At 69.8% G+C, this 56,292-nt stretch carries 53 protein-coding genes and 3 pseudogenes; 27 read left to right on the forward strand and 29 right to left on the reverse strand.

Annotated features, from left to right (window positions below; translation table 11 throughout):
- From ABT297_RS20685 to ABT297_RS20695, 3 genes are all read right to left on the reverse strand, one after another.
- On the reverse strand, positions 1-1,154 hold a 1,154-nt coding region (locus ABT297_RS20685), incomplete at its 3' end, for an FtsX-like permease family protein (RefSeq protein ID WP_350551856.1).
- A gap of 486 nt (positions 1,155-1,640) precedes the next feature.
- Positions 1,641-2,048, reverse strand: coding sequence for an LppU/SCO3897 family protein (locus tag ABT297_RS20690; protein ID WP_350551859.1), 408 nt, complete (start codon positions 2,046-2,048; stop codon positions 1,641-1,643).
- Between the two features lie 196 nt (positions 2,049-2,244).
- On the reverse strand, positions 2,245-3,060 hold the full coding sequence (locus tag ABT297_RS20695) for a DUF3050 domain-containing protein (RefSeq protein WP_350551862.1): 816 nt from the start codon (positions 3,058-3,060) through the stop codon (positions 2,245-2,247).
- A gap of 230 nt (positions 3,061-3,290) precedes the next feature.
- Between ABT297_RS20695 and ABT297_RS20700 the strand changes: the two genes are divergently transcribed.
- The 7 genes and pseudogenes from ABT297_RS20700 to ABT297_RS20730 all read left to right on the forward strand — a co-directional run bounded on the left by ABT297_RS20700 (position 3,291) and on the right by ABT297_RS20730 (position 8,732).
- Positions 3,291-3,953 carry a TetR/AcrR family transcriptional regulator gene (locus tag ABT297_RS20700; RefSeq protein ID WP_350551865.1) on the forward strand — a complete coding sequence of 221 codons (663 nt, stop codon included), beginning with the start codon at positions 3,291-3,293 and terminating at the stop codon, positions 3,951-3,953.
- A gap of 15 nt (positions 3,954-3,968) precedes the next feature.
- A pseudogene (locus ABT297_RS20705) lies at positions 3,969-4,157 on the forward strand (DUF4265 domain-containing protein); the annotation flags it as partial.
- Between the two features lie 676 nt (positions 4,158-4,833).
- On the forward strand, positions 4,834-5,814 hold the full coding sequence (locus ABT297_RS20710; protein ID WP_502885605.1) for an RNA polymerase subunit sigma-70: 981 nt from the start codon (positions 4,834-4,836) through the stop codon (positions 5,812-5,814).
- Positions 5,815-5,930: 116 nt separating this feature from the next.
- Positions 5,931-6,170, forward strand: a pseudogene (locus ABT297_RS20715) (DUF6069 family protein); the annotation flags it as partial.
- A gap of 14 nt (positions 6,171-6,184) precedes the next feature.
- Positions 6,185-6,493 (forward strand): serine hydrolase domain-containing protein, encoded by a 309-nt coding sequence (locus tag ABT297_RS20720; RefSeq protein WP_350552053.1) that lies wholly within the window; start codon positions 6,185-6,187, stop codon positions 6,491-6,493.
- Between the two features lie 77 nt (positions 6,494-6,570).
- Positions 6,571-7,173 (forward strand): HD domain-containing protein, encoded by a 603-nt coding sequence (locus tag ABT297_RS20725; RefSeq protein ID WP_350551871.1) that lies wholly within the window; start codon positions 6,571-6,573, stop codon positions 7,171-7,173.
- Between the two features lie 68 nt (positions 7,174-7,241).
- Entirely contained in the window at positions 7,242-8,732 is a 1,491-nt protein-coding gene (locus ABT297_RS20730) for an ArnT family glycosyltransferase (RefSeq protein WP_350551874.1), read from the forward strand.
- Between the two features lie 86 nt (positions 8,733-8,818).
- Here the strand turns inward: ABT297_RS20730 and ABT297_RS20735 are convergent, their stop codons facing one another.
- A complete protein-coding gene (locus ABT297_RS20735) occupies positions 8,819-10,216 on the reverse strand; it encodes a hypothetical protein (protein ID WP_350551877.1) in 1,398 nt (465 codons plus the stop codon).
- Between the two features lie 431 nt (positions 10,217-10,647).
- Between ABT297_RS20735 and ABT297_RS20740 the strand changes: the two genes are divergently transcribed.
- From ABT297_RS20740 to ABT297_RS20765, 6 genes are all read left to right on the forward strand, one after another.
- Complete coding sequence (locus tag ABT297_RS20740; protein WP_350552044.1) at positions 10,648-11,439, forward strand: IclR family transcriptional regulator; 792 nt, start codon at positions 10,648-10,650, stop codon at positions 11,437-11,439.
- Positions 11,440-11,479: 40 nt separating this feature from the next.
- Complete coding sequence (locus ABT297_RS20745) at positions 11,480-12,883, forward strand: aldehyde dehydrogenase family protein (protein WP_350551879.1); 1,404 nt, start codon at positions 11,480-11,482, stop codon at positions 12,881-12,883.
- The gene (locus ABT297_RS20750) at positions 12,880-14,367 is read left to right on the forward strand and encodes a sugar ABC transporter ATP-binding protein (protein WP_350551881.1); all 1,488 of its coding nucleotides are present in this window, start codon (positions 12,880-12,882) and stop codon (positions 14,365-14,367) included. The genes ABT297_RS20745 and ABT297_RS20750 overlap by 4 nt, the downstream gene beginning before the upstream one ends.
- 89 nt (positions 14,368-14,456) lie before the next feature.
- The gene (locus tag ABT297_RS20755; RefSeq protein ID WP_350551883.1) at positions 14,457-15,362 is read left to right on the forward strand and encodes an ABC transporter permease; all 906 of its coding nucleotides are present in this window, start codon (positions 14,457-14,459) and stop codon (positions 15,360-15,362) included.
- 34 nt (positions 15,363-15,396) lie between these two features.
- On the forward strand, positions 15,397-16,371 hold the full coding sequence (locus ABT297_RS20760; RefSeq protein ID WP_350551886.1) for a substrate-binding domain-containing protein: 975 nt from the start codon (positions 15,397-15,399) through the stop codon (positions 16,369-16,371).
- 234 nt (positions 16,372-16,605) lie between these two features.
- Positions 16,606-19,254: a DUF5107 domain-containing protein gene (locus ABT297_RS20765; RefSeq protein ID WP_350551888.1), complete on the forward strand. Its 2,649-nt coding sequence runs from the start codon at positions 16,606-16,608 to the stop codon at positions 19,252-19,254.
- Between the two features lie 242 nt (positions 19,255-19,496).
- On the opposite strand, the gene ABT297_RS20770 is transcribed toward ABT297_RS20765, so the two are convergent.
- Positions 19,497-20,273 carry an IclR family transcriptional regulator gene (locus tag ABT297_RS20770; RefSeq protein WP_350552047.1) on the reverse strand — a complete coding sequence of 259 codons (777 nt, stop codon included), beginning with the start codon at positions 20,271-20,273 and terminating at the stop codon, positions 19,497-19,499.
- A gap of 48 nt (positions 20,274-20,321) precedes the next feature.
- Here ABT297_RS20770 and ABT297_RS20775 point away from each other — a divergent pair, with 48 nt between their 5' ends.
- Both ABT297_RS20775 and ABT297_RS20780 read left to right on the forward strand, forming a co-directional pair.
- Entirely contained in the window at positions 20,322-20,990 is a 669-nt protein-coding gene (locus ABT297_RS20775; protein WP_502885604.1) for a bifunctional 4-hydroxy-2-oxoglutarate aldolase/2-dehydro-3-deoxy-phosphogluconate aldolase, read from the forward strand.
- Positions 20,991-20,993: 3 nt separating this feature from the next.
- Entirely contained in the window at positions 20,994-22,091 is a 1,098-nt protein-coding gene (locus ABT297_RS20780; protein ID WP_350551893.1) for a sugar kinase, read from the forward strand.
- A gap of 102 nt (positions 22,092-22,193) precedes the next feature.
- On the opposite strand, the gene ABT297_RS20785 is transcribed toward ABT297_RS20780, so the two are convergent.
- Positions 22,194-22,451 (reverse strand): hypothetical protein, encoded by a 258-nt coding sequence (locus ABT297_RS20785; protein WP_350551896.1) that lies wholly within the window; start codon positions 22,449-22,451, stop codon positions 22,194-22,196.
- Complete coding sequence (locus ABT297_RS20790; protein ID WP_350551898.1) at positions 22,448-22,915, reverse strand: TetR/AcrR family transcriptional regulator; 468 nt, start codon at positions 22,913-22,915, stop codon at positions 22,448-22,450. Before ABT297_RS20790 ends, ABT297_RS20785 begins: the two co-directional genes overlap by 4 nt.
- Before the next feature lie 170 nt (positions 22,916-23,085).
- Between ABT297_RS20790 and ABT297_RS20795 the strand changes: the two genes are divergently transcribed.
- Positions 23,086-23,955 (forward strand): MFS transporter, encoded by an 870-nt coding sequence (locus ABT297_RS20795; RefSeq protein WP_350551901.1) that lies wholly within the window; start codon positions 23,086-23,088, stop codon positions 23,953-23,955.
- 153 nt (positions 23,956-24,108) lie between these two features.
- Here the strand turns inward: ABT297_RS20795 and ABT297_RS20800 are convergent, their stop codons facing one another.
- On the reverse strand, positions 24,109-24,939 hold the full coding sequence (locus tag ABT297_RS20800) for a metallophosphoesterase family protein (protein WP_350551903.1): 831 nt from the start codon (positions 24,937-24,939) through the stop codon (positions 24,109-24,111).
- A gap of 78 nt (positions 24,940-25,017) precedes the next feature.
- Between ABT297_RS20800 and ABT297_RS20805 the strand changes: the two genes are divergently transcribed.
- Positions 25,018-25,416, forward strand: a complete 399-nt coding sequence (locus tag ABT297_RS20805) for a cold-shock protein (RefSeq protein ID WP_350551906.1) — start codon at positions 25,018-25,020, stop codon at positions 25,414-25,416.
- Between the two features lie 228 nt (positions 25,417-25,644).
- Here the strand turns inward: ABT297_RS20805 and ABT297_RS20810 are convergent, their stop codons facing one another.
- Genes ABT297_RS20810 through ABT297_RS20825 form a run of 4 tightly spaced genes read right to left on the reverse strand, consistent with a single transcriptional unit; the run spans position 25,645 to position 30,240 of the window.
- Positions 25,645-26,271, reverse strand: a complete 627-nt coding sequence (locus ABT297_RS20810) for a hypothetical protein (RefSeq protein ID WP_350551909.1) — start codon at positions 26,269-26,271, stop codon at positions 25,645-25,647.
- A complete protein-coding gene (locus ABT297_RS20815) occupies positions 26,268-27,497 on the reverse strand; it encodes a zinc ribbon domain-containing protein (RefSeq protein ID WP_350551912.1) in 1,230 nt (409 codons plus the stop codon). Before ABT297_RS20815 ends, ABT297_RS20810 begins: the two co-directional genes overlap by 4 nt.
- Positions 27,494-28,918, reverse strand: a complete 1,425-nt coding sequence (locus ABT297_RS20820; protein WP_350551914.1) for a type IV secretory system conjugative DNA transfer family protein — start codon at positions 28,916-28,918, stop codon at positions 27,494-27,496. Before ABT297_RS20820 ends, ABT297_RS20815 begins: the two co-directional genes overlap by 4 nt.
- Positions 28,915-30,240, reverse strand: coding sequence for a M48 family metalloprotease (locus ABT297_RS20825; protein WP_350551916.1), 1,326 nt, complete (start codon positions 30,238-30,240; stop codon positions 28,915-28,917). The genes ABT297_RS20820 and ABT297_RS20825 overlap by 4 nt, the downstream gene beginning before the upstream one ends.
- A 108-nt stretch (positions 30,241-30,348) precedes the next feature.
- Between ABT297_RS20825 and ABT297_RS20830 the strand changes: the two genes are divergently transcribed.
- The gene (locus ABT297_RS20830; protein ID WP_350551919.1) at positions 30,349-30,642 is read left to right on the forward strand and encodes a hypothetical protein; all 294 of its coding nucleotides are present in this window, start codon (positions 30,349-30,351) and stop codon (positions 30,640-30,642) included.
- On the forward strand, positions 30,639-31,688 hold the full coding sequence (locus ABT297_RS20835) for a zeta toxin family protein (RefSeq protein WP_350551922.1): 1,050 nt from the start codon (positions 30,639-30,641) through the stop codon (positions 31,686-31,688). The genes ABT297_RS20830 and ABT297_RS20835 overlap by 4 nt, the downstream gene beginning before the upstream one ends.
- A 149-nt stretch (positions 31,689-31,837) precedes the next feature.
- Here the strand turns inward: ABT297_RS20835 and ABT297_RS20840 are convergent, their stop codons facing one another.
- From ABT297_RS20840 to ABT297_RS20870, 7 genes are all read right to left on the reverse strand, one after another.
- Positions 31,838-34,951 (reverse strand): tetratricopeptide repeat protein, encoded by a 3,114-nt coding sequence (locus ABT297_RS20840; RefSeq protein WP_350551924.1) that lies wholly within the window; start codon positions 34,949-34,951, stop codon positions 31,838-31,840.
- Between the two features lie 86 nt (positions 34,952-35,037).
- Positions 35,038-35,904 carry an ABC transporter permease gene (locus ABT297_RS20845; protein ID WP_350551927.1) on the reverse strand — a complete coding sequence of 289 codons (867 nt, stop codon included), beginning with the start codon at positions 35,902-35,904 and terminating at the stop codon, positions 35,038-35,040.
- Positions 35,867-36,811 carry an ABC transporter permease gene (locus ABT297_RS20850; protein WP_350551930.1) on the reverse strand — a complete coding sequence of 315 codons (945 nt, stop codon included), beginning with the start codon at positions 36,809-36,811 and terminating at the stop codon, positions 35,867-35,869. Before ABT297_RS20850 ends, ABT297_RS20845 begins: the two co-directional genes overlap by 38 nt.
- Entirely contained in the window at positions 36,808-37,764 is a 957-nt protein-coding gene (locus ABT297_RS20855) for an ABC transporter ATP-binding protein (RefSeq protein ID WP_350551932.1), read from the reverse strand. Before ABT297_RS20855 ends, ABT297_RS20850 begins: the two co-directional genes overlap by 4 nt.
- Positions 37,765-38,844 carry an ABC transporter ATP-binding protein gene (locus tag ABT297_RS20860; protein ID WP_350551935.1) on the reverse strand — a complete coding sequence of 360 codons (1,080 nt, stop codon included), beginning with the start codon at positions 38,842-38,844 and terminating at the stop codon, positions 37,765-37,767.
- Positions 38,844-40,394: an ABC transporter substrate-binding protein gene (locus tag ABT297_RS20865; RefSeq protein WP_350551938.1), complete on the reverse strand. Its 1,551-nt coding sequence runs from the start codon at positions 40,392-40,394 to the stop codon at positions 38,844-38,846. Before ABT297_RS20865 ends, ABT297_RS20860 begins: the two co-directional genes overlap by 1 nt.
- A 17-nt stretch (positions 40,395-40,411) precedes the next feature.
- On the reverse strand, positions 40,412-40,783 hold the full coding sequence (locus ABT297_RS20870; protein ID WP_350551940.1) for a hypothetical protein: 372 nt from the start codon (positions 40,781-40,783) through the stop codon (positions 40,412-40,414).
- A gap of 127 nt (positions 40,784-40,910) precedes the next feature.
- Here ABT297_RS20870 and ABT297_RS20875 point away from each other — a divergent pair, with 127 nt between their 5' ends.
- Complete coding sequence (locus tag ABT297_RS20875; protein ID WP_350551943.1) at positions 40,911-41,552, forward strand: TetR/AcrR family transcriptional regulator; 642 nt, start codon at positions 40,911-40,913, stop codon at positions 41,550-41,552.
- Between the two features lie 4 nt (positions 41,553-41,556).
- On the opposite strand, the gene ABT297_RS20880 is transcribed toward ABT297_RS20875, so the two are convergent.
- Positions 41,557-42,573, reverse strand: a complete 1,017-nt coding sequence (locus ABT297_RS20880) for an NtaA/DmoA family FMN-dependent monooxygenase (RefSeq protein WP_350551946.1) — start codon at positions 42,571-42,573, stop codon at positions 41,557-41,559.
- Here ABT297_RS20880 and ABT297_RS20885 point away from each other — a divergent pair.
- Positions 42,566-42,922: a hypothetical protein gene (locus ABT297_RS20885; protein ID WP_350551949.1), complete on the forward strand. Its 357-nt coding sequence runs from the start codon at positions 42,566-42,568 to the stop codon at positions 42,920-42,922. The two genes, ABT297_RS20880 and ABT297_RS20885, sit on opposite strands and share 8 nt — an antisense overlap.
- Before the next feature lie 83 nt (positions 42,923-43,005).
- Here the strand turns inward: ABT297_RS20885 and ABT297_RS20890 are convergent, their stop codons facing one another.
- Positions 43,006-43,446, reverse strand: coding sequence for an ester cyclase (locus ABT297_RS20890; RefSeq protein WP_350551951.1), 441 nt, complete (start codon positions 43,444-43,446; stop codon positions 43,006-43,008).
- A gap of 93 nt (positions 43,447-43,539) precedes the next feature.
- On the opposite strand from ABT297_RS20890, the gene ABT297_RS20895 reads away from it, so the two are divergent.
- The 3 genes from ABT297_RS20895 to ABT297_RS20910 all read left to right on the forward strand — a co-directional run bounded on the left by ABT297_RS20895 (position 43,540) and on the right by ABT297_RS20910 (position 45,433).
- Positions 43,540-44,076 (forward strand): hypothetical protein, encoded by a 537-nt coding sequence (locus ABT297_RS20895; protein WP_350552056.1) that lies wholly within the window; start codon positions 43,540-43,542, stop codon positions 44,074-44,076.
- Between the two features lie 195 nt (positions 44,077-44,271).
- Complete coding sequence (locus tag ABT297_RS20905; RefSeq protein WP_350551954.1) at positions 44,272-44,967, forward strand: GTP pyrophosphokinase; 696 nt, start codon at positions 44,272-44,274, stop codon at positions 44,965-44,967.
- 124 nt (positions 44,968-45,091) lie between these two features.
- Entirely contained in the window at positions 45,092-45,433 is a 342-nt protein-coding gene (locus ABT297_RS20910) for a hypothetical protein (RefSeq protein WP_350551957.1), read from the forward strand.
- A gap of 113 nt (positions 45,434-45,546) precedes the next feature.
- On the opposite strand, the gene ABT297_RS20915 is transcribed toward ABT297_RS20910, so the two are convergent.
- The 3 genes from ABT297_RS20915 to ABT297_RS20925 all read right to left on the reverse strand — a co-directional run bounded on the left by ABT297_RS20915 (position 45,547) and on the right by ABT297_RS20925 (position 48,863).
- The gene (locus tag ABT297_RS20915; protein ID WP_350551960.1) at positions 45,547-46,389 is read right to left on the reverse strand and encodes a pentapeptide repeat-containing protein; all 843 of its coding nucleotides are present in this window, start codon (positions 46,387-46,389) and stop codon (positions 45,547-45,549) included.
- 137 nt (positions 46,390-46,526) lie between these two features.
- The gene (locus tag ABT297_RS20920) at positions 46,527-48,194 is read right to left on the reverse strand and encodes a helix-turn-helix domain-containing protein (protein WP_350551963.1); all 1,668 of its coding nucleotides are present in this window, start codon (positions 48,192-48,194) and stop codon (positions 46,527-46,529) included.
- 378 nt (positions 48,195-48,572) lie between these two features.
- The gene (locus tag ABT297_RS20925; RefSeq protein ID WP_350551965.1) at positions 48,573-48,863 is read right to left on the reverse strand and encodes a hypothetical protein; all 291 of its coding nucleotides are present in this window, start codon (positions 48,861-48,863) and stop codon (positions 48,573-48,575) included.
- A 25-nt stretch (positions 48,864-48,888) separates the two neighbouring features.
- Between ABT297_RS20925 and ABT297_RS20930 the strand changes: the two genes are divergently transcribed.
- Positions 48,889-49,539: a TetR/AcrR family transcriptional regulator gene (locus ABT297_RS20930; protein ID WP_350551968.1), complete on the forward strand. Its 651-nt coding sequence runs from the start codon at positions 48,889-48,891 to the stop codon at positions 49,537-49,539.
- A gap of 33 nt (positions 49,540-49,572) precedes the next feature.
- Here ABT297_RS20930 and ABT297_RS20935 read toward each other — a convergent pair whose 3' ends face one another.
- Together ABT297_RS20935 and ABT297_RS20940 are read right to left on the reverse strand one after the other, a co-directional pair.
- Complete coding sequence (locus tag ABT297_RS20935; protein ID WP_350551971.1) at positions 49,573-50,625, reverse strand: adenylate kinase family protein; 1,053 nt, start codon at positions 50,623-50,625, stop codon at positions 49,573-49,575.
- Entirely contained in the window at positions 50,588-50,893 is a 306-nt protein-coding gene (locus tag ABT297_RS20940; protein WP_350551973.1) for an adenylate kinase family protein, read from the reverse strand. Before ABT297_RS20940 ends, ABT297_RS20935 begins: the two co-directional genes overlap by 38 nt.
- A 110-nt stretch (positions 50,894-51,003) precedes the next feature.
- Between ABT297_RS20940 and ABT297_RS20945 the strand changes: the two genes are divergently transcribed.
- Entirely contained in the window at positions 51,004-52,599 is a 1,596-nt protein-coding gene (locus ABT297_RS20945) for an alpha/beta hydrolase fold domain-containing protein (RefSeq protein ID WP_350551975.1), read from the forward strand.
- Between the two features lie 481 nt (positions 52,600-53,080).
- Here ABT297_RS20945 and ABT297_RS20950 read toward each other — a convergent pair whose 3' ends face one another.
- From ABT297_RS20950 to ABT297_RS20960, 3 genes and pseudogenes are all read right to left on the reverse strand, one after another.
- Complete coding sequence (locus tag ABT297_RS20950; protein WP_350551978.1) at positions 53,081-53,248, reverse strand: hypothetical protein; 168 nt, start codon at positions 53,246-53,248, stop codon at positions 53,081-53,083.
- Positions 53,249-54,009: 761 nt separating this feature from the next.
- Positions 54,010-54,503: pseudogene (locus ABT297_RS20955) on the reverse strand (transposase); the annotation flags it as partial.
- A gap of 211 nt (positions 54,504-54,714) precedes the next feature.
- Positions 54,715-55,707: a helix-turn-helix transcriptional regulator gene (locus tag ABT297_RS20960; protein ID WP_350551982.1), complete on the reverse strand. Its 993-nt coding sequence runs from the start codon at positions 55,705-55,707 to the stop codon at positions 54,715-54,717.
- Positions 55,708-55,802: 95 nt separating this feature from the next.
- Between ABT297_RS20960 and ABT297_RS20965 the strand changes: the two genes are divergently transcribed.
- Complete coding sequence (locus ABT297_RS20965) at positions 55,803-56,270, forward strand: VOC family protein (protein WP_350551984.1); 468 nt, start codon at positions 55,803-55,805, stop codon at positions 56,268-56,270.
- Positions 56,271-56,292: the final 22 nt, after the last annotated feature.

Raw genomic sequence — 56,292 nt, forward strand, 5'->3', positions numbered from 1 at the left:
AGCGCCAGTACCGCGACGCCGGCGGCGAGCGCACCGGCGACGGCCGCCGCGGTGAGCCGCGCGATCGCCGTGCCGTCGGCCGCGAGCACTCCGGCGCCGGCCGCGGCCCGGGCGCCGGCGATGCCGAGCGGCACCCCGACGGGCACGGCGATGAGCATCGGCAGCAGGTGCTGCCCGACGATCAGCCGTGCGGTCCGCCGCCGGGTCGCGCCGCGCAGCTTGAGCAGCGCCACGTCCCGGCGCCGGTCCTGCGCGGTGTGCCGCCCGACGACGGCCAGCGCCAGCCAGCACAGCGCGAGCGCCTGCACCCACCCGGCGAACAGCCCTCGCCGGATCGCGTCCCGGTCGGCGGCAACGGCCCGCAGCAGTTCCTCGCTCGGCTGCACGAGCTCGAACCCCTTGTCGCGCAGGGCCGTCCGCGTCACCGCCAGCCGCTCGGCGACCGCACCGGCGCTGAGCCCGCCGACGAGCCACGGCGGCAGCGGCGCGGTGTAGACGGCGGTCGGCTCGTCCAGGTGCGCATCGGCGAACGTCGCGAGATCGACGAACACCGGGTCGAGCGACTCCTTGCCGGCCGCGATCCGCCCGGCTCCGAACATCGGTTCCGCCCAGTATTCGCCGGACTCCCCGGCGCGCTCGTAGACGCCGGTGACGCGCAGGGCCACCTGCAGTCCCGCCTCGGTGCGCAGCGTGAGCGGGTCGCCCTCGTGGACGCCGAGGGTGTTCGCCGTCTGCCGGCTGACCACCGCCTCACCCGCCGCGTCCGGGCACGCGCCCGTGATGCGCATGTGAGCGCACGCGTCGTCGCGGTAGGCGACCGGCGCGGTTCGCGTGGCGCCGGCAATGCTGATGAGCGTCCGGGTCAGCCCGAGCACGGGCCGCGCGCCACCCGGTGGCAAGATCGCTTCGACGGTATGCCGGAACTCGGCCAACGCCCCTTCGGGATCCCCGGCGGCCGGTGCCCCGCGGTGTACGGTGAGCAGCCGCTGGGCCGGCGCCGCGGTGTCGATGTCGGCGGCGGCCGACCGGGCCGTGGCCGCGGCGGCGAACTGCGGCCCGGCGGCGGCGATCGCGCAGAGCAACACCCCGAGCGCGAACACGGTGGCCGCTTGTGCCGGCCGCCGCCGCAGTGCACCGAGTATGAGCTGGAGCATGCCGCCTCCGTCGCCTGACGTCGATCACCGGACACGCGGGCGGCGGTCACCTGTCGGCCCCGTCCCGAACGCACGACCATCTATGGTCGATCCCGCTTATGTCAAGACCCGAAATATGCAGGTGATCGCTCGGGCCTGCCGGTAGCGTCGCGCGGGGTCGCGGTCCGGGCTCAAGGGGGCAGGTGCGGCGGCCTGCTCCTGCTCGCCCCGGCCGAGTCGGTCGAGCTCGTGGCGCCCTGGCTCAGCGCGGTCGCCTCGGCGGCGGTCCTGCTGCCGCGCCGGCCGGGCGGGGCGAGCGGCGCGACGGATGGGCCTGACCGGTGGTTGTGGAATTCGGCTGGATCGCCAAGCCGGACTGCTTCGAGGAGCGCATGGCGCACCTGCTGGTGCGGCTCACCGACGCCGGCGAGACGCCCGGGCTGCGCCTGGCCGCTGGACGCAGTGGTACCGCGGGCCGGCTGACGGCCCGCGGTACCACCGGGGGTCTTACTTGTCCTTCAGGCAGAGGACCGTGCCCTTCCGGCCCCGCTTGCCCTCCCAGTAGGCGCTCGTCGTGTCGGCCCACTGGTCGCACACGCCGGCCTTGTCGACCTCGCTCTCGGTCTTGTCCTCGACCCGGCCGAGCACGACGAAGTTCGCGTCGGCGCTGTCGCACTTGACGAGAACCACGTTGTTCGCGCTCTTCTGGTGCAGGCAGTCGCCGACCTTGGCGTTCAGCGCGGCGTCGCGGTTGAGGTACCAGCCGACGGCGCCCAGCACGACCAGGATGACGAGCGAGATCACCAGCCGCGGGACCTTGATGCCCTTCTTGGCCGGCTGCGGCGCCACGGGCTGCTGCAGGGGCGCCTGTGCCTGTTCCTGTTCCTGCGGCTGCTGCTGTGGGGGTGTGGTCATGGTCTTTCGTGCCTCCCGTTGAATGTGTACCGGGTAGGCCTACCGGGTCGGAACCGGTTCGTCGAGAGGTTGTCCGCCTCGGGATTTGTGATCTTGATCGCTTGCGTGGGCTGCCGCAGCGCGGGTACTTCCGGCGGCTCCCATCCTGGTTGCGCGGTGTGACCCCGCAGGCAGCGGTACGTGATGCGGTAGCGGGCTATGAGGCTTGCCCGGCCAGGCTGACCGCCGGCTCCTTGATGGCTGCGGTGATCCCGTCCCAGAGTCGCACGCGGGCGTTCAGGGTGGCGGTGACGGCCCCGACGCACTCCTGCCACTTGGCCTCGTCGTCACCGCAGAGGTCCGCGAGCATCTGCATGGCCATCGGGGTGTGTTCCTCGTCGTCGACCTGAATGTGCCGGCGCAGGTAGTCGACGAAGAGGTCGAGCCGGCCGAGGTTCTCGTTGACGTCGACGACCTGCTGGAACATTTCGGGGATAAGGTCTTCGCGGCCGAACGCGAACGCCGCGGCTTGGCAGTGCAGCGGCAGGGTCTGGATGAAGGTCCAGGTGCTGCGGACGAACTCGGCGGCCGGGGCGGGCACGGGCAGAGCCCGCAGGGCTTCCGGCACCGGCGTGCCGGTGCGGATCAGGTCGATGAACGGCTCGATGACCGTCGTGTCGGCCCCGGCTTGGGTCATGCCCTGCACGTAGAGCTCGAAGTGGCTGATGAACCCGCCGCCCAGCTCGTCGCTCTCCTCCACCAGGACGATGTCGTTGATCAGGCGCCGGCTCGACGTCGGGCCGGTGGGGACCCAGGGAACATCGACGCAGGTCAGGCTGCGCTGCAGCGACTTCAGCAGCGACATGAAGTCCCACACGGCGTAGACGTGGTGCTCCATGAAGGTGACGATGGCCGCGTGCGAGTCCAGGCGGGAGTACATCTCGTGGGTGATGACATTCGAGCGGGCCGCGGCCACGGCCGCCTTGAGCCGGTTGATCCCCGGGTGGGTTTCATTCCACTCGTACCGTGACATGGTTCTTCCCTCCGCTGTATGCGATGAGTCGGCTCGATGTGAGCACTGTGCCGTCGGCCCCGCCGCACCGCCCGGGCGCGGGATCCGGCAACCAATCGGATTGACGAAAGGCTAGGCCGGTTCAGTGTTGTCCCGCAATGGGCTGGAGCACTGGTTTTTGTCCGAAATCGAGGCATGCCTCATGTTCGCTGCCGAAATCGGAGGGCTACCTCAGGTTGTAGGCTGTGCGAGTGACGACACGCAAGCCGCCGATCGGCTCTCTGCGCAGGGACGCGCAGCGCAACCGGGCCGCACTGCTTGACGCCGCCAGGGCGGTGTTCGCGGAGGAGGGCCTCGACGCCGCGCTGGAGGGCATTGCCCGCCGGGCCGGGCTGGCGATCGGCACGCTGTATCGCCATTTCCCCACGCGGATGGATCTGGTGGGGGCCGTCATGGCGGAGAAGAAACGGGCCTGGATCAAAGCGGCCGAGGCCGCCGTGGTGATGGAGCCGGCCTGGGACGGACTCACGTTCTTCCTCGAGCGCGTCTGCGAACTGCAGGCCGGCGATCTCGGCTTCAACGACATCGCGTCGATGCGCTTTCCGTATGCGGCCGGGATCGAAGCGGCCCGGAAACGTGCGTACGACCTCGGCCGTCGCATCGTCGAGCGGGCCCAGGCCGAGGGCAGCCTGCGCCCCGACATCGCGGCCGAGGATGTGGCGTTCATCGTCTGGGCGCACTCGCGTGTCAGCGAGGCGACCTATGCCGTCGACCCTCAGGCCTGGCGCCGCTACCTCGCCCTGACCCTCGACGGCCTACGCGCGACCGCGGCCAACCCGCTACCCGTTCCGCCGCTTCGCCCGCGCCAGGTGCTGCGTGCCCAACTCCGCCTGGGCCGCCGCCGGCTCCGGTGACGCAATCGGACCACGCGGGTCCTGCCCGCCGACGCCGGGTCGCTCGACACGGTCGCCGCGCGGTTCGCGGCCCTGGGCTGCGAGGCGTGGCCGGGCTTCGGGCTGGTCGCCGTCGACGTGCCGCCGACTGCGGGCTCCAGGCGGATCCGGCATGAGCTGGAGGCGGGCAGGCGGGCCGGCATTTCGGATTTCGACATCGGCTGAGCGCTGTCACGGAGGGGCGGCGTGTGCCGGTTGGTTATCGCACGCCACGCCGAAACCCGCATCGAGGCGGACCTGCTGCTGAGCCGCCCGTCAGCGCTGGCCGGCCGTCGAAGCGACCTGGCCCGTAAGGTGTGCTTTGCATGAACTGGACGACACGATACATTCATTTACATGACTCTCGTGTGGATTTTCATCGGGCTTTGTTTCTTCTGCGTAGCCATCGCCTTGTACGTGAAGAGAAAATAGATAGGTTCGCACGACGTCCATCGAGTAACGCGTTCATCGCCCATCGCCGAAAGCATCGGCCGCATCGTTGTTTCGGAACTCTCGACGATGAACGATGTACCTGGCGTCGACGTCCGTCCCGCACCGCGGTCGCCGCGGCGTTCACCGGGATCGCCGAAGCGATCTGACCGGAGTCGGTGGGCCTGGCGTGTCCGCCGATCCGGTAACGCGACTGTGAGTCTCGGTTTTCGGCTTTGCGAGTCTGGAGCCGTGCTCCGGCTGCCGCGTCGTCGTTGACCAGGCGACCCCGGCACGCGCCAGGCGGTCGCGCACCCGCGCCGACCGACTCTAGTGATGAGTTGTCGCGCCCGTAGCCGTCATACCTACGACGGGACACGACGGGCGGAAGGATGGCGTGATGAGTGCGGACACGCGGCTGGAGGAGCTGGGCATGAGCGGTCTCGGTGGGAGCGGTCTGGGGGAGGTCGACGAGCCGGCGTTCTCGGGGCTGGCGGAGCGGCACCGGCGGGAGCTGCACGTGCACTGCTACCGGATGCTCGGGTCGTTCGAGGACGCCGAGGACACCGTGCAGGAGACGTTTCTGCGTGCCTGGCGGCGGCGGGAGACCTTCGAGGGGCGGTCGACGTTCCGGGCCTGGCTGTACCGGATCGCCACCAACGCCTGCCTGGATCTGCTCGCCAAGTGTCGCCCGGAGCCTGCGACCGGCGGGGAGGCGCTGTGGCTGCAGCCCTACCCGGACCGGCTGCTCGACGAGCTGCCCGCGGGCGACGCGGACGAGCCGGAGACCGTCGCCGTCGCGCGGGAGACGATCGAGCTGGCGTACCTGGTCGCAGTCCAGCACCTCGCGCCGCGCCCGCGGGCCGTGCTGATCCTGCGGGACGTGCTCGGCTGGCCGGCGAAGGACGTCGCGGAGCTCCTCGGGGACTCCGTCAACTCCGTGAACAGCGCGCTGCAGCGGGCCCGCGCCGGCATGCGGGAGCACCTGCCCGCCGAACGGCAGGACTGGACCGGCGGCGAGGAGGACGCCGGGACGCGCGAGCTGGTACGCCGCTATACCGACGCCAGCGTCGCCACGGACATCGACGGGCTCGCCGCGCTGCTGCGGGACGACGTCCGCTGCTCGATGCCGCCCACGCCGGGCCTGTACGTCGGCCGCGACACGGTGGTGAAGGACTGGGTCGACAACGGCTTCGAGGACATGAAGCACCTGCGCGCCGTCCCCACCTCCGTGAACCGGCAGCCCGCCGTCGCCTTCTACCACTGGCGGAAGCTGGAGGGCGCGTACCTGCCGCTGACGATCGACGTCCTGCGCGTCACCGGCGGGGCGATCACCGAGATCGTCACGTTCCACGACGACCAGTTTCCGCGGCTCGGGCTGCCGGAGCGCCTGCCGGCGGACGGCACGGAGTAGTCCCGGTGTGGACGCTCGTGCTGCGCGGTGGCGAGTGTGTCGCGGTGGTCGCGGGCGCAGTGGTGCGACGCGTTCGTACGCCAGTCACCGAATGCCGAAGGAATGACATGAACAGTATGAATGACACCGGGGTCGCCGCAGGCCCGGCATCGGGCCGGACCAGCCGCACCCACCGACTCCGCGGGCTCGCCGTCGCCGGCCTCATCGCCACGCTCGCGGCGATGGTGGCCACCACCCTCGCCGCCGCGCTCGCCCAGGCCGTTGGCGTCGACTTCGAGATCCCCGATGGTGGCGAGACGATCCCGTTGCCCGGGTTCGCCGTGGTGACCGGCTTCTTCTCGGTCGTGGGCATCGTCATTGCCGCCGCTCGGTGGCACGCGGCCAGCTGTTGCGGCCGGGACAGATGGCCGAGCTGCACCAGACCGTGCTGGCCGAGTCGCTCCAGGACATCCGGCCCGGCATCGCCTACGGGCTGGGCATCATGTGGATACCCAACCGGTGCGGCGGCTACTGGGCGCACTTCGGCGACATGCCCGGGATGAGCACGCTCGACGCTGTCACCCCGGACGGGCACCGCTCGACGGTCTTCTACCTGGCCACCGTGCTGGCCGATCCGGACCGGGCGCCGGCGATCATGCAGCGGGAGTTGGCACTGCTCGACGACCTGACCTGCGGCTGACGGTCGTCGGGGAAAGAACGGGAGTTCGATGTACACCGGGACCTGGCCGCGTTCGGTCGTACGACAGGATCTTCCTCATGAGGATCCCTGCCGACGACGAGATCCGGGCACTGCACGAGCGGCTCGCCCCGACTCCGGCCGCGTTCGACCTCGTGTACGTCCATTGCGAGATCGTCGCCCGAATAGCTGAGCAGGTCATGGCGCCCGGCGTCGACGCGGCCCTCGTTCGCGCCGGGTGCCTGCTGCACGACATCGGCGTGTACCGTCTGGCCCCCGCGGAGGCGTACATCCGGCACGGGCTGCTCGGCTACGAGGCCCTCGCCGAGCTGGGCTTCCCCGAGCCGCTCGCCCGGTTCTGCTCGCACCACACCGGTGTCGGCCTCACCCGCGACGACGTGCGGCGGCAGGAGCTGCCGCTGCCGCTGGAGGACTACGTCGCCGAGACCGCGGAGGAGCGGCTCGTCATGTACGCCGACAAGTTCCACAGCAAGTCGACGCCGCCGCGCTTCGTGTCGGCCGCGGCGTACACCGCGGCCGTGACCCGCTTCGGCGAGGACAAGGCCGCGGCGTTCAAGGCCATGGTCGCCGAGTACAGCGAGCCGGACCTGGCCCCGCTCGCCGCCGAATACGGGCACCGGATCGTCTGGTACGGCGGCAGCGCCATGAACGTGCCGTCCTGAATCCAGCTCCCGATCTGCGGGCCTTCACGGGACTTCGTGGATGGACCCGGTTAGCTACATTCTCGGGTGTGATCGACAGGTTCCCCATCGCCAGGCAGCCGCTGGCCTGGAAGTCCGTGGGCGCGGTCGCCGCCGGGGCGGCGTTGATGCTGCTGCTCACCATCAATCGGTACGACTACCACCGCGACGAGTTGTACTTCCGCATCGTGGGCGCGCACCCCAAGTGGGGGTACGTCGACCAGCCCCCGTTCACCCCGCTGATGGTCCGGCTGTGCATCGACGTCTTCGGCGACACGGTCTGGGCGATCCGCATCCCGGGCGTGCTGTTCGTCGCGGGGGCCGCGATCCTGCTCGCCCTCGTGGCGCGGGAGGCGGGCGGCGGCGCGCTCGCGCAGACCCTTGCCGCGGCCGGGGTGTGGACCACCTTCCCGCTCGTGGCCGGGCACATCACGATCACCGCGGCGCCCGACCTGGTGATGTGGCTGCTCGTCATCCTGTGCCTGATGCGCGCCCTGCTGCACGATCGGCCGCGGTACTTCCTGCCGGCCGGGCTGTTCGCCGGCCTCGCGCTCTACAACAAGCACCTCGTGATCCTGCTGTTGCTGACCGTCGTCGCCGGGCTGCTGGTCGTCGGTCCGCGCCGCGCGCTGCTGTCGAAGTGGCTGTGGGCCGGCGCGGCGATCGCGGTCGTGGTCGGGCTGCCCAACCTGCTGTACCAGATCGCCAACGACTTCCCGCAGATCACCATGGCCAACGCGCTCGCCGAGAACAAGGGCGCCGACGCCCGCATCATGCTGGTGCCGATGCAGTTGCTGTGGCTCGGCCCGTTGTTCGTCCCGGTGTGGGTCGCCGGGATCGTGACCCTGCTACGCCGGCCCGAGCTGCGCCCGGTGCGCGCGCTCGCCGTCGCCTACCCGCTGATGCTCGTGCTGCTGTTCGTGGTCGCCGGCCAGCCGTACTACAGCTTCGGCCTCCTGGCCGCCCTGTTCGCGATCGGCGCCGTGCCGACCGCTCGCTGGGTCGTCCGCGGCGGCGCGCGGCCCTGGCTGCTCGGCGCGGGTACCGTCGTCAACTGCGGGGTGGCGGTGGTCTCGTCGCTGCCGGTACTGCCGATCGACGTCGTGGGCGGGACCCCGATCCCGGCGATCAACCAGGGCGTCTCGGACCAGATCGGCTGGCCGCGGTACGTCGCCCAGATCAAGGCGGTCTACGACGATCTGCCGGCCGAGGACAAGCCGCGCACCGTGCTGCTGACCGGCAACTACGGCGAGGCCGGCTCGCTGGACCGCTACGGCAAGCCGCTCGGCCTGCCCGATGTCTACAGTGGACATAACGAGCTGTGGTACCTCGGCCGGCCGCCAGAGTCCGCGACGGTCGTGGTGCTGGTCTCACAGGGCGACCCGACCCGCTCGCCGGCGTTCGGCTCGTGCGTGGAGAAGGCCAAGCTCGACAACGGTTACGGCGTCGACAACGAGGAGCAAAGAGCTCGCGTCTTCGTGTGCCGCGACCGAAAGGGTACCTGGGCCGAGCTGTGGCCGGGCTTCCAACATTTCGATTGATGCGAGGCTGTTCCCATGACGCGTGACGGCCGCGCCCGTTGGACCGGGCGCGGCCGTCGTCTGCTGGTGCGATGTCGGCGGGAGAGCTACTTGCGCACGTACAGCCGGATGTCGTCGACCGAGGCGTCACCCTCGCCGACATTCGTGTACGGCTGGCCGATCACGAAGTACTCGGGGTACTCCGAGCCGGCCGGCCACATGTCGTTCCACGTACGGCTGCCGTAGGGGCCGCGGACCGTCGCGGAGCTGTTGAAGCGGCCGTCGTACTCGTCGCCGGGCACGTTGTAGCGGAAGATCGGCACGTTCTGGGAGATCGTGCCGTTGTCGTTGCGGTCGGTGTCGACGAACTTGCGGTGGTAGCGGTACGTCGTCTGGCCGGCATGCTTGAAGTTGCCACTGGCCTCGATCGCGTAGCCGGTCTCGTCGCGCTCGATCGCGAACTGGTAGTCCTGGAACGGCATCAGCTCGGGGATCATCTCGGCGGCCGAGATCTGGTTGCCGGCGACCGGCAGTTCGTCGCAGTCGGAGACGAACGTCTGCCGCTGGCTCTGGGGGCCGTTGAAGAACAGCATGTTGACGGTCGTGCGGTTGCTTTCGTTCCACGGGTAGTACTCGCCCGTGGCGGAGTTGCAGACCCTCTGGCGGGTGCTGTCACGGCTCGGTGCCGGGCTGAACTGGTCGATCAGCACCTTGCGATGCCGGTGGTAACTGCCGAGGTTGCGCGGCATCGGCTTGAAGTCGACGATCGACAGCATGTGGAACGAGTTGTAGGAGTGCACGCTGCCGTTGACGGCCGTGTCCGTCTCGCACGGATCGGACGGCACGATCGGGTCATTGTTCGACAGCGGCCACGGGAAGAACGTCTTGCAGACGTCGGTCTTGTAGCCGTTGAACTTGCCGTCGTAGGACAGCGAGCCGTTGCGCTCGCCGCCGTAGTTGAGCGTCTTGAGTTTGAACTCGATCCGGTAGTAGCGCGGCAGCGGCTCGGTGGAACGGATGAGCGCGCCTCCGGTGTGCTTCGGAGTGGAGATCGCCCCAACCCTGCCCGCACCGGGAATCGTCGCGTTGGTGATCGACGGGCGGTCCTCGATCTTGTTGAAGCTGTCGTCGACGCGGCCGCCACTGTCACGTGCCGACAGCGACGACGTCAGCCAACCGCTGTGCCCGAACTGCGTTTCCTTGCGCATCGTCTTGAACGTGCTCATCGCGGCGTCGAAGTTCGGCCCCCAGCGCAGCCGGTACTCGTCGCCGTTGTCGTCGTTGAGGTCGTCGACGGGGTCGCTGTAGTCGTCGACGAACCACTCACCGCCGTCAGGGATCGGCTTGCCGAAGCTCTCGACGTACTTGAGCTGCCAGCCCGGGCGCCCATCGTTGGCCCCCGGGGCTGCGTTGGCCGACGGCACACTGACCAGCGTTCCGAGCAGCGCTGCGGCGGTGAGCGTCGTGGTCGCACGCCTGACGCGACGTGTTTTGAATGAACTCATGAGCGGCGGACTTCCTCTCTACCCGAATTTTTCGGGCGACAACGGGGAAGGGCGTTCATCATGCTGAACGGCGATCAAGCATGTGTATATCTACTAGAGCGGCGGAGTTGACGGATGTCAAGGCTTGCGCGCGAATCTTGGTCGTCGCCGAGGCTGTAGCAGCGGATGCCCTGGGTACGCCGGTGCGCCCGGCGGTCCGGCCGGCGCGCGGCGTCCGTGAGGAGCCCCGGTGCGGGCGGCTCGGCTGTGGCCATCTAGCTGAAGGCTAAGTGTCGATTCGACCGTATGCATGGCCATCGACGCCACGTGGCTTCGAGGAGCCCGGGTACGGCATCTGAAACCCGGCTGTAACGCCCTTGACATGGATCGGTCGGCGTTGCACAGTGATCACATCCTTCGCGTATTCCGAATTAGATTCGAGTAACTCGAAAATGAAGAGTGGTAGGAAGTCCCACAGTGTTGCGAAGGCGTTCGAGCTGATTAGCGTCATCGCCGAGCAGGGGCCTGGGGGTGTCGGTTTGCAGGAGCTGGCTGCTCGGTCGGGAGTCGTGGCGAGCACGGCGCACCGCTACGTGACGTCGCTGATCGAGCTCGGCATTGTGGAGCGCGACACCGCCGGCACCGGCACGTACCGTCTCGGGATCGGCCTTGTCACCTTGGCGGGTCGGTACCTCGAAGAGGACGTGCTGCGCAAGGCCGCGCATCCCTACCTCGTCAAGCTCGCCGAGATCAGCGGGGAGACCGCTCACCTCGGAGTGCCGCTCGGCGGCCGGCTGGTTTACATCGACAAAGTCGAAAGTGCCAAGTCGGTCCGTCTGGTGTCGCACATCGGCAGCCAAGCCCCGATGCACTGCACTTCCATGGGCAAGGCCATGCTCTCCCTCGCGAGCCCCGACGAGCAGCGAAAGTTCGTCGCGGGGCCGCTCGAGCGCCACACACCGAAGACGTTGGTCGGCGCCGACCTGCTCGCCGAGCTGGAGCTGGTCCGGTCGCAGGGCTTCGCGCTCGACGACGAGGCGAACGAGGAAGGCGTGCGCTGCATCGGCGTTCCACTGGTGAACAGAGCCGGGGCCGCGGTCGGCGCCATCAGTATCTCCGCGCCGGCCAACCGGTTCAGCGTCGAGGACTGCCGCCGGCTCGCTCCCTCAGCTATTGAGTACGCGGCCGAGATCAGCGGTCGGATCGGCTATGCGGGTAACCCCTTCACCCTCCCAGCGGGATAGCGGCAACGAGGCCGAACCGAACACGAAAAGGAACGAACCGATGTCAGAGAGCCCTTCCCGGATCGACGTCACCAACCCTGGCACCGGCGAACTGCTTGGCCAGGTGCCTGACCTGTCCGAGGAACAGGTCAGTACCATCGTCGCGAATGCCGGGAGCGGACAGCGAGCGGTCGCCGCGATGCCCGCCCACGCCCGAGCGGAACTCCTGCTCGACGTCGCGAGCCGGATCGAAGCCGCCCGGGATGAACTCGCCCGCCTGCTCGCGGCCGAGAACGGCAAACCGCTGGGGCAGACGCAGGGAGAGATCGATGCGGCCATCCGCATCTTCCGCGGCTGTGCCGCCGAAGCGACCCGGATCTTCGGCCGGCAGATCCCGCTGGACGCCGTGCCGGGTCTTGAGGCCCACCTCGCGGTCACCGTGCGCGAGCCGCTCGGCGTCGTCGCCGCCATCGTCCCCTTCAACTACCCCGTCGAGCTGTACGCGCACAAGGCCGCGGCGGCCATCGCGGCCGGCAACGCCGTGGTCGTCCAGCCGCCGTCGCGCTGCCCGCTGTCCCTCGTGCGGATCGACGAGATGTTCGCGGCGGCCGGCGCACCCCGCTATGCGCACCAGCTCGTCACCGGCGGCGTGCGCGTCTCGCAACTGCTGGCCGAGCTTCCCGGGATCGCTGCCGTGACCCTGACCGGCAGCACAACGGCGGGACGGGAGATCGCCCGCCGCGGCGCCGCGACCTTCAAGAAGGTCCTGCTTGAGCTCGGCGGCAACGACGCGCTGATCGTTTGCGACGACGCCGATGTGGACAAGGCCGCCGAGGCGGTCGTCCTCGGCCGTCTCGCCCGCGGCAACGGCCAGATCTGCTGCGCGGTCAAGCGGGTGTACGTCCAGGATGGAATCCACGACCGCTTCGTGGAGTCGCTGCTCGCCCAAACCGCCAAGCTCTCGGTCGGCGACCAGCTCCTGCCCACGACGGACGTCGGGCCGCTGATCGCGGAGAGCGCGGCGGTCGCTGTCGAGGCCGCGGTCGGCCGACTGGTCGCGGACGGCGCCAAGCTCGCCGCAGGCGGGTCGCGCGACGGCGCCTTCTTCATCCCGACCGTCCTCGTCGACGTCCCCGCGCAGAGCCCGGCGCTCGCGGAGGAGATCTTCGGCCCCGTGGCCCCGGTCGCCCGCTTCTCCGACGTCGCCGACGCGGTCCGGATGGCCAACGAGTCTCCGTACGGACTGCAGGCGGCGGTCTTCACCAGCGACATCACCCGCGCCTTCCAGGTCGCCAAGCGGCTCGACGTCGGCGGCGTCGTCATCAACGGCTCCACCGCGCTGCGCGCGGAGAACCTGCCCTTCGGCGGTACCAAGGAGACCGGTGGCTACCGCGAAGGGATCCACGAGACCGTCACCGACCTGACCCGGCAGAAGACGATGGTCGTGATGGGGGCGTTCGCGTGACGCTCGAGGTGCGCGCCGTCCGCAAGGCGTACGGCAGCGTCGAGGTCCTCCACGGGGTGGATCTCATCGGTGGTGGCGGCGACGTGGTCGCCGTCGTCGGGGCCAACGGCGCCGGCAAGTCCACCCTCATCAAGATCCTTTCCGGGGCGGAGTCGATGGACTCCGGCGAGCTGTGGCTGGACGGCCAGCGTCTGGCCCTCCGCAGCCCGCACGACGCCCAGGCCGCCGGGATCCGGACGGTCTACCAGGAGCTGACGCTGATCTCCGGGCTTTCGGTGACCGAGAACCTGCTGCTGGGCCGGATGCCCCGCAGGGCCGGCCTGATCGACTGGACCGAGGCGCACCGCCGCGCAAGAACGCTGCTCGACGAGGCCGGGTTCAGCGGCATCGACCCGGCCACCCTGGCCGGTGACCTGACGGTCGCACGCCAGCAGATGGTCGAGATCGCCAAGGCGTTGGCGTCGGAGCCGCGCGTGCTCGTCCTCGACGAGCCGTCGGCGGTGCTCGCCGGCCGCGACCTCGACGCGCTCTTCGCCCTCATCCGCCGGCTGCAGGAGCGCGACGTCCTGATCATCTACGTCTCGCACCGGCTCGCCGAGGTGACCGAGCTGGCTACATCGATCGTGGTGATCCGCGACGGGACGGTCGTCAAGACGACCGAACCGGCCCTCACGAGCGAAAACGAGCTCATCACGCTCATGGCGGGCCGCAAGCTTGAGCGCATCTACCCGGACGCGCGACCGGAGCCGGGCGGGGAACTGCTGACGGTACGCGGGCTGAGCCGGCCCGGCGAGTTCGAGAACGTGAGCTTCACGCTCCGCGCGGGCGAAATCGTCGGCATGTTCGGGCTGGTCGGCGCCGGTCGTAGCGAGCTCGCCCGGTGCCTGTTCGGCGACACCCGCGTCGCTTCGGGGACAGTACACCTCGACGGCGCGCCGGTCCGCTTCGACCATCCCGCGGCCGCGATCTCGGCCGGGCTGGCGCTCGTGACCGAGGACCGCAAGCGCACCGGGATGGTCGCGTCGATGAGCGTGCGGGACAACGTCGCGCTGGCCACCCTGCATGCGCGAAAGCGTGGCCCGCTGATCGACCGGCGCCGCCAGAAGGCGACCGTCAACGAGATGATCACCAAGTTCGACATTCGTCCCGGTCACTGCGCCGCGCTGCCGATCGTCGCGCTGAGCGGCGGGAACCAGCAGAAGAGCATCCTCGCCAAGTGGCTGCTGACCCAGCCGCGCGTGCTCATCCTCGACGAGCCGACCCGTGGTGTCGACATGGCAACCCGGGTGGACATCTACCGGACCATCGACGCGCTGGCCCGATCCGGGCATGCCGTACTGCTCATCTCCTCGGATCTGGCAGAGGTGATCGGTGCGACGGACCGGGTCCTGGTCATGCGCAACGGGCAGATATCCGGCGAGATTCGATCTGAAGGAGCGACCGAGGAACAGGTCCTCGGCTATTCGATTCGAGAGGCAGCATGACGTCGAGGCGCTTGACCAAGCCCACCGAGGCGATGGCCACGTCGTCGTCCCGGTGGCCGCGTTTCATTGGCGGTCGTCGCATCACTCCAATGGGCGTACTGGTCGTTCTGCTGGTGCTCCTGGTCGGCATCCTGGCGCTGTCGACCGACGGCTTCCTGACCGAGCGCAACCTCACCAACCTGCTCAAGCAGATGGTGACCACCGGGCTTCTGGCGTTCGGCATGCTCGTCGTCATCCTCACCGGCGGGATCGACCTCTCGGTCGGATCGGTGGTGGCGTTCACCGGCATTGTGAGCGCCGGGCTCATAGCCGACCTGCCGATTCCCGTCGCCATGGCGGTCGCGATCGCCGCCGGCATAGGTTTCGGCCTCATCAACGGCATCCTCATCGCCGGCTTCAACCTCGCACCGTTCGTGGTCACACTCGCGGCGCTGACGACGATTCGAGGCCTGGCGTTCGTCTACTCCGAGGTGCCGATCTCCCCCAGTGACCCGGGATTCTTTAGCTTGGGCACGGCGATGGTGGGTCCGATCCCGCTGACCACGGTCATCATGTTCGCGGTCTTCATCGTGGGCGGAATCTTCCTGAGCCAGACGCCGGCCGGCCGAGCGATCTATGCGATCGGCGGTAACGCCGAGACCGTGCGGCTCGCCGGGATCAGCGTACGCAAGCACGTCGTCCTCGCATACGCGATCAGCGGTGCCTGCGCCGGGCTGGCCGGAGTGATCCTCGCCAGCCGGGTCGGGATCGCCCAGCCAAGCGTCGGCGTCGCCTTCGAACTCGACGCCATCGCCGCCTGCGTGATCGGCGGTGCCAGCCTGGCCGGTGGACGCGGCTCGGTGCGAGCGGCGTTCGGCGGAGTACTCGTGCTCGCACTCATCAACAACCTGCTCAACCTGCACGGGGTGCAGAGCTACTGGCAGCAGGTCCTCAAGGGACTGATCATCGTGGCGGTCATTCTTGTCCAGCGGCGCTCCCAGCGTCGCCGGGCCTGAGTCCGCATCACGGCCAACACATTTAGGAGAAGGAATGCGACTCAACAAAATCGGCGCCCTGCTGTTAGTGGGGACCCTGGGCCTCGGACTCGCGGCGTGTAGTTCGGACAAGGACGGCGACGGCAGCGGCGACGGCAAGGCCAAGGGCCGCACTGTCGGCGTCGCCAACTTCACCCTCGGCGGCCCGTACTTCAACGGCATGGACCGGGCGATCAAGGCACAGGCGGAGGGGAAGGGCGTCACGGTCATCAGCACCGACGCCAACGGCGACGCCGCGAAGCTCGCCTCCAACGTCGAGGACCTGATCAGCCGGAAAGTCGATGCGGTGATCATCTCCGGTGGCCCGCTCGAGTCGGCGCCCGCCGCCCTCAACTCACTGAAGGCGGCCAAGATCCCGGTGATCCTCGTCGACCGGAAGTTCCAGACCGGCGAGTACACCAGCTGGATCGGCCCGGACAACCAGCGGATCGGTGTGCAGGACGGTGAGTTCCTCGCCAAGCAGCTGCCCGACGGCGGCAAGGTCGCCATCATCAAGGGTGGCCCGGCCGACAACAGCATCGGTCTGGCGCGGACCAACGGCCTGAAGTCCGCGCTCGGCAAGGACTCGAAGTTCACGCTCGTCGAGGCGCCCGACTTCGGGAACTGGGGCTCCGACGGCGGGCTGGCCGTGATGGAGAGCCTGCTCGCCTCGCACAAGGACCTGAAGGCCGTGTTCTGCGAGAACGACGCGATGTGCCTCGGCGCCCAGCGCGCCATCGCGAACGCGAACCTGAGCAGCCAGATCGTCCTCGCCGGTGTCGACGGCCAGCTCGAGGCGCTGCAGGAGATCGCCAAGGGTGGGAACTACGTCGTCACCGGACTGAACAGCGCCGACCAGATCGGCCGCCTCGGGCTCGACCGGGCGATCGAGGTGCTCGACGGCAAGAACGTGGAGAAGGACACGGTTGTCGACTCTCCGCAGATCACCAAGCAGAACGCGCAGGAGTTCATCGACAAGAGCAAGTCCTGAGCTGGCGCGGTGGCCGGCGCAGCAGTCACTGCGCCGGTCCCCGTGCGGCGTCTGCGGCGACGAGTCAGCAGCAGGCGCCTGAAATCCCGAGGTTGCACAACCACTGGCAGCGTAGCCAGCAAGTAAGGAGATGCAGTGCGTAGAAAACGGAGACTGAGGGCGCGCCTCGCCGTCCTCGTCATCGGAGCCGTAGCCATTTCGGCTGTGGGCGTCCCGGCAAACGCAGGCGCGGCGGTGAGTTACGCTACGGCTTCGGGCGCGCAGGGCAAGAACGAGTCGCAGGGGAACCGGGCACGCCTTCTCGTAACCGGCGTACGGGCCCTCGACACGAAGTCGTTCGAGATCACCTTCAACAACGACCTCACCGAGCAGATCCGTCAGTTCGTCATCGGAAACCCGGCCTACCTCACGGAGTTCATCCGGGTCTCGGGCGGGACGGCGGGGCAGCCGGACGCGGCGCTCGACGGCGGCGCGCTCAACAGGATCAGCGGCACCCGTCTCTTCGTGGTTGACGGGGACACGAGCTCGCTGCGCGTGCTGCTGGGCGCGGGTGCGAGCCTGGGCGACGCGCGTTACCAGGTCTGGTTCGACGGCAAGGGTCGCGACCTGGCTGACGAGCTGCTCATCGCGGGCGCCAACGGCTCGACCCTGCGCGGGACCACGACCACCCCGCGAGACCTGCGCGGCACGACCCGGCCGGCGGAGAAGGCCTCAATCGCATCGGCGACGGCCACCGACTCACGTTCGGTCCGCATCGTCTTCGCGAACCCGGTCTACGCCGCTATGCCCGCTTCGCGGTACACCGGCACAGGCATCACGGTCACCCGTCCGGACGGCACCACGGTCCGTCCGGTGTACGTCCAGAAGGTGGGCGGCACGGACAACACCGCCTGGGACCTGACGTTCTCCGAGGATCTCGGCGCGGGATCGCACGCGGTCGCGATCAACGGAGCGCAGCACGCGTTGACCACGTCGATCGGCAACCTGGCGAACACGGACGTCCTGTCCGCGTCGTTCGAAGGCGCGACCAAGCAGCGGAGCGCGCCCCGGGTCACCGACATCACTGTCAGCGACGACCGGGAGACGATCGTCGTCTCCTTCGACCGCAAGATCGCCGCGGTCAACGGCGGGGACGAGAACGTACCGCTGGCCGAGACGCCGGGCGGCACCGGCGGCACGACGCTCACCCGTGCCCAGCTGCTCGCCGCGGTCGATCTGTCGGGCGTTCTCGAAGGCGCCGGGGACCGCGCCTCGACGCTCGCGCAGAACCTGGAGAAGGTGGCGGCATACGCCCCGGACCTGCACACTCTCGTCATCAAGATCGAGAAGGGTAGCCTGCTGAAGGCCAGCACCCGCGGCTCGGTCACCATCCAGGCGGGTGCCATCACCGATCTGGCCGGCGTCGGCAACACCCGCGCGACGGTCGACTTCAAGGTGCCGAACTCCAAGCCGAAGAAGACCTCGTACGACCCGAACGCAGCTGACTACCTCCGCATCGACCGGAACGCGAGCGTGACCTTCCGGCACAACGCGTTCGAGTTCACCAACGCGCCGAGTGACCTCTCGGTCCGACGGGAAAACGTCGAGAACCGGCTGGTGAACGAAAAGATCGACGCGATCCGGGTCGAGAACAAGTACATCGAGGCGACGTTCATCCCAGGCTACGGCGGCCGCCTGCTCTCGTTGATCTACAAGCCGACGGGGAACGATCTGCTGTACACCAACCCGACCGGCACGCCGTACGGCTTCAACAACAACCCGGTCGGGCGCCCCGGGACCAGCCCCTTCTACCACAACTGGCTCATGGTCTGGGGCGGCATCTTCCCGACGGTGACCGAGGCGGAGCACGGCAAGTACTGGTTCCTGCCGTGGGACTACTCGATCAGCGAGACCGCCGACGCGGTCTCGATCACGATGACCAACAAGGACACCGTCAACTACGCCGACCGGCCGTCGCGTTACGTCTACGGCCCGACCAGGCTCGAAACGGCCGTGACCTACACGGTCGGCAAGACGGCACCGAGCGTGGACATGTCGGTCGGGATCCACAACCCCGGCACCCAGACCGTTTCGTACGAGTACTGGACCTGCACCACGCTCGCGCCGGGTGCCGCCTCCAACCAGGGCTCGCCGACGATGGAGATCGTCTCGCCGGTCAGCGTCATTCAGCGCGATCCCGCGTACACCTGGATGGCGAATGTGGAGAAGCCGGCCAACCCGGCGACTCCGAACGACCGCTACCTGGTCCTCGACAAGCTCAACAAGATGGTCAACTGGCGTGGTGACGGCATCGCGTACGGCCAGGGCCTGGCGCAGAATCCGCAGGGCGACTGGTGGGGCGTCATCAACCACGAGAACGGCGAGGGTGTCGTGCGGGTCGGCGACAACAAGGTGACGCCGGGCATGAAGTTCTGGGAGTGGGGCTTCAACTCCTCGTTCGACACGAACATCTACCGCAACGGCAGCTCGGCGCGTCCGTACATCGAGCTCTGGGCGGGCACCTCGGACCGGTTCTTCCAGGCGGCGAAGATCGCCCCGGGCGCGACCACCTCGTGGACGGAGACCTTCCTGCCGACCATGGACCTGGCCGGCGTCACCAACGCGAACAAGGCGGGTGCCGCTGAGGTGGCCTTCCAGCGCACCGAGGGCAAACTGACGGTCCGCGGTGACGTGTTCTCTACGCACATCGGCCAGAACCTGCGGGTGGAGCTCGTCGACAAGGCGACGGGCCGAACCCTCGCGAGCAAGTCGTTCACCGCGACCGCGGACCGGTCCGCCGATCTCTCCGCGGAGGTCGTCGACGGTGCGACGGTCCAGCTCGTGCTGACCGACCGGGCCGGCAACGTGCTGCTGCAGGCCGAGAAGTCGGCGGCAGGCGCGTAACTTCGGAGTCAGACAGAGAAGTGTTGGGGCGGCGTCTAGAGGGCGCCGCCCCAACACCGTGCCGGGCCGCAGTCACAACCCGGTGAATACGCAGAGCACAATCCGAACCCGAGGTTGCACAACCCAAGAATGGAGTAGGCAATGCGCGCCCCCAAGGATACCGGCTCGGCCCGGGCGCGCGCGGTTGATATAGACTTTGGGCTCTGCGGGGCCAGTCGACTACCTGACAGGAGCTGGCCGCCTCAGGCCGTGGACAGCAGTGCACCCGCGGCCTTGATCTGGTCGACGGCCCGGTGCAGCGCGGCCACGATCTGTTCCTCGCTGTTCGCGCCGAGCCGGGACCCCGGAACGGACAGGCTGATCGCGTCGGTCGCCGGTGTCTGCAACGGTACGGCCATCGCGAAACAGACGATGCCCTCGGTGTTTTCCTCGCGATCCACGGCGTAGCCGCGTGCCCGGACGGTGCTGAGTTCGGCGCGCAGCGCGTCCCGGCTCGTGATGGTATGCGGGGTAAGTGCCTGCAGCGGCCACGTCAGGAGTTGGTCGAGGGCGGCGTCGGAGCGGTCGGCGAGCAGTACCTTGCCCAGCGCGGTGGCGTGGGCCGGCAACTGCCGGCCGATCGCGCTATAGAGCCGCAAGGGGTGAACCGACTCGCGTTTGGCCAGATATACGACATGCGCGCCGTCGAGGCGTCCGAGGTGTACCGTTTCCCCGAACTGCTGCGACAGGTCGTCGAGCACCCCGCCCAACAGGCCCAGGGTGTCGTCCGTCATGAGGTAAGCGGCGCCGACCTGAAGAGCGCGGACGCCCAGCCCGAATCGGGTTCCGGTGTCGTCGCTTTCCACCCAGCCGCGTTTCGCCATCGTCCGAAGAATGCCGTGCAGACTGCTTTTCGGGATGTTCAGGGCGCGGGCCAGGTCGACCAAAGAACGCCGGTGGGGCGAGGCGGCGAGCGCCTCAAGTACGTCCAACGTCCGGCTGGCGGACTTCACCGGTTGGAACGGTTCGGATGATGACATGACGCATACCTTAGCGGGGTTGACACCGTGACCGTTACCGATATAGTCATGTATGTGACTGGTGTTCACTACGATGAACAGGCAAGCGTTGCGTCCGCCATCGGCGCAAGCCGCCTCCTCCCGGTCGTCGTGCTCGACGACGCCCGCGATGCGGATCCACTCGCCGCTGCCCTCGCCCAAGGCGGCCTGCACAGCATCGAGGTGACCTTCCGAACCGACGCCGCAGCCGACGCCATGCGCGTCATGTCCGAGCGCCCGGACCTGCTCGTCGGCGCCGGCACTGTGCTGACCCCGGCCCAGGTCGACCAGGCCGTCGAGGCCGGTGCGCGGTTCATCGTCAGCCCCGGTTTCGGGCCCGCCGTCGTACGACACTGCCAGCAGCTCGGTGTCCCGGTGTTCCCCGGAGCGGCCACCGCGACCGAGATCCAGATGGCGCTCGACGCGGGCCTGGACACGGTCAAGTTCTTTCCGGCCGAGCAACTCGGCGGCATCGGCATGATCAAGTCGCTCGCCGCACCGTTCCGCTCGCTGCGGTTCATCCCGACCGGCGGAGTCAACACCGACAACCTCGCCGACTACCTCTCCCATCCCGCGGTCCTGGCGGTCGGCGGCACCTGGATGGTCGCCCCCGACCTGATCGCCGCCGGCCGCTGGGACGAGGTCACAGCCCGCACCGCGGCGGCCGTTGCCGCCGCCCGTCCCGCTGCGGAGGCATGACCGATGCCCCAGATCCGTCCCGCCGGCGAGTGTCGATACGACCTGGTGTCGCTCGGCGAGATCATGCTGCGCCTCGACCCGGGCGAGGGCCGGGTTCGCACGGCTCGAAGCTTCCGGATATGGGAAGGCGGCGGTGAGTACAACGTGGCCCGCGGCCTGCGCCGCTGTTTCGGCCTGCGCACCGCCGTGGTCACGGCCCTCGCCGACAACGAGGTGGGCCGGCTGATCGAGGACCTGGTCCTGCAGGGCGGGGTGGACACGTCACTGGTGAAATGGGTGCCCTACGACGGGATCGGGCGCGCCGTCCGCAACGGGCTCAACTTCACCGAGCGGGGGTTCGGGGTCCGCGGCGCCGTCGGCACCTCCGACCGCGGCCACACCGCCGCCAGTCAGCTGCGCCCCGACGACGTCGACTGGGACTACCTCTTCGGCACGCTCGGGGTGCGCTGGCTGCACACCGGAGGCATCTACGCCGCGCTGTCCGAGACCACCCCGGACACCATGGAGGCGGCCATGCTGGCCGCGTCTCGGCACGGCACCGTCATCTCGTACGACCTCAACTACCGGCCCAGCCTCTGGAAGGCGCTCGGCGGGCAGAGCCGCGCGCAGGAGGTCAACCGCCGATTGGCCCGCTACGTCGACGTGATGATCGGCAACGAAGAGGACTTCACCGCCTCGCTGGGCTTCGAGGTGCCCGGCACCGACGCCTCGCTGTCCCATCTGGAGGTCGACAACTTCAAGCGGATGATCGAGGCGGTAACGAAGGAGTACGACAACTTCACGGTCGTGGCCACCACCCTGCGCACCGTCCGCACGGCCACGGTCAACGACTGGGGTGCGATCGCCTGGTCCGCCGATACCGGTTTCGCCGAAGCGGCCCACCGGCCCGGACTGGAAATCCTCGACCGCGTCGGCGGCGGCGACAGCTTCGCCTCAGGACTGATCTACGGGCTGCTGGAACTGGATGGCCTCGCCACCGCGGTGGAATACGGAGCGGCGCACGGCGCCCTCGCGATGACCACGCCCGGTGACACCTCCATGGCCAGCCTGAAGGAAGTCGAGGCCCTCGTTCGTGGCGGCGGCGCCCGCGTCCAACGGTAACGAACGGGGGAGACGTCCTCGCGGGTCAGGAGGACCGCCTGCTGGGGCTCGGCCGGTGAGGTCGCCGAGCTCCGCCTCGACGTCGGCGAGGACCGCGGCGGATCAGGAGGCGGCAGCGGGCGCGCCGGCTGCCGGGTCGACCGCGCGCAGCGACACCAGCGCCTCGACGCCGTCGAGCACCCGATCGAGCACGAACTCGAAGCCGAAGTCCGGGTGGTCCTGCCTGTCGAAGACGCCCGCGTCGATGACCACGTGCAGGGCCGGGTAACTCGAGGCCGGCGCGAGCTGGGCCAGGATGCGACCGTAGGCCGAAGTGCCCTGCGCCTCGCTCATTCCCGACTCGGAGAACGCCTCGGTCACCGCCTCTCGGCCAGGCCCGTGTCCCCCAGCGCGCTGAGTCCGTTCTCCATCACGCCGATCTGGTGGGGCGTCATCGGATAGCCGTGCACCGGGATGCGCAGCACCCAACCGTGTTTCCGCAGCACACGCAGGTTGCCCCAGGCCCAGTCTGACAGTCGGGCGCGCCATCCGGCATCCGAGTCCGGCGCGCTCGCCACCGGCGCGTACACGGCGTCGATCATCAGTTCGAGCAGCTCGTCCTTGGACCCGACATATCGGTACAGCGACATCGTGGAGACTCCGAGGTCGCTGGCGACCCGGCCCATCGACACCGCGTCCAGCGAGTGGGAGGAGGCGAGCCGCACGGCGGCCTCAACGACCCGATCGAGGCTGAGTCCCGGCCGCGGCCCCTTTGTGGGGCGAGCCTTGCGGCCCCACGCGGCCTGAATACTGGCCGGGATCCCGGCAATGCTTTCATCCTGCATCGCCTAGCCGCCTCCTATTCACCGCATTGGTATAGCGCATGATACGTGGTCGGCGCACATCTCTTTCTTTCCGCCCCTTCGGTTACCGTGCTTGAAAGCAATCAATTGACGTCTGTTGTTCATAAAATGCCAAGGGGGAATGGCTCCGCGACCGGCTCCGGAGTTGACGGGTGTTGGGTCTGGTGTTCATTCGCCGCCAGTGGGGACATCGCAACCCGCTGATCGACGTCCGGCTGTTCAGGAACAGCCCGTTCACCATGTCGATCCTGACCAAGGTCATCACCGGTTTCTGTCTCACCGGCATCGGCCTGTACGCCAACCAGTACCTCCAGCTGGTGATGGGCTTGCGCCCGTTGACCGCGGCCCTGTGGTCACTGATCACCATTCCGGCGGTCGTGATCGCCATGTTCATCTCGATCGGCCTGACCGGCAAGGTCCGCCCCAGCCTGATCATCGGGACGGGCCTGGTCGTGATCGCCCTGGGCTTCGGAGTCCTCGTCCTGCTGGGCCCCGACGCCCACCTGTGGCAGCTGTTGCTCGGATCCGGCGCGGTCGCGGCCGGCATGATGATGACCGCACCACTGATCGCCGACCTCGTGCTCACCGCGGCTCCTCCGGAGCGGGCCGGCGCGGCCTCGGCCCTGGCCGAGACCAGCGACGAGTTGGGCAGCGCGCTGGGCGTCGCCATCCTGGGCACCGTCGGCGCCGCTGTCTATCACCACCGGATGATCGGCGTGCGGTTGCCCGGCGCGCCGCCCGCCGCGGTCGAGGCGGCGCACAGCACGCTCGGCGGCGCCTGGGAGGTCGCCGCATCGCTGCCGGACCTGGCCGGCTCGCTGCTGGCCGCCGCCCGTGAGGCGTTCACCCAGGGCATGAACCTCGCCGCCCTGACCGGCGCGGGTGTGGCTCTCGTGTGGGCGGTTCTCGTCTTCATCGTGCTGCGCCGTATGCCCGTCGGCTACATCACGCCGGGCGGAGCCAAGCAGGAGACGGGGCACGCGGAGAAAGGCCTCGCCGTAACGCCGGCGGCATTGCCGTAGCCCCTCGGCACCGGGCCCCGGTCAGCCCCGCGTGTCGTTCCCAGACGACCAGGAGGGGCTGAACAGCGGGCAGGACACAGGGAAGAGAGCGCGGCAGCCGTTCCCGTAGCCACCGGCGGCGAAGCGGCCGCGGTCCTCCAGTGGGGGCCTGGTTCACCCACCGGCCAGGATCTTGCGCATCGGTGCGGGGGCGTCGCCGCGGCGCTTCCACTCCCGCGGATAGCCGAGCGAGACCTCCTCGAACGGGACGCCGTCATACTCGGTGCTGCGGGGGATGTGCAGGTGGCCGTAGACGGCGACCTTGGCCCGGTATCGCAGGTGCCAGTCCGCGGTGCGCTCGGTGCCGCACCATTGGGCGAACTCCGGATACCACATCACGTCGGTCGGCTCGCGACGCAGCGGCCAGTGGCTGACCAGCACGGTGGACATCTCGGGGTCCAGCTTGTCCAGCCGTTCGGCGGTCTCCGCCAGGCGGGCCCAGCACCACTCCTCCCGGCTCGCGAACGGGTCGGGATGCAGCAGCGACTCATCGGTGCACACGACCCCGGCGTCGTAGGCCGCCTTCAGCGACTCCTGTTTGGTCGCCGTGCCCGGCGCGCGGAACGAATAGTCGTACAGCAAGAACAGCGGCACCACCGTGACCGGACCGCCGAGGCCGGTCCACACCGGATAGTCGTCCTCCGGCGTGACCACACCGATGTCCTGGCACATGCGCACCAGCGCCCGGTAGCGCTCCTCGCCGCGCAGCTTGACCGGATCGGCGGGGTGCGACCAGAGTTCGTGGTTGCCCGGGGCCCAGATGACCGCGGCGAACCGCGCTCGCAGCAATTTCAGCGTTTGCTCGATGTCGGCGAACTTCTCGCCGACATCACCGGCGACGATGAGCCAATCGGCCGGCGATTCCGGTCGCAGGCCGTCGACGACGGCCCTGTTTTCCTCGTACGAGACATGCAGGTCACTGACCGCGAAGAGAGAGCCGTCCACCGGTCGATCCTGCCATGCCCGGCGGCGTAGGCTCTCGTCAGCGGTGGGATGCGGTTTGGTGGTGGAGGTGAGGTTGGTATGGAGGCGGCAACCGGCACGGTCGTCCGATTCAGTGGCGCCAACGGCTACGGGTTCATCACTCCCGACGACGGCAGCGAGGACGTCTTTCTGCACGCCTCCCTGCTCGACGGCCGATATCGGGAGAACGTCCCGCGCGGCACCCGCGTCTCGTTCGAGGCGGTGCAGGGCGAGCGGGGCCTGAAGGCGGTCGTGGTCAAGGTCATCTCGGAGCCGCCGGCCCGGCCGGCCGGGGCCGACGACGACGGCCTGTGCGACGTCATCTCGTCGTCGGAGTTCAGCCAGCGGATCACCGACGTGCTGATCAGCTCGGTCCCGTCCATCACCGGCGGCCAGATCGTCGAGGTGCGTACCAAGCTGCTCGAACACGCCCGTCGGCACGGCTGGGTCGAGGACTGACGAGCCTGCCGGCCGCGCCGGGAGGCGGGCCGGCGAGGTTTGTGCTGGCGCTGGATGGCAACGCCTTGGCGTTCACCGGGCCCCACGGACAAGCGATCCAATGGCTGGAGCCACGCGAGACGTCCGCTTGACCCCGCTCGGCCGGACCATGGTGTTGGCGCGCCGGCCCGAGTCCGTCACTGTCCGGGCTGGACGCGGGCGAGACCGGCGATCGAGATCCGCCCCGGATCAAGCAGGCCGTGGGCTGACCGCCGGCGTGGGCGGGGCCGCTGGCCCGAGGTCGCGTGTGCGCACCCACCAGCGTGCGTAGGCCGCTGCGGCCTCGGGCTCGATTCGCGGGAGCCGGTCGTGTGGGTGGTGCTCGTCGCGGAGGCGGTAGCCGGCCGCCGCGGTGCCGCGATGCTCGTCGAAGGTGCAGTTCTGGCCAGGGTACCGGCGGATCCGACTCATGACGCCGGGCATACGGCGTTCGTGCCAGTCGCCGACCGGTCCGGGGTCCGGGCCCCGGTAGGCGTCGGTCCAGGCGTCGCGGAGCCAGAGCAGTTCCTCGACCACCTCGCCGTGCAGCATCCAGCACTGCGGCAGGGACTCGCGCGCCGCCGTGTATCTGACCAGGACGTCCGCGACCCACGCGGTCAGGTTGGTGAGCAGCGCGACCGCCTGGTCGGCGTCGGCTGTGAACCAGCTCGGCCGCGACGGGCCGGTGGGCCGGGCGCGCCCCGGCTCGTGCAGCCGCTCGCTGAGGGCGGTGACGTCGGCGGCGATGGAGGCCAGGCCGTTGACGGCTTCCACGACCGTCGCGAGTCGCCGCTCGACGTCCTGTAGCTGGGCGCGCAGCTGATCGAGTTCGCTCACGGCGTCCACACCAGCTTGCCGTCGTCGCCGGTGGTGACCTGGCCGTCGACGGAGAACGGGACGGTCTGGCTGACCGGCGTCCAGCGACGGGGTTCGAGGATGTCCGTCGACCAGTCGTAGCTCACGACCGCCTCGCCCTCCACGACCGTCTTGACCGGCACGGGGCGGCCGTCGCCGGGCTTGAGCTCCAGTTTGGGATAGCGCGTGATGTGCCAGGCGACGCTGCGGGTGATGGTGTACCGCTCATTGGCCGAGAACGGGCAGTCCTTCCAGGTGAGCGGCGCTGGATCGGTGTCGGGCCGGAATCTGTCCTGCGCGGCGCACGCGTCGATGCGCGCCTTGACCTGTCGGTCGACCTCGGCGGCGACGTTGTCGCGCAGGCGTGCCGCCGGGCTGATCTTCGTTTCTGGTCCTCTCCCGCCGACGGTCAGTGTGATCGGGTCGGCGGTGTACAGGGGGTCGTCGGCGACGGCGATGGTGTAGACGCCGGGCAGCGCCCACACGTGCCCGGTGAGCGCACGGTCGGCGCCGGCCGGCTTGTCCTGCGCGGTGGTGACGGTCGCGGCGGCGACCCGGACCTTCGGCAGTTGCGCGCTGTCGACGATCACCGGCCAGCCGGGCGCGCCGGTGATGGACCAGCCGTGGAACCAGCCGGCCCGGCCGAGCCCGATGACGTCGTCGAAGGATTTGCCGCCGGCCTGGTACCGCACCCGCACAGCGACGTGGGCGCGGTCCGGCAGCCGGGTGGGCTCGGACCGCGTGCCGCCGCCGTAGTCGACGCCCTTGATCTGCAGGCCGGTCGGCGGCGTGTAGCCGCTGTCGAGGGCGCCCGGCTCGCACAGCGGCCCGTAGCGGCAGTTCACCAGGCTCCGGATGGCCGTGGTGTCCTTGGCGGCGAGCGCGGTGAAGAACGCGCGCACCGCGCGCTCGGGCGGATAGAGGGCCCGGTCGGACATGCGGGCGGCGAGGTAGCCGAGGACGAGCGCCAGGACCAGCCCGCCCCCGATGAACAGCCGCAATCGGAGCCGGCGGCGGTCCCGGGGCGCGTCGGGCGGCTCGGCCACCACCAGCGGGCGTTCAGCCGCGGGTTGAGCCGGCGCCGGCGGCCGGTCGACCTCGGCCCTGGCCTGCTCCAGCTGCCGGCCGCACGCGCGGCAGAAGCGGGCCTGCGGCCGGGCCGGAGCCGCGCAGTGCGGGCAGCAGGAGGCCGCCACCGGCAGGTTCACGACGTCACCTGGGCCTGAGCCGGGGTCGGGGACGGGCCGGACAGTTCGCGGTAGGGCTCCATGAGTCCGGCGGGCCGGGTCTCGACCAGCAGCGGCGGGTCGGAGCGGTAGAACAGCCAAGCGTGCAGGGGCGGGAGCTGCTGGATCGCCTCGACGGGCAGGGCCGGCCGGTACAGCGCACTGACGGAGTGCGGCCGGCTGGCGTCGTCGTCGGTCAGTCCGCCGGCTGGGCGCGGGCCGCGCATCATGCCGGTGGTGGTGGAGCCGCCGGCGTAGTAGGTCACCTGCGGGTCGCGGGCCTCGCCGGCCCAGCTGGAGACGTTGCGCAGGTCCTCGCCGTTGCTCATGCCGCCGTAGATGAGCTTGGCGGTGGTGGCGGCGAGGATGGCCTGCTGCTCGTCGGCGCCGTAGCGGGCCCGTAGCTGCGCGAGCGACTGCACCGCCCACATCGACACGATGCCCCGGCCGCCGCCCTCGCTGACCAGGCTCGGCAGGCTGCGCAGCGGCGCGATGTTGGCGACCTCATCGAGGGCGAGCAACAGCGGATCGGCCAGCCGGCCGCCCGGTGAGCGGGCGGCGAGCTCGGCCGCGCGTTGGGCGATGGCGTCGACCAGGCCGACGATCAGGGGCGCGATCGCGTCCTGGTGGTGCGACGGGCCGACGATGAACAGGGTCGAGCCGGTGCGCAGGAACTGGTCGAGGTCGAGGTCCGTGGCGGCGGTCGAGGCCAGCACCGTCGGCTCGGCCGTGGCGTCGAGGCAGTTGCGGGCGACGGAGAAGAAGCTGCCGCGCTCGCGGTCGCCGATGTGCTCGACCGCCTGCAGATCGTCGGCCCAGCCCCGGGCCGCGGTCTCGCTGTGGCGCAGGATGTCGGCGGCGGTACGCACGTCCTGCTGGGCCAGCCAGCGGCGCACCTGGGCGAGGTCGGCCCCGGCCAGCGCCGCGGCGTGGAAGACGCCGCGCAGCAGCATGGCGGCGCCGGCCCGCCAGTGCTCGCCGTCGGAGATCCCGCGCGCGGCGACCGCCGTCATCGCCGCCACGCGCCGGTAGCACACCGCCGGGTCCTCGCACCCGGCCAGCGGCGACCAGCGCAGGCCCGCGATCCCTGGCTCCGAGCCGAACGGGTCGTAGACGTGCACGCGCCCGCCGCGCGGGGCGGCGAGGTGCCCGCGCCAGCCCGCGCAGAAGCGCAGCAGGTCGCCGCGGGTCGACGTGGCGACGACGGGGCCGGCCCAGCTCATGAGCGCCGGGATGATGAGGCCGGAGGTCTTGCCGTAGCGGGGCGGGCCGACGATGCCGACCGAGTCCTCGGGGCCGGACCAGCAGCGGCGCAGGCGGTCCGCGGGGTCCAGCCCGAGGTACACCTGGTGGCGCGGCTCGACCCGAAACGGCGGCAGCGGCGGCTGGGCCACGGCGCTCACCGGTCCCGCTCCACGGTCGACAGCGACGGTCGGGCCGGCATGGCGATGCGGGCCGGCCCGTCGTCGCGCAGCGGGTACGAGCGGCCGGGCTCCTCGATCGCCTCGAGTCGCAGCTCGGTCGGTGGGTGCATGGCCAGGATCGCGGCGTCCCAGCCGGAGCGCTCGCCGTCGAAGGAGTGGTGCAGGTAGCTCAGGGCCTGGTGGAGCCCGGTCCGGTAGCCGGCGCGCACGGCCGCCGCGTCGGCGCGGTACTCGGCGCAGCGCCAGGCCGAGGCCTGGATGGGGATGACGATGTACCGCACGGTGACGATCACGGACCAGAACACGAACCGGATCAGGTAGTGCAACGGCCGGTTGTGCACCATCCGCGTGAGCCGGGTGGCGATCTCGTAGAGCAGGTACAGCGGCAGCGTCACGCCCTTGGCCCAGGCGATCGCGATCGCGTCGCCGTCGCGCCAGTGCGCCAGCTCGTGCGCGATGACCGCGGACACCTGGCCCCGGTCGTGGTCGAGCTGATCGAGCAGCCCCTGGTTGACGACGATGTGCCGGATGCCCGCGTACGCGTTCGCCTCCCGCCGGTCGTCGATGAGCACATGCGGCAGCGAGCGCAGCCCGAGCCGGGCCGCCACCTCGTGCACCATCGGCATCAGCCACTCCGCCTCGCGCCGCGACAGCCGGCGGGCCCCGGAGACGCGCAGCCGCAGCGGCTCGGTCGCGACCGACCACAGCAGGTAGAGCGCGCCGACGAACACCGCGACCACGACCTGGCCGACCGCGAACGACACCGGCCAGAGCGCGTCAGAGGCGTACATGCGCTTCCACGGCTCGGCGAAGGCCAGCAACCCCAGGGTCCAGGCCCCGTTGAGGCCGCCGGCGATCGCCCCGACGATGCCGCCGATCTGGATGCTGGCGCTCGGCAGCAACTCGCCGGCACTGAACGGCAGCGGCAGCACCCACTGCAGCAGCCGGTCGACGCGGGCGACGATCTGCGGGCCGAGGAACGAGCCGTGGAACAGACCCACCAAAGCGCCGATCACGGCACCGCTCGCCGCCATCATGATGGTGAACGGCACGTTGAACCAGGCGCCGATGATGCCCGCCGCGGTGCCCCGCAGGTTGCGCAGCAGGATGGCCGCAAGCCAGGCGCGGGCGCCCGGACCGTGGCCGAGCCGGACGGCCGGCGACACCAGGGCCCGCACCCACTCGCCCGCCGCCGGTGCCCGCTGGGCCGGTACCGCGGGGAGGGGCTCGGCCGGCGCGCCGCAGCGGGGACAGGCCGCGGCCCCGGGCGGCAGCGACTGCCCGCACTGATCGCAGTACATACAACCTCCCTTGTCGGCGCGCATCGGCCTCGATATGGCAGGACGTCAGCCTAGCGGGATGCGGCTAGGCTGGGCTCGCCCCGTTCCGTTCGCAGAGGAGGCCGCCGGATGCCGCGCGACGCCGAAGACCGCAGGCTGGAACCGTTCGAATGGAACAGCGAGGAGTCGGTGCGCTACGAGGTCGCCATCGAGGTCATCGGCGAGGGGGTGGCGCATTACTCCGCGCTGCTCAACGCCGCCGAGGCGGCCGGCGACGAGCCGGAGGCCGCGCGTTTGCGTGCCGAGATCGGCGCCTGCGTCGAGGAACGCTACCGGCTACGCGCCACCGACCATGAGGGCGTCACCCAGGTATTGCACAAGTACCGCGCGCTGCTGCGCGCGCCCGGGGATCACGACGCGTGACACAGCCCATCGACCCTCGGCGCTACCTGCTGTCCGACGAGCAATCGCAGCGCATCTTCAACACCCGCATCGTTCCGCACGAACTCGCGCGCGGCGTGCCGCAGGACAACCCGATCGTTGTCCTCGTCGCGGGCCAGCCCGGCGCCGGCAAGACCCGGACCACCCAGGCGGTGCAGGACCGTCTCGACCAGCGTGGTGGAGCCGTCGTCGTCAACTCCGACTTCTACAAGCCCTACCATCCCGAGTACGGGCGGCTGCTGGCTGAGGACGACCGCAACGCCGCCCCGTACACCAGCATGGACGGCCGCCGCTGGATGGCCGCCGCCGAGCACCATCTCATCGAGCACCGGGTCGACACCATCATCGAGACCACGATGCGGGACCCCGGCGACTTCATCGAGCCGGCGCGGATGTTCCGCGACGCCGGCTACCGTGTGGAGGCCGTCATCATGGCGGTTCCCGAGCCGCTGAGCCGGCTCGGCATCATCGACCGGTACCACACGCAGGTCGCGGAGCAGGGACACGGCCGCCTCACCGCTCGGGAGAACCACGACGCCTCCTACCGCGGCGTGCTCGAGTCGGCCAAGGCGATCGACGAGGACCGGATCGTCGACTCGGTCGACATCTACCGCCGCGGCGGCGACCGGCTGTATCGCAACGACCTGACGCCCGACGGTGAGTGGCGCGAGGCGCCGGCCGCGGCCGCCGCCATCGAGTCCGAACGGGCCAGGCCGTGGACGTCCGCCGAGACGCAGCGGTTCGCCGCCGACGTCGAACGGGTCGCGACCGGGGCCGGGCCGCAATGGCGCCCCGAGCTGGCGGGCATCACCTCGCTCGCCGAGCCGCTCGCCAGCCCGGACGTGCCACTGCCCGACCTACGGGACGCGGCGAGTGACCGGCCGCCGGCCCCGGAGGTCGACGCCGCGGCGCTGGACGGCATCCGACGGGCGGCCGCGTCGCTGCACCACGCGCGGCAGGAGGCCGAACGGCACACCCCCGCGCCCGAGCCGGAGGAGCCGCGACCGGACCGCGACCTCGACCGCTGAGGCGGCGCGCTCCTCGGCGGGCCACCGGAGCCGACGCACGTGCCGATCCGCCGGGCCTGAAACGAAGATCCGCGAGAACGGCCAGGACATCATGACCCGGTGTCTTCGGCGCGGCCGACGCGCTCCTCGATGCGGGAGCGGAGGTGGAGTCACCCTTTGCGTCGGTCCCGATCGGGAACGGCGGTCTTTTCCAACCTGGCCAACTCGACCAGAGCTTCGTGGACGGCGGCCTCTGGGTCCGGTAGGCCCGCTTCACGCGCCCGCTCGGTCCATTCCGCAGCCTCGGCCTCGGTCGCGGGGTATCGCGCGGCCATCGCCGACAGCACGACCATGGCGTGGACGTCACCGCGGTCGGCGGCTCGACGGAGCCAGATGGCCGCTTCGTTGTCGTCGTGTCGATTGAGGTGGTACAGGCCCAGGCCGATGACAGCGTCGAGGCTGCCGGCGTCCGCGGCGCGGGTCAGCCAGGTGATCGCCTCCTCGTCCTCTCCGTCGATGCCGTGCATCACGCCGAGCAGGTGAGCCGCCGTCGGGTGACCCCGTTCGGCCGCGATCCGCAGCCACCGCTTTGCCTCCGTGGCGTTACCGAGCGCGGCCAGGGCATGGCCCAGCTGCACCATGCCGTTGATGTTCTCGGCCTCCGCGGCGCGCCGGGACCACGCCGCTGCCTGCTCGTACTCCTCTCGTTGGAGGTGCAGGAGGCCGAGGCCGACCATCGCATGGACGTCGTCTTCGGTGGCGGCGCGGTGCAGCCAATGCTCGGCTTCGGTCTCGTTGCCCAGCATTGCGAGCGCGGCTCCCAGGGCGACCATCGCCGGGACGCGGCCGGCGTCGGCCGCGCGGCGCAGCCATTGTTGCGCTTCGGCGAGTTCGCCGCGTGCCGCCAGGCTCGCCCCCAGCGAGCACGCCATGTCGGTATCGCCGGTTTCTGCGGCGATCCGTAGCCAGAATTCGCCCTCGATCACACCGCGTGAATCGCCGGCGTCGGCCGCGTCTCGAAACCATCGGTTGGCTTCATCGAACTCGCCCAGGCCCATGAGGGCATGGCCGAGCAGGATCATCGCCTCGGTGTTCCCGGCTCGGGCCGCACGCAGGAGCCACTGGCGGGCCTCCGCGGCCTTGCCGTCCACAATCAGCGCGGCCCCATAGACAGCCATGGCCTCGCTGTTGCCTCGCTCGATCGCCCTGCGCAGGAGCGGCTCGGCTGACCCGACGTCGCCTTCTCGGACCAGGCGTCGGCCCTGGGCGACCATTGCCGCGGGGTTGCCGACATCGGCCAGGAGCGCTGTCAACTCGTCACGCTGGTGCCGGCGATCGTTGGCGGGAGCAAAAGGATCAGCCGTCAGAACCGACGTCAGAAGTGGGTCACCGGAGTCTCTCGCACCTCGGTGCAAACGCTCCGCCTCCGCAGTTTCACCTCTTGCTGCCAATATCTCGCTGAGGGCGGCCATGGCGAGCGCTTCTCCGGTTGCCGCGGCGCGGCGGAGCCACCGCTCGCCTTCGGCCAACTCGCCGGTAACGAAGAGCAGCGCTCCCAGCATGCCCATCGCCGGGGCATGACCGGCCTCGGCGGCGGGCTGGTAGGCGCTGCGAGCCACGCCGGGCATGCCCGCCCGCATCGCCTCGCGGCCCACCGAACTCCGCGCGTTCGGGTCTTGGCCTGAGGCGGCGAGGGCTGTCCGCCAAGTCGCGGGTCTCACGGGGACGGAGGCGAGCGGGCCGAAGCCAAGCTGGGTGCGATCGACCAAGTAATCGTGGGCGACGTAGCCACCGTCGACGGGGGTGAGGCAGGAGTTCGCGCCGCACACCGGTTCGGTCGTCCATGCGAGTGCCTCGTCGAAACTGACCTGGTCGCGCCTGCGGCGCAGCGTGGCAGGCAGGTGATCCTGGTACAGTTCGCGCAATTGCTCGCCCGAGATCGCGGCACGGTAACCGGCCCGGTGGCAGTCGACCGCCGCGGAGATGATCGCACTGCCCGGATGCAGTGCGCTGGCGACGCCGGTCTGCCAGCGGCGCATCATCTGCGGACCGCCCGCCAGGTGCTCGACGAACCCATCGTCAGGATGGTCGAGCGACTCTGCGATGCGCGGGTCGTCCCGGAGCTCTTCGGCTCGCGCTACCTCGCTCGGTGTCAGCTCGATGCCGAGCCGAAGGCGAAAGCGGGCATGCTCCACGAGGTCTGTGACGACCCTGGACAACGCGGGAGTCGACCCCAGCCTGGACAACTCCTCGTCGCGAATCGTGGCCACGGCCACCACGGACGGATCACCCGCCGGGCACAGCCTGTCCAGTACCGCCCGGTCGAGACCACCCGGGACGATGAACCGCTCCAGATCGTCGAGCCAGATGACGGCCGGTTCCGGCGGCCGACCCCGCTCGGCCAGTTGCCGAAGCGCTTCAGGCCGCTCGGGTACGAACAGGAGTCGAGACGGTGGTAGATGGCCTAACGCTTCGACAGCGCTGTGCGACTTGCCCGTCGCTGATGGCCCGTGGACAAGCACCAACCCGCCCACGTGTAATGCGCCGACCAGATCCTCGTCTCCGTCGCGTGCCACGTAGGGCACCGGGGTCGATGGTCCATAACGACTTTCGATCGACGCCTTGACTCCGAGCTCGTGAGCGTCGAGCCCGGACAACCGCGGTAACTCGCCATCATCGAGCCGGAATCCGGCCAAGCCGTCAGGCCCAGGATGTACCGACGAGGCGCTCATGCCGTCCATGAGGCGCGCGAGAACATCGCTGGGCGTGATCAGCGCGGCGAACGCCTGGCGAATCTGGGGGTAGGCATTGAGGTAGGTGGCTATTTGGTTAGCGTCCCAGACGCTGTACTCCCTCAGCCCGATCGTAGGTGCGTAGCCCCGGATCGCCTCCTCGATCCGGTCCTTGCCACCGCGCCCCGGCACGGCCGATAACGCTACGTTTGTGGCGAAGATCAGGTACTCGGGCCGCCGGCCATCCCGTACCCGCGCCGTCGTGGGGTCGGCCCAGGCATGCAACTCCTTCGTGATCTGCGTAAGCAGCCACGACGTGTCGGCCGCGGTGCCCAAGATCGTGGATCGGTACTTGACCTGCAACACCAGGTACCCGTCCCACGGCGCGTTCCGGCTCGGATACGAATCCAGCCGCCCGGTATAAGTGGCCTCACGACCCCCATCGGGCCCGTCGCCGAATGCGATGGTGCCGGCGCCCAGCACGGGCACCGCCAAAGCCTGGCACATCCGCTCGAAGCCGTCAGGGCCAAGCCGGCTCAATTCGACATCCATACATGCATCCTCGACGGCCGCCGGCAAACAGCCAACATCGAGGGATGGCTCGTGGACCTGGCCGCCGCGACCATGCGGCTCGCCGGCTACGGCGAGGCGGTCGTCTGCGCGTCGGAGCGCTCGCGTAGCCATTCGCCCAGGGTGTTGCATGACAGGATCGTCAGGAACAGCACCGTGGCGGGGATGAAGACGAGGTGCGGCCGGGTCTGCAGGTAGTTCCGGCCGTCGGCGATCATGTTGCCCCAGCTTGGGGTCGGGGTGACGACGCCGAGTCCGAGGAAGCTCAGGGCGGCCTCGGCCAGGACGAGCACGGCAGCGATCACGCCCGCGTAGGCGAGTACCGGTGGCGCGACGGCGGGAAGGACCTCGCGCAGCAGGATCGTGCTACGCCGCGCGCCGAGCCCGCGCGCGGCGTGCACGTACTCGGTCTCGGCGTACTGCAGTGTTCTGCTCCGGGCGAGCCGCGCGAACGAGGGGAACGCGGCGATCGACAGCCCGATGATGATCGTCGAGATGCCCGATCCGAGCACGGCCGCGAGCGCGAGCAGCAGGATGAGCGCGGGGAAGGCCAGCATCACATCGACGAGGAGCCCGATGGCGGTGTCGAGTTTGCCCCGCACGTAACCGGCGGTGACGCCGATGATGAGGCCGAGGACTATCGCGATCACCAGCGCTGTCGCCGCCGCGCCGAGCGAGACGCGGGCGCCATAGATCAGTCGTGACAAGATGCTGCGGCCTTGCGCATCGGTGCCCAGTACTTGCGCCGCAACGCCGAACGGGGGCGTCTGCACGCCGTATCCGACGTCGACATCCGGTTCGCTGATCGGCAGCAGGTCCGCGGTGAGCGCCGCGAGGATGACGATCGTCAGCCACGCGATGGCGGTGGCGGGCCCCAGCCACGGGCGCCGCCGGGGCTTACGTGCGGACGCGGGTGCGGGGATCGAGGATGCCATAGAGCAGGTCCACCAGGAAGTTGATGACGAGGAACGCGATCGCGATGAAGGCGACCGTGCCTTGGACGGTGACGAGGTCCTTGTTGGTGATCGAGTCCAGCAACAGCGTGCCGAGGCCGGGCAGCACGAAGATGCTCTCGACGAGCACCGTGCCCGCCAGCAGCCGCGCGAGCGTCAGCGCGCTCAGCGTGAGCAGCGAGAACGACGACGGGCGCAGCGCGTGCTTCCACATGATCGTCCGGCTGGACAATCCCTTCGAGCGGGCCAGCGCGATGAAGTCCTGCTGGAGTGTCTGGATCAGGTCGGCGCGCAGCACGCGCAGCAACACCACGGTGTCGGCCAGCGCGATCGATACCACTGGCAACACCGCGCCCCGCAGGTTCTGCACCGGGTCGTCGGTGAACGGCGTCCAGCCGATGACCGGGAAGACGTGCGTCCGATAGGCCAGGAGGTAGATGAGCGTCATCGCGATCACGAAGGAGGGCGCCGACACGGCGGCGGAGCTGAATGCCCCGACGAAGCGGTCCAGGCGCGAGCCCTGGTGCTGGGCGCAGAGGATCGCCAGCGGTACCGCCAGCGCGAGGGCGAGAACCGTGGCCAGCAGGGCGAGTTCGAGCGTGAGCGGGAGGCGCTGCAGGATCGCCTCCAGCACGGGCTGCTGCGTGAGATAGGAGGTGCCCAGGTCGCCGTGGAGGGCGTTGGCGAGCCAGTCGCCGTAGCGGACGAAGAGTGGGTCGTTGAAGTGGTACTTCCGGTTGATGGCGTCGATGACCTCGGGCGAGGTGTTGTCGCCCGCGATGACGGTCGCCGGCGATCCCGGCGTCAGCTGCAGCAGCAGGGCCGCCACGAACGTGATCAGGAGGAATGTCGCGATCAGGCGGGACAGCAGGCCGGTGGCGGCCCTCATGCCGCGAGCGGGTGGTGGCAGGCCACGACGTGGCCGGGGGCGGCTTCGCGGGCGACGGGCTCCTCGGTCGCGCAGCGAGCGCTCGCCCGCGAGCAGCGTGTGCGGAAGCGGCACCCTGACGGCGGGTCGAGCGGCGAGGGAATGTCGGTGAAGCGGGGAGCGGGGGCGGGGCGGGCGTCCGGGTCGGGGACGGGGATCGCGGCCAGCAGCGTGGCCGTGTAGGGATGCAGCGGCCGCTCGTAGAGCAGCTCCGGCGTGGCGATCTCGCAGACCTTGCCCAGGTACATGACCGCGATACGGTCGCTGATGTGCTTGACGACCGCGAGGTCGTGGGAGATGAACAGCATCGTCAGCTCGTAGCGCTCGCCCAGCTCGGCCAGCAGGTTGAGGATCTGTGCCTGGACGGAGACGTCGAGCGCGGACACCGGTTCGTCGCAGATCAGTACTTCCGGCTCGAGGATCAGTGCGCGCGCGATGCTGATGCGCTGGCACTGGCCGCCGGAGAAGTGCCCGGGCCGTCGGTGCGCGGCCGGATCGTAGGTGAGGCCGACCGCCTCCATCGTCGCGCGGACCTTGTCAGCACGCTCGCGCGCACTGCCCGTTCCCCAGATACGCAGCCCTTCGCCGACGATGTCCTCGACCCGGCGACGCGGGTTCAGGGCGGAGACGGGGTCCTGGAAGATCATCTGCAGTTTCGTCCGTGCGCGCCGCAGCTCGCCTCCGCGCAGGGTCGACAGGTCGCGTCCGTCGACGCGGATCGACCCTCCTTTCGGCCGTACGTGGAGCGAGACCGCCTTGGCCATCGTCGACTTGCCGCAGCCCGACTCGCCGACGAGTCCCAGAGTCTCGCCGGGCGCCAGGGAGAAGCTGACATCGGATACGGCCTGCACGGTCTGGCCGCGGCCGGCGGGGTATTCGACGGTCAGGTGCTCGATCTCGAGCTTCGGTGTCATTTACCGCTCCGTCCCGATCGGGTTCCAGCAGGCGAAGTAGTGCCCGGGTGTCGAGCTGTCGCGCAGCGGCGGTTCCTCGGCGAGGCAGCGCGGCTGGGCATAGGCGCAGCGCGGCGCGAACCGGCAGCCGGGGCCGGGCTCGAGCAGGCTCGGCGGCCGGCCCGGGATGGTGTTCAGCGGGCGCCGGCCCTTGGCGTCCAGGCGCGGAATCGACCCCAGCAGAGCCTTGGTGTAGGGCATCCTCGTCTGGTGGAACAGCGCCGGCGTCGGGCCGTACTCGACGATCTTGCCGGCGTACATCACCGCGATGCGGTCGGTGCGGGTTGCCACCACGCCGAGGTCGTGCGACACGAGGACGGTCGCCATCCCCCGCTCGCGCCGCAGCTCGGCCAGCAGGTCGAGGATCTGCGCTTGCACCGTCACATCCAGCGCGGTCGTCGGCTCGTCGGCCAGCAGGAGCTTGGGCCCGCAGGCCAGCGCGATCGCGATGATCACTCGCTGGCGCATGCCGCCCGACAGCTGGTGTGGGTAGCGCCGCAGGGTTCCCCCGGGATCAGCGATGTGGACCGACCTCAGCAGGTCCGCGGCGGTGGCGCGCGCTTCGGCCTTGGTGAGCGAGCGATGCAGGCGCAGGCTCTCGATGATCTGGGTGCCGATGCGCATCACCGGGTTCAGCGAGGTCAGCGGGGACTGGAAGACCATCGCGATCTGCGCGCCCATCATCTTCCGCATCGCCTTGTCATCGAGCGTGAGCAGGTCCTCGCCCTCGAACACGACCGATCCGCCGCGTTCTGCGGCGCTTGCGGGCACGAGTCCCATGACCGCGCGTGCGAACGCCGTCTTGCCGCAGCCGGACTCGCCGACCAGGCCGAGTGTCTCGCCACGGTCGACGGTGAGGCTGACGCCGTCCACCGCGCGGACCAGGCCGCGCTCGGTGCGATACGACAGCCGCAGATCGCGAACCTCGAGCAGTGGTGTGTTCATGTCGGCTGCGTCGTCCGCGAAGCGGGCCGGCGCGTTGTGGGCGTAGCGCTGGCGCGCCGCCGCGCCAGCGTTTTCGCCCGGATGTGAGCCGGTCACTATTTCAACCTCACCTGCGCGAGATCGACTTGTGACGGGTCGTGAAACTGAATGTTGGTGACGTTCTTCGCGACCAGCGTCGGAGCCCCCGGGCGGTACAACATGATGAACCAGTGCAGTTCGACCAGCCGCTCGGCCGCGCGGACCATGAGCGGCTTCTGGGCGGCCGGATCAAGTTCGGCCCGAGCCTGGGCGAGGATCGTGTTGAGCTCCGGATCGGACCACTTCAGGTAGTTCTGCGGCCCGCCGATGCCGAAGGAGGCGAACATGGCCTCGGGATCGTTGGCGCCGGACTGGTTGAGCGCGACCTGGACCTTGCCGGTGAGGAGACGGTCGTTTGACGACGTACCGGTCACCATATTGACGTTCATTTGGACGTTGTGCAGGCGTTGCCATTGTTGCTGCAACGTCGTGTACAGCGGCAGGGTGGTGCCTCCGGCGTCCGCGGACACGGATACCGGGCCCTTCTCGGCGACGTAGGCGTCAATCAGCTGCTGGGCCTCGGCGAGGCCGTTCGTGGCCTGGGTGAGCTTGGCGGTGTTCTGGGGGTCGTAGAAGTACGACGATTTGTCGAACCAGCCACCGGCGGTGCTGACGGTGCCGAAGAAGTTCTTCTTCGCCAGGTCGTCGAGATCGGTCGCGAGGGTCAGCGCGCGACGCACGCGCACATCGTCCAGCGGCGGCTTGGACGCGTTGAGGATCACCATCGCGGCGCCGTTCATCGGCTGCATGTAGTACTTGAACCCGGCCTGTTCGTAACGCCCGATGTCCGGCGTCAACGCCTGGGCGGCGGCCAGTTGGGCAGCGCCGGACATGACGGCGTTGACCGACGTCGTGATGTCACGCGACGGCTTGACGGTGATCTCGTCCAGGTACGGGCGGGGCGCGTCCCAGTAGCGGGGGTTGCGCACGAGGGTCAGGTGATCGCCCGGCACCGCCTCCTTGAGCACGAACGGGCCTGCCCCGACGGTGGTCTCCGGGCTGGTGCCGTAGCGCGCGCCGTGCTTCTGCAGCGCCGTCGGCGACGCGATGTTCGTGCACGTGCCGGTGTAGAGATTGCCGTTGCCGAACAGTTGCTGCGGGAAACTGCCGCGCCGCTCGGGCAGTGTGACCCGTAGCTCGGTCGGGCTCGCGACGTCGACGGACGTGAAGCCTTGAACCGTTGTGTAGCACTGCGATCCCAGCTGCGGGTTGTCCTTGATCCGGTCCCAGTTGTACTTCACGGCCGCGGCATCGAGTGATGTGCCGTCGCTGAAGGTGAGCCCCGGTCGCAGAGCGATGGTCCAGACCGTCGCGTCCGCGTTGGGCGTGACGGACTGCGCCAGCCGCGGGATCACCGCGCCTGTGTTGTAGTCGATGCGGAAGAGGTTGTCGTACAGCGCGTAGCCGACCGGGGCATCGGAGGTGCCGACCGACGGCAGCGTCGCCGGATCGAAAGTGGCTGGCTGCGGGCTCACCAGCAGCGTCGCGCGACCGCCCGCACGTCCGGCGTCGCCGCCCGCGTCGGCGGTCGAGTCGCACGCGCTCAGGGGCAGCACGATCGCGGCCACGACAAGGATCCAGCGTTTCATGCGTTTCTCTCCGGGGTGACCGTTCGATCGTGTCGAGTAGTGGAAGCCTCGCCGAGGGCGGCGCGCCCGGCGGCCAGCAGTACGGCATCCTGCTGCGGCGAGTGAACCGGGCCGCAGACTGCGTGCTCGATCTCCCCGACCTCGGCCCGCAGCCGCGGGACGGTGGCCTGCGGCGCACCGAGGTTGCTCGGCACCCGCCGGTGCGGATATTCCGACAGCGTGCTGCGCACCGCACGTCCGATGCCGCGACCGAGGCGGTCGCGCGGGTCGCCGAGCGCCGCGTCGAGGGTCAGGCTGCCGATCCCGGCTTCCCGCAATGCGGCGATGTTCGCCGGCCGGAAGCGGCCGTCGCGATCGGCCGGGCTCATTGCCGCCGACCGGAGCGGGCTCCGGCGAAGATCAAGGTTTTCTCTTGCATAGCGATAACTTGTACGGTCAGTTCAGAAAACTTGCATCATCGTTTCAGTATCTGAGAACCCCGATAAACTCCTGTCCATGACGACCGGCACTCCAACCGGCCCGCCGCTCCGCGGCCGGGTCGACAAGCGCGAGGCGATCCTGCGCGCCGCGCAGCACGTCTTCGGCACGAAGGGCTACGCGGCGACAACAATGGGCGACATCGCCGAAGCCGCCGACGTTGCGACGCCGACGCTCTACAACCACATGGGCAGCAAGGAGAAGCTCTTCCGCTACGCGATCGGAGCGGCCAACGAGCAGCTGACGGCCAAGACGCTCGAGGCGCTGGCGGCGTTTCCCGCGGAGCCCGAGGACCTTCGAGAGGCTCTGCTCGAGCTCGCGGCGAACCTGACGAGTTGCATGCTCGACCCCGACGCCTGGGCGATACGGCGGCTGCTCTACGCCGAGATCGGCCGGTTTCCCGATCTCTTCGCCGACACGGTGAGCCGACGGGGGCGAGACGCCTCCCTCGAGGCGCTGGCCGGCCAGATGGCGAAGCTCGCGCACGCCGGGCGCCTCAAGATGGACAACCCGGCGCGCGCCAGTAGCCACTTCCTCGCTCTCATCTGGGCCGACCTCGATGCCGAGAGCGCGTTGGGCACGCGCCCGGTTCCACCTGAGGTCGTCCGTCGAACCGAGCAGACGGGGGTCGACGCATTCCTGCGGGCCTATGCGCCGTGAGCCGTCACTCGGCCACGAGCGCGCCTGCGTGCCGACTCGGTACGGGAGCGAGCCCGAAAGCATCGCGTAGCGTCGTTCCTTCGTACTCCTGGCGGAACAGCCCCCGGCGTTGCAGGATCGGGACGACGTGCTCGACGAAGACCTCTAGCCCATCGGGGAGCTCCTGCGGCTGGATGGTGAAACCGTCTGCGCCATAGGCGCGAAACCACTCCTCGATGTCGGCGGCCAGCTGCTCAGGCGTACCGATGAATTCGCGATGGGTGCCGGTGGCCAGTCGCCGCAGCAGCTGACGGGTCGTCATGTCGTGCTCGCGCGCCATCACGACAAGCCGCTCGTAGCGGCTTCGCACCTCGAGCGGCAGTGTCGCGGTGAGGTCTGGGAACGGCTCGTCGAGCGGCATCGCAGGCAGTTCGATGCTGTCGACCTGCCAGGACAGCATGGCGTGGCCGATCTCGGGCTCGACGAGCTCGGCGAGCTCATGGGCCCGCTGCCGGGCCTCGGCCTCGGTACTCGCGAGCACCGTCTTGATCCCCGGCAGGATGGCGATCTCCTCCGGCGAACGCCCGAACCCGGCAGCGCGGCGCTTGATATCGGCGTAGTAGGCCTGCGCGGACTTCAGCGACAGCTGGCTGGTGAAGATCACCTCGCCGTACTTGGCGCCGAAGCTCCGTCCGGCCTCCGATGCGCCGGCTTGCACCAGCAGCGGGCGACCCTGCGGCGAGCGCGGGATGTTCAGCGGGCCGGCAACGTCGAAGACACGCCCCTGATGGTCGATCGCGTGCACCTTGTCGGTGTCGACGAACACGCCGGTCGCGGCATCAGCGACGACGGCATCGGCCTCCCAGCTGTCCCAGAGTTTCGTCACGACATCAACGAACTCCTCGGCGTCGCGGTAGCGGCCGTCGTGGTCGCGCAGTGCCTTGTCGCCGAAGTTCCGCGCCGCGGCGGTCAGGGCCGTCGTGACGATGTTCCACCCGGCGCGCCCGCGGCTGATCCAGACCAGGTTGGCCGGGATGAGCACCTTCCAGGTCCAGCGACGCGAACTGCCGGGCCAGGTTGTAGGGCTCGAAGTAGGTCGTCGAGGCGGTCGCGATCAGGCCGATGTGGCTGCTCGCGACCGCGTAGGCGGACAGCAACGTGATGGGCTCGAGCAACGGCACCCGATACTTGGCGTTGTGCAGCAGCAACGGAGCGTCGGCGATGAAGATCGAGTCGAGTTTCCCCCGCTCCGCGAGCTGGACGAGCCCGATGTCATAGGCGATGTCGTCGTAGCGGGACAAGTCGCCGCCGGCACGGCGCCAGGCGGCGATGTGATGGCCTGCCGGGTCGAGGTGGAGGTTGAAGTGGAGCCGTCGATCTTCTTTGTGTGACACGGTTATGTACCCCTGTATCTTGTCGCGCACTTGGGGTTTTTCCTGCTCGGTCGTCCAGCGTCGCGAGACCGGGCGGGCTTCTAACCGACAGCGATGACTCCTTGGCCGACCTGCTCGACGAGCGCGTAGCGGTCGGCGATACGGTCGACCCTGCTGATCTTGCCGTCGCGAAACGTGAAGATCATCAGCTCTTCGATCTCGAATTCCTTGTCGCTCGGCACCAGGCCCATCACCTCGCCGATCACCTGGCCGCGGAGCGTCAACCGCACGGCCACCTTGTCGCCCTCGGCGATGATCGCTTCGACGGTCGAGCCACTGGATCTCATGACCGTCCCCATGTAGCGATTGTGCTCGCGAAGCCCATCGAGGCCCTGCCGTCCATGGGGCATCGTGTTCGCCGGCAGTTCGACGTCCTCGTGGAAGAACTCGGCAAGCCGATCGCCGGGAGGCGCGTCGGGCGAACTGGCGCGTTGCTTGGCTGCCTGCTCGTAGTACGCGCGCAAGATCTCCTTGTTGCTCACGGCGCTCTCCTCAGGGGCGTCGACGAAACCCGATCTTAATTAGCCGATATTACTTTTTGAAACGGTCGTTATTGATTTCTTGTGATCTTCATCATGTCTGCGCGGCTTGCGCAGGCACCGCGACCCTTCGCCGCCGACATCGGGGCTCGGGTCCACGGCCGGGGTGCCGGTCCGGTGCTGACCGATCGGGAACGGAGACGGCTGCGGCTGTCCCGGATCGCGACGGTGGCGCCGTGGCAGGGCCTGCCCCGCGACGACGACGAGATCCGCGTCGCGGTCGCCGGGGCCGCTGACCTGGGCTGGGCGTTTGTCGCGGTTCGCGAGCTGGAGCGGCGCGGCGAGGTGACACTGCCCGTCGACGACGCCGAGCGGGTTCTGTGCGCCGCCGCTTCCGCGACAGCCCGGCGTGTCGTTCGCCGCACGAACGACCTGCCGGTGGAGGTGGACGTGCTTGCCGTGGTCGGCATGGTCGTCACGGCAGCCGCCGGCCAGCGCCGCTTCCGCGACAGCCCGATCCCGGCGAGGGCCGGCATCCTGGCGGCGCTGGCCGGGCGCTGCGAGTCGACCGCAGCTACGTCGTCGAGGCGATCAACGAACTCGCCGAGCGAGGACTGGTCGTGCGCGCTGTAGACCCGGCCAACCGTCGCCGCAACACCATCACGATCACGGAAGCCGTACGCCGCACGGCTGACAGCGACAGCACGGAAGTCCTGCCCGCATGAGTGTGCCAAAACGGCCGCACCAGCCAGGAGTACGTCATGCTTGGCCAGTGAGGCACCTACAACGCACACGTACCTCACCCGCGCCGATGACGGAAGGTGGCAGATGTATCAGCGCAAGAAGACCGCGGACGACGGCGCCTCGCATGAGTTGAGATCCGTGCTCGATGACGCATCTGCGTTGGAGACGCTGCGAGATCTGGCCGAGGAGTTCTCACAGTTCAGGCTGCGCTACAAGTTCGGGCTGGCCGAGGTTGAAACGAAGGTGAAGATCCTCGCCGAGGAACTGGTGCACAAGGGCCGGGACAACCCGATCGAGTACGTCAGCCCGCGGCTGAAAACGCTGGCCAGCATCAGCGCGAAGGCGGAGCGTATCGGCTGTGCGATGACGGTCGGGGAGGTGGGCGCCAACATCTACGACATCGCGGGCATCAGGATCGTGTGCGGCTTTGTCTCGGACGTATACACGGTCGCGGACATGCTGACTCGGCAATCGGACGTGCGCCTTCTGCGGACGAAGGACTACATCGCCGTACCGAAGCCCAACGGGTACCGCAGCCTCCATTTGATCGTGGAGATCCCGGTGTTTCTGTCCGACCGCGTTGTCGAGATACCGGTCGAGGTGCAGTTGCGCACGGTGGCGATGGACTTCTGGGCCAGCCTGGAACACAAGATTTACTACAAGTACGACCCGGACATCCCCACCGCGCTCCGCGACGAGCTTGTGGCCGCGGCCGACGACGCGGCACGGCTGGACGAGCGGATGGAACACCTGCACCGGGAGATTCATGGCCAGCACTAAAGGCGACCACCGTCGTGACGTGGCGGTGCCAGCCGACGAAGCTGCGGCCTTCGAAGTGGTCGATGCCGAGACCCTCAGGCCGGCTGTAGATCTGCGAGAGCGTCATCGGAGAAGCCGGCGAGTCATGGCCGGCTGGTATGCCGCCGGGCTGGCGGCGCTGCTCCTGGTGGCGGTCGCGCTCGGTCCGGAGGAACCGCCGTCCACCTCGCCGTACATCTGCGATGGCCCGCGCGACTTCGGCTGCTCCGGCTTCGGCTGCTCCGGCTTCGGCTGGGGACTCACACTGGTGCTCCTGGCCGTCGGCCTTCCGCTCCTCGTCGCGGGCCTGGTGGTCTCGCTGGGCGCGCTGAAGCTCATCTCCCGGCGGATCGGCTCGGCTCTGGTCGCCGGCACGGTGGCCTCCTTCACGGGCCTGATCGTGGTCGTGCTGGTGATCCTGGCGGGCATCTTCGCCCTCAGCCTGTAGCGATCCGCACACAGCCCACCCTCACCCGGCTCGACTCGCCTTGTCGCTGTCGACGCGAAGGCGCTGCTGGCCGGCAAGGGCGTGCCGGTGGCGTGAGTCGCACCGGCCGGACGTCACCAGTGCGCCGGCCGGACCAGAGGATCGGTGATCGCGGTCGATGCGTCGCCGACGGCCGCGTCCAGCTGCGTCTGCGTCAGGCGCACGCTGCGCCGCAGGTCCGCACCCGTCACGTCGGCCCGGGCGAGGTTCGCGTCGGCGAGGTCAGCGTCGGTCAGGTCCGCGTTGGTCAGGTCGGCGTCGCGCAGGTCGGCACCGGCGAGCAGGGTGCCGCCGAGATTCGCGTTGGTGAGGTCCGCGCCGCGCAGGTAGGCGCCGGCCAGGACGACGCCGCTGAGATCGATGCCCCGTCGGGTGATCGCCCGGCTGACGCCCGCCCGGGCCAGCTCCCCGGCGACCCGCAGCAGTAGCCCGTCCACCCGCCGCCGGTACCGCGGCAGGTCGGTCGAGCCGATCGCGTCGGCGCTGCCTCGGGTCACGGCGTCGATCTCGTCGCGCAGCGCCGCCAGGTCGGGCCGCAGCGGCCGGCTCTGCGGCAACTCCATCGCGCCGACCAGCGAGAACAGCAGCTGCTGTAGCTGGCGGACGACCCGGAACGTCTCAAACATCCGCTCGGCCGTGTCCGGCGCCTCCCGCCAGGACCGCCCCCCGAACGTGACCTGGGCGACCTTCTGCCCGGCGCCGAGGCAGTCGTAGGCGACGCACCCGTTGAACCCTCGCGCCCGCAGGCTGCCGTGGATCGTGCACCGGTGGTCGCGCCGCAGGTTGGGGCAGGAATCGCCGGCCGCTTTGTCGACGGCGAAGTCCGGCGAGACGGAGAAGCTCGGCGCGACGCAGCAGAGCCCGAAGCACTCCTCGCAGTTGCCGCGAAAGCTGTCCGCGTCATAGCCGTCCAGCACCGTCGATCCTCCACTGCCGATCGCCCCACCCCACCTTACCGAGCGGAGCCGGTCGGTCAGCCCCATCAGAAACGGCGACGATGATCGCGCTCGATGCCGATGACGCTCTCGATTGCGTTGCCGGCGAACGCGGAATGCTACGGTTCGAAGAGAAATACCTGCACGTTGTCGTTGAGGCACGACACCTGGGCAACGGCGGTACCCGCGTTCCGGCCACCGCCGATCGGGCCGATGCACGTCTTCGGTGCGGTCTCGGCGTGCAGCCGGTAGCCCTGGCCCGCGTTCGTCTGGACCGGTTCGAGGATGAACCGCTGATCCGGACGATTACAGTAGCCGTGCGGCGCCAGCAGCATCCCGTCGGCGGTCGACGGTTCGCCGTTCGGGTTGGGGTCGACCTGCAGGCATCCGCCGCCCCCGGACGGGTTCGCCCAGTAGATCTGGTATGTGGACGCTGCGACCTTGCGCAGCTCGCTGGTAGCGGGCTTCGCCTCGGCGCAGGGAACGAGTACCGCCACCTCCCGCCGGTTGTTTCCGGGTTCCGGACCCACGCCCACGCAGTACGACTTATTGGCGGTGGCCGCCGGCATCATGCGGTACTTCCCCGGCACGGGCAGCGCGGTGACCGCCCTCGTCGGCGACACCTTGGGCGAACTCGGCGCGGTGCTCGTGGGCGCCAGGGCGGCGCTGGTCGGCCGAGAGCTGGGGCTGGGGCTGGGGCTCGATGTCTGCCCGCCGACATCTTCCGACGGCAGTGGCCCCTCGACGTCGTAGTCGACCGTCGAGTCAGCGCGCGCATCTGCGGGACCATTACCACTGTCGAATTCGCGGAGCGTCCGGACGGCCACGCCGACGGCTACCAGCACGAACACGACAACCAGGATGCCGAGGAGCACGCGCGCCGACCAGCCGGCCCGGAATGCCAGCGGCGGCGCGAAATCCCGTAGCCGCAGCGGTTCGACAGCCTCGCCATCGGCCGCTGTGGTCCGCTTGCGGTGCTGTCCCGACCAGGTGCGGTTACGCCGGTTCTTCACGACCGTGGCCAGCGTCCCCTCCGAGTAGGCATGCAACCTGACCGGCCTGTCCACGGCCAGGACCGACTCGCCTGCGGCCGGCTCGGGCCGCGTTTCCGCCAGGTCGCGTCCAGGGGTCAAGGTCGACTCCGCGCGCTCGCTCGCGGTAGACGAGTCCGGCTCGCCGGCGTGCTGGCACGGCTCACCGATGGGGGGCGTTTCGGCGGCAACTGGCTCGTCGCCGGTCGACTTGACGTCGGCCGCCTCGACGGTCACCGTCTCAGCGCCACTGAGGTCCGGCTCGTCGCCGGTCGCAGCCTCCAGCGGCTTCAGGCCGTCGCGCTCCCAGCCGGGCACCTGCGCCAGCTCAGCCGGTAGGGGCGGTACCGCGTCGAGCAGTCCCCACGGCGGGCGGACTCTCGGCTCGTCGGTGGACGAGTTGGCGGCGGCCTTGCCCGCGGTCTCAATGGTGGCGACCGCTTCGGGCTGACCCGCCGTGGCCGCGGCAAGCCTTTTGCGCACCGTGATCCAGCCGTTCACCGTGCTTTGATCACCGCCGCATGCCCGGACGAAAGCCGCGACCAGTTCCTCCCTCGGCAGGGTGGCCCGGCCCAACGCCGTATTCAGCGTGCTGTGCGGCAGCACGTCGCCGGCTTCCTGCGCCTTCTTCGAAACCTGTCGAATGGTCAGTCCGGACCACTGACGTAGCGCGCGCATCTGGGCCACAAACTCGGCCGCTGATCCGGCTGCCTGTGCGTCCGGCGCCTGACCGGCGGTGAACTGCTCGTTCGCCATCGATCGTTCCTCCCCCGCGCGTCCGGTACAGCGCGTACACGGCCGCGCCATCCGATTCAAGCCGATCATTGTATCGCCCACCTCGCCAGGAGAAGGCCCGGGCCGAGGCCTGCTTGGAACGCGGATCGCGCTCCGGCGCGGAAAGCCGACCGCGCGCCGTACTGCCGTCGTGCGCGAACGCCCACCTGGGGGAGCGGCAGGGTGGTCAAGGGCTCGCTGTCGATGCTTCGGCCGAGGCGATCGTGGAGCGGTGGGCTCGCGGCGAACTCAGCACAACGCAGATGCGTGAGCTGGTGTCAGCTGGATTGGCGGCTCTGGCCGACTTGGCCAGGCCGCACGGCTGGATCGAGGCCTGAGCCGGCACGACGAGTCAAGGGTTCACCGGCGCTCCGGGGCGAACGGAACGTTCAGGACCAGGCCCCGCCGTGTCACGGCCAGGGCCTCACCGATGAAGCTGATGCCGATGGAGAGTTGGATGGGGCGTGCCTCGGCGTGCATGCCGAGCTTGTCGGCCAGCAGGGCGTAGGCGAACATCAGGACCAGTGAGCCGATGATCGCCACGAAGGTCCGGCCGCGGTAGCGCTGCCAGAGGAAGCCGCGATCGTCGCCAGGACCCAGCCGTTCACTGCCGCACCTCCCGTATTTGGCAACGCCGTGCCAAATTACCATGGCATGACTGTGCTATAAAAGCCGCATGCCGAAGATCGTTGATCCGCTGGAGCGCCGGCGTGCGGTAGTCGACGCCGTCCACGTCGTGGTCGCCCGTGAGGGCTTGGAGGCGGCCTCGCTGCGCAATGTCGCCGAGGAGGCCGGCCTGGCGATCGGATCGATCCGGCATTACTTCACCGACCACGACGAGCTGATGATCTTCGCGTTGCAGGAGCTCGGCCGGCGGGTCGGTGAGCGGGTCTGGGCGCACGCCGACTGGCTTCTGGGGGAGACCGGCAGCGGCCGCGGCGATCGGCGCCGGCGCACCGAGGACCTGCTCGCCGAGTTTCTGCCGCTGGACGCGGTGCGCCGCGACGAGCTGGTGCTCTGGCTCGAGTTCGCGGTGGCGGCCCGGACCCATCCGTCGCTGCTGCGCCACGCCGACGAGATCCAGCAGGCCCTGCACGGGCTGGTGCTGCGGACCCTGCGGAGCGCGCAGCGGGCCGGCGGCCTGCCGGCCGATCTGGATGTGGAGCTGGAGAGCGTCCGGTTGCGGTCGCTGCTGGACGGTCTCGGCATGCAGGCCGCCCTGTTCCCCCAGCGGTTCCCGCCGGAGCTGCAGCGGGCGGTGGTCCACCGTCACCTGGACTCGCTGGTCGCCGCGCCCCCCGCCACGCCGGGGCCGGACGCGTCGTAAACCCAGCAACCCTGGCTACGCCGCCGGCCTCACCTACCGGCCGAGCTGCCGGTTGAGGATGGCCTCGTAGTCCGGCAGGACCGGCCGCAGCTCATTGGGCGTGGGTCGCTCGACGTGGCTGCCCGGCGACAGCTCGTACGGCCGGTGCTGCCACTTCTTGACCCCCCAGATCCACTGCCCGTAGAGGTTGATCTCGGCGGCGATGTCCGGCGCGACGGCCGTGTCGAGCAGGAACGCCGGGACCTTGGCCACCCGGTGCCGCATGCCCGGCGGGTTGGACTGCTCCAGCCGCCCGGTGCGCGTCGCGACGCAGAACTCGCCGGGTTGCAGGTCCGTGCCCAGCTCCAGCGGCAGCGCGACGGTCATCTCGGCGTTGCCGTGCCAGAACGTCGAGAAGTCGCGACTGAACACGCTGACAAGGAACGCCGGCGGCGCGGCCCGGCGCACGGCCACCTCGACCATGCCCGTGTCGGTGATCCAGCCAAGGCTCTGCTCCGGCTCGCGGCCCACCTCCTGGACGGCGACCCAGGGCCCGCGCGCGTGCATCGTGCCTGGCTGGTTGACGTTGCGGGTGCGCACCCGGATCCGGTACTCGCGGCCGTGGAGCCGCGTCAGCTCCTTGTCGGCCCGGCTCTCCTGGTACACCTCGAACAGTGCGCGCGCCACCGTCCACAGCATCGGCTGCCCCCTCGTCGACCGTCGCACCACCCTCGCACGGCTCACCGCCTTCGCAGAACCGTCGCGGGGGCGCTCCCGCGAGCCGTTCGGGCCGCGCACTCCGGCTCGACCCACGGTCCGTGTTCCTGCGGGTCGGCCGCCCGGCGGGTCGGCCTCGACCGCGTCGAGCCGCTCGAACACGCGGGCCGTGACCTCGTCGGGGGTGCCGGTGCCGTCGACGCTCACGAGGATGCCGCGCTTGGCGTAGCCGTCCACGACAGGCCGGGTCACCTCGTGGTAGAGCCGCAGGCGCCGGCGGATCACCGGCTCGGTGTCGTCGGCGCGGTGCTCGCGGGCGGCCCGGGCGGGCATCCGGCGGACCGCCTCCTCGTCATCGACGCGCAGGTGCAGCGCGGGGTGGGCGGTCATGCCCAGCTCGGCCGCGGTCCGGTACACCGCGCGGGCCTGGGCGCGGGTGGCCGTCGAGCACGTACCCGACGCCGGCCGCCTTCGCGTCGGCCATCGCCTCGCGCACCGTGTCCCGCACGACCCGGTCCGGCACCAGCCGGCCCGCCTCGATGCTGACGCGCACCGCGCGGCCGAGCGGCGTGCCCCGCTCGACGTGGCTACGCAGCAGCGCGCCGGTGGCGATGTGCGGTACGCCGAAACGCGCCGCGATCCGGGCCGCCTGCGACACTGCTGCGCCCCGCCGTCCGCGACATGCGTCAGATGACCCATGCACGGGGCCGTTCCGCCCGCGCACGATGCATGGGTCCGCTGGAGTACCGAGAGATTCCTGGAGTACCGATGACCGTTGCAGTGCCGAACCACGTCGACCTCGCGGTTCCGGGCGGTCCCGTCGGCTCGACGTGGTTGCGCCTGTCCCGCCCGTCGCTGCCCGGCGGGCCGCTGCCGATCGTGCTGTACGTCCACGATGGCACCCGCTCCGCCGCCGACGCCCGCATCCGTCGCATGGCCACGCGCCTCATGACCGGCCTCCCGCTGGCGGTGGTCGCGGTCGACTACAGCCTGTCGCCGGGCGCTCGCTACCCGGTGGCGCTGGAGGAGGCCCACGCGGCGCTGGAGTGGGCAGCCGCCGACAGCGCCGACCTCGGGCTCGACGGCCGTCGGATCGCCGTCGTCGCCGACCCGGGCGTCGCCGGCCTCGCCACCCGCCTGGTCGTCACGGCGCTCGATCGCGGCGAGCCGTCGCTACGCTCACCGACCCCGACCCCGGCCGCGGCTCCGCGCGCATCCGCGCCGGGCTCGCCGCGGCGCTCGACGCGCTGCCCGACGATGCCCCCGCCGTGGCGGCTCGTCCCGCTGGGGTTCGCGGCGATCGTCATCGACATGCTCGGTGGGTACCGGCACCTGTACCGCAGCATGATCGAGCGGGAGCGCCACTGCGGCGCGGTCGGCGCGGCCATCTCCGGCTACCTGGTGCTCAGCGCCGACGCGTACCACCGCGGCCAGTGGGACGAGGCCGCCGACCTGGCCCGGCGCGGGCTCAATCTCGCCGCCACCCACGGCTACCAGCTGCTCGAGTGTCACCTGCGCGTACACCTGGCATTCATCGCCGGGGCCCGCGGGAAGGCCGACGTCGCCCGGGCGCTCAGCGAGCAGGTCACCCGCTGGGCCGCGCCGCGCGGCCTGGGCAGCACGCTCACCCTCGCCTACTACGCGCGTGCCCTCGCCGCCATCGGCCAGGGCCGCTTCGAGGACGCCTACGTGCAGGCCACGCGGATGAACCCTGGCACCTTCGAGCCCGGCGTGATCAGCTCGTGGACCGTCATGGACGTCGTCGAATCGGCGATGCGCAGCGGCCACGCCGAGGAGGCGCGGGCGTACGTCAAGGCCGCCGAGGAGGCCGGTATCGCCGACGTCTCGCCCCGCCGCTCCCTGAGCTCGCTCGGCGCGGCCGCGCTGTGCGCCCCCGACGACCGCGCGGCCGAGCTGTTCACCGCCGCCCTGGAGGTCCCCGACGGGGAACGGTGGCCGTTCGAGTACGCCCGGATCCAGCTCCTGCACGGCGAACTGCGCCGCCGCACCCGCTACACGGCCGTCGCCCGCCTGCACCTGCGCGCCGCCCTGGACACCTTCGAGCGCCTGGGCGCCCGCCCGTGGGCGGAGCGCGCCGCCGGCGAGCTGCGCGCCGCCGGCGTCGCCGAGGCCGCCCCGTCCGACGACCGCGCCGCCGCGCTGACCGTGCAGGAGTGGCGCATCGCCACCCTGGCCGCGGGCGGCCTCACGAACAAGGAGATCGGGCAGCAGCTGTACCTCTCCCACCGCACGGTCAGCGGCCACCTCCACCGCATCTTCCCGAAGCTGGGCATCACCTCCCGCGCCGCCCTACGCGACGCCTTGGGCGCCCCCAACCCCGCCGACCCCCGCCGCGTCGCGTAACCCAGGCAACCCGCCGCCGCCCGCGCCCGGCACATGCGCAGGTTCCGAAGCGGACAGCGCACAGTGGACAAATATGGGCATCATCGCCCAGAACGGCGTCGAGATGCGCGACCTCGGTGCCGCCACCGCGGCGGTCACCCTGCCCCGGAGCCTCGCCGTCGCCCTCTTCGGTGCCTTGCATTCCCGCGCCCTGTCCGCCACGCTCGCGATCGAGGAGATCCCGCTGCGGCGAGTTCTCAGCCTGCCGCCGCCGACGGTTTCAACGATGTCGCCGTCTGTAGCAATGGTCCGAGCACGGGATCTTGACGATGGCGAGCCGGACACCATCTTGTCGGAAAGCTGGACAGGAACCGTCGCTCGACAGCCGTCCCCGATTCGCTGCGCGGCCGGGTCAGCGGCGCCCACGGGTCATCGGGTCGGCCGCCACCCCCGGTCGGCCAGCCGGCCAGACCGCCTTGAAGCCGGTCGTCTCAATGACAACTCAGTACGGGTGGTCCGGGCCGGGCTCCACGTCCACGATGCCGGGCACGGTGTGCGCGGCCGACGGGTCGACGAGCGCCTTCGCCGGGCCGTCCGCCCGCCAGCGCGTCACCACCACAGCGTCGGACCCGGCGTCGGGACGCTCGACGGTGTACGGCCAGTGCGGCACCAGCACCAGGCTGTGACCGGCGAGGCGGGCGACGACGTGTCGCCTGGCCGCGCACTGTGGTCACAGCTGTGCGCCGATGCTCCCCTGGCCCTCCGCATGAGGTGCACCATTTGAAATGACTGACTGCCGTTCGGGGCGGTGGTTTCGGTCGGGTTCCGAGATAATCATATGCATGAGGCAGCTACAATTGTTTTCACGGGCGGAGTTGGCTGCCATGCGTGACAGAACCAGGTCGCGTCGTTATTCTCCGGCGAATGAGCAGTTCCGCCGGGAGCATGCACGGCATCGGGAATGGGGCCTGGCCAGACGTCACGCCGAGAAGCTCCGCCGTGTCCGCGGCGACACCCCGCCGGCGGTCAGCGACCAGCGGGACGGATCGGTGCAGGGGCCGGTGCCGGCCTCGCAGCCACCGCCGGTCACGCCACCTGAACAGGAGAAACGTCCAGCGAGCAGTACCGCGGCAAACGACTGCGATCCCGCGCCGCGCCAGGCGGACGGCAACGGGCGGCCCGGTCCTGGCCCGAAGCGTCGTCGCGCATCCACGCCACAGCTGCGGCGGCCCGCGGGTCGGTCAACGCAACGAATGGTTGGCGGCAATATACGACCGCCGGTGCATCGCGGCCGTTTTTCGACAATGCCGCGCACGGCCGAGCGGCATTGTCGCCGAATGCTCCGAAAGGCGGGAACAAGCAACCGCTGTACTTGTGGACCACCGGTGCCGATTTCCCGAATGTCTCGGCGGCGATGGCGGCTCTTCGAAGTTAGCGGGGGTCGAGATGTCCGCGGGCTTTGCGGGTGGTGGCGGTTCGGGTTCGTAGTCGCTGGTTGATGGGGTTGCGGAAGCCGCAGGCGTCGCGGGTGATGGTCTTGATGACCCGGTTGGTGCCTTCGGAGCGCGCGTTGGTGATGCCGGTGTGCAGGAATGCCGTGATTTCCGGCCACCAGGTCTCGACGGTCGTGGCCAGGCGGTGCAGTTCGGGGAGGTCGGCGTCGGCGCAGTGGCGGTAGAACCGGTGCAGCAGGTCGCGGACCTCCTCCTGGTCGGGTGGGTGCGGGCGGTGGCGAGCAGGTCGAGCAGGTCTTCCTTGGCGTGCCACGCGGCGGTGATCGGTGCACCGATCGGTGCGGGTAGGCCGGCGAGTTCGTCGAGGAGGGCGTCGACGTGTTCGCCGCGCATCCGTGCGGCGGAGCGGGTGAGCCGGTTGCGCAGTTCCCATTCACGGTTGCTTTTGCGGCCTCGCCGGCCGCGGTGGGTGGGGTAGAGGGTCCAGGCCTGCCGGATGGAGGGTGATGTCGCCGGGTAGCGGGCCGAGCGCCGTTCTCGGCGGGTTCGTCGCTGCGCAGTTCGACGTGCCGGTGGTCGCTGCACGGTGACACGACCGTACAACGGTTCTGTGGGGTCTCACCGCGGTTGGCGCTTCCGATCCTTGTGGAACCGCGATGGGCGCGAGCACAGCGAGCAGCGATCAGGAAGTCCCGCCGGCGGGCAGGCCGGCGACGGTTCTGGCGAAGCGGCGTGCCAGGTGGCCGAAGGCGTCGGCAAGCTCGGCGGGGCCGACAACCTCGATCTCGGTGTCGAACCGGGCGATGGCGGCGGCGAGGCTGGACCAGGACCAGGAGCCGAGAGTGAGCCGGCAGCGATCCGAGCCGAGCTCCTCGACGATCCCATCGCGTGTGTAGAGGGCGACGGTCGCGGCCGGCAGGTCGAGGATCACGGTGCCCTGGCAGGGCCAGCCGGTGGCGCCGTTGTCAGCGCCGCGGAACCTGCCGGTGACGAAGGTGGTCACGTCGCCGCCGGGCAGTTCCCGGGGCGTGAAGCGGGGGCCGTTGGGGATGCGCAGAGTGATCCGGTCGGCGCGGAAGATGCGCCAGTCCGACCGGCCGAGGTCCCACGCGACGAGGTACCAGCGTCCGTCCCAGGTGATGACGTGGTGCGGCTCGACGCGGCGCGGGGGCTTGTCCGCGGTCTCGGAGCCGTAGTCGAAGCGGAGGACCTCGTGGGCTTGCACGGCGGAGCTGATCGCCAGGAGCACGTCGCCGTCGATCGGGGCGGCCGGTCGGGTGGCGGGCCGTTCGACGGCGGTGATCCGCAGGGCGTTGATGCGGTGCCGGAGCCGGGACGGCATGACCTGCCGGATGGTGGTCAACGCCCGGGCTGCCGCCTCGCCGGTGCCGTCGCCCAGTGTGGTGGCGGCGATCTGCAGCGCGATGGTGAGGGCGACGGCCTGCTCGTCGTCGAACAGCAGAGGCGGTAGTTCGGTGCCGGCGCCGAGCCGGTAGCCACCCTCGGGACCCTTGGCGGCGGCGATGGGGTAACCGAGCTCGCGCAGCCGGTCGACGTCGCGGCGCACGGTCCGCAGGCTGATGTCGAGCCGCTCGGCCAGCAGCGTGCCCGGCCAGTCGCGGCGCGTCTGCAACAGCGACAACAGGGCCAGCAGTCGACCCGAGGTCTTCGGCATGAGTTCGAATCTACCCAGAGTAGGTGCCACAACCTGTCACCTACGCCGTCGAACCTTGGTGATGACACCGGAAACAGTTCTCACCAGGAGTCTTGATGAGCATCACCACCACCGCCCACCTCAACTTCCGGGGCAACGCCCGGGAGGCGCTGGAGTTCTACCGCTCGGTGTTCGGCGGCGAGATCATCGTCATCACGTACGGCGACTTCGGGATGCCGAAGGAACTGCCCGACGCCAGCAAGGTCGTCTGGGGCCAGGTCGCGGCCGAGGACGGCTTCCGCGTCATGGTCTACGACGTGCCCGGCCAGGCCGGAGCCGGCACCGCGCCGGCGCACTCCACCCGGCGCGAGCACGGCATGACGCTGACCGGCGAGCCGTTCTTCCTGTCCGTCCGCGGCGAGACCGTCGAAGAGGTCGGCGCGCTGTGGGAGAAGCTGGCCGATGGCGCCACCGTCATCGAGGCGTACGGCCCGGCGCAGTGGGCGCCGGCGTTCGGGATGCTGACCGACCGCTTCGGCATCACGTGGATCCTCGACGTCGCCGCGCAGTACGCCAACGACTGATCCTCGCGTTCCGGCAACGGGA

Origin of the sequence: Dactylosporangium sp. NPDC000555 (assembly GCF_040300025.1) — a bacterium.
In the GTDB taxonomy this organism is placed as follows: domain Bacteria; phylum Actinomycetota; class Actinomycetes; order Mycobacteriales; family Micromonosporaceae; genus Dactylosporangium.

What these genes read in the sequence shown, in the direction of transcription:
- ABT297_RS20770 (WP_350552047.1), bottom strand. Translation starts at nt 20,273, where the DNA reads ATGTCATCATCCGAACCGTTCCAACCGGTGAAGTCCGCCAGCCGGACG.
- ABT297_RS20945 (WP_350551975.1), top strand. Translation starts at nt 51,004, where the DNA reads ATGACCGTTGCAGTGCCGAACCACGTCGACCTCGCGGTTCCGGGCGGT.
- ABT297_RS20875 (WP_350551943.1), top strand. Translation starts at nt 40,911, where the DNA reads ATGACGACCGGCACTCCAACCGGCCCGCCGCTCCGCGGCCGGGTCGAC.
- ABT297_RS20740 (WP_350552044.1), top strand. Translation starts at nt 10,648, where the DNA reads ATGAAGAGTGGTAGGAAGTCCCACAGTGTTGCGAAGGCGTTCGAGCTG.
- ABT297_RS20910 (WP_350551957.1), top strand. Translation starts at nt 45,092, where the DNA reads ATGGCCGGCTGGTATGCCGCCGGGCTGGCGGCGCTGCTCCTGGTGGCG.
- ABT297_RS20780 (WP_350551893.1), top strand. Translation starts at nt 20,994, where the DNA reads ATGCCCCAGATCCGTCCCGCCGGCGAGTGTCGATACGACCTGGTGTCG.
- ABT297_RS20790 (WP_350551898.1), bottom strand. Translation starts at nt 22,915, where the DNA reads ATGCAGGATGAAAGCATTGCCGGGATCCCGGCCAGTATTCAGGCCGCG.
- ABT297_RS20805 (WP_350551906.1), top strand. Translation starts at nt 25,018, where the DNA reads ATGGAGGCGGCAACCGGCACGGTCGTCCGATTCAGTGGCGCCAACGGC.
- ABT297_RS20850 (WP_350551930.1), bottom strand. Translation starts at nt 36,811, where the DNA reads ATGAGGGCCGCCACCGGCCTGCTGTCCCGCCTGATCGCGACATTCCTC.
- ABT297_RS20885 (WP_350551949.1), top strand. Translation starts at nt 42,566, where the DNA reads ATGAGCACCTTCCAGGTCCAGCGACGCGAACTGCCGGGCCAGGTTGTA.
- ABT297_RS20905 (WP_350551954.1), top strand. Translation starts at nt 44,272, where the DNA reads ATGTATCAGCGCAAGAAGACCGCGGACGACGGCGCCTCGCATGAGTTG.
- ABT297_RS20725 (WP_350551871.1), top strand. Translation starts at nt 6,571, where the DNA reads ATGAGGATCCCTGCCGACGACGAGATCCGGGCACTGCACGAGCGGCTC.
- ABT297_RS20825 (WP_350551916.1), bottom strand. Translation starts at nt 30,240, where the DNA reads ATGTACTGCGATCAGTGCGGGCAGTCGCTGCCGCCCGGGGCCGCGGCC.
- ABT297_RS20935 (WP_350551971.1), bottom strand. Translation starts at nt 50,625, where the DNA reads ATGACCGCCCACCCCGCGCTGCACCTGCGCGTCGATGACGAGGAGGCG.
- ABT297_RS20755 (WP_350551883.1), top strand. Translation starts at nt 14,457, where the DNA reads ATGGGCGTACTGGTCGTTCTGCTGGTGCTCCTGGTCGGCATCCTGGCG.
- ABT297_RS20870 (WP_350551940.1), bottom strand. Translation starts at nt 40,783, where the DNA reads ATGAGCCCGGCCGATCGCGACGGCCGCTTCCGGCCGGCGAACATCGCC.
- ABT297_RS20760 (WP_350551886.1), top strand. Translation starts at nt 15,397, where the DNA reads ATGCGACTCAACAAAATCGGCGCCCTGCTGTTAGTGGGGACCCTGGGC.
- ABT297_RS20710 (WP_502885605.1), top strand. Translation starts at nt 4,834, where the DNA reads ATGAGCGGTCTCGGTGGGAGCGGTCTGGGGGAGGTCGACGAGCCGGCG.
- ABT297_RS20735 (WP_350551877.1), bottom strand. Translation starts at nt 10,216, where the DNA reads ATGAGTTCATTCAAAACACGTCGCGTCAGGCGTGCGACCACGACGCTC.
- ABT297_RS20965 (WP_350551984.1), top strand. Translation starts at nt 55,803, where the DNA reads ATGAGCATCACCACCACCGCCCACCTCAACTTCCGGGGCAACGCCCGG.
- ABT297_RS20775 (WP_502885604.1), top strand. Translation starts at nt 20,322, where the DNA reads ATGTATGTGACTGGTGTTCACTACGATGAACAGGCAAGCGTTGCGTCC.
- ABT297_RS20855 (WP_350551932.1), bottom strand. Translation starts at nt 37,764, where the DNA reads ATGACACCGAAGCTCGAGATCGAGCACCTGACCGTCGAATACCCCGCC.
- ABT297_RS20830 (WP_350551919.1), top strand. Translation starts at nt 30,349, where the DNA reads ATGCCGCGCGACGCCGAAGACCGCAGGCTGGAACCGTTCGAATGGAAC.
- ABT297_RS20845 (WP_350551927.1), bottom strand. Translation starts at nt 35,904, where the DNA reads ATGGCATCCTCGATCCCCGCACCCGCGTCCGCACGTAAGCCCCGGCGG.
- ABT297_RS20840 (WP_350551924.1), bottom strand. Translation starts at nt 34,951, where the DNA reads ATGGATGTCGAATTGAGCCGGCTTGGCCCTGACGGCTTCGAGCGGATG.
- ABT297_RS20960 (WP_350551982.1), bottom strand. Translation starts at nt 55,707, where the DNA reads ATGCCGAAGACCTCGGGTCGACTGCTGGCCCTGTTGTCGCTGTTGCAG.
- ABT297_RS20895 (WP_350552056.1), top strand. Translation starts at nt 43,540, where the DNA reads ATGTCTGCGCGGCTTGCGCAGGCACCGCGACCCTTCGCCGCCGACATC.
- ABT297_RS20930 (WP_350551968.1), top strand. Translation starts at nt 48,889, where the DNA reads ATGCCGAAGATCGTTGATCCGCTGGAGCGCCGGCGTGCGGTAGTCGAC.
- ABT297_RS20745 (WP_350551879.1), top strand. Translation starts at nt 11,480, where the DNA reads ATGTCAGAGAGCCCTTCCCGGATCGACGTCACCAACCCTGGCACCGGC.
- ABT297_RS20690 (WP_350551859.1), bottom strand. Translation starts at nt 2,048, where the DNA reads ATGACCACACCCCCACAGCAGCAGCCGCAGGAACAGGAACAGGCACAG.
- ABT297_RS20695 (WP_350551862.1), bottom strand. Translation starts at nt 3,060, where the DNA reads ATGTCACGGTACGAGTGGAATGAAACCCACCCGGGGATCAACCGGCTC.
- ABT297_RS20925 (WP_350551965.1), bottom strand. Translation starts at nt 48,863, where the DNA reads ATGGTAATTTGGCACGGCGTTGCCAAATACGGGAGGTGCGGCAGTGAA.
- ABT297_RS20920 (WP_350551963.1), bottom strand. Translation starts at nt 48,194, where the DNA reads ATGGCGAACGAGCAGTTCACCGCCGGTCAGGCGCCGGACGCACAGGCA.